Here is a 57,671-nt window from a genome sequence, read left to right as displayed (position 1 = left end):
TGCTCTTCCAATTCGCGTACAACCCCAACGACGGGGTGATCAACGGGACGTTGAAGGCCATCGGCCTCGACAGCGTTCAGCCGGACTGGCTGGGTGACCCGAATCTCGCCCTCTGGTGTGTGATGTCCGTACTTCTGTGGAGCACCGTCGGGTTCTTCGTCGTTCTGTTCTCCGCGGGAATGGCCTCGATCCCGAAGGACTTCTACGAGGCCGCTCTCCTCGACGGCGCCAGCCGGTTCACCACCTTCTTCAAAATCACCCTTCCGCTGCTCTGGGACACCGTGCAGTCCGGATGGGTCTATATGGGAATCCTGGCCCTCGGTGCCGAGGCATTCGCCGCCGTACAGATCATGACCGTGGGTCCCGGCGGGCCCGACTACTCGACCACGGTCCTTCCGCTGTACGTGTACCAATCGGCGTTCCGTGACGCGAACGCCGCCTACGCGACCACGATCGGTGTCGCCCTGCTCATCGTCACGCTGCTGTTCGCGGCGATCGTGATGCGGCTGGGCCGGCGCGAGCGGCTGGAGTTCTGATGAAGACCACTGACACGCCGCCGTCGTCCGTGGAGCCGGTCGAGGACCGCCCTCGGGTGACAAAGACGAAGTCCGCGCCGGAGAAGGTGAAGAGCAGCGAGGGCGGTGTCCTCAACGCCTTCTCGCACGGCATCCTCATCATCTGGGCGATTATGGTCGTCCTGCCGCTGCTATGGGCCGTGATGACGTCCTTCAAGGACGACGACTCCATCTTCAGCTCGCCCTGGTCGCTGCCGAACAAGCTCCACTTCGAGAACTGGTCCCGCGCCTGGTCGCAGGCGCACATGAGCGACTACTTCGGCAACACGCTGATCGTGGTGGGGTTCTCGCTGGTCGGCACGCTTGTTCTCGGATCGATGGCGGCGTACGTCCTCGCCCGATTCGACTTCCCGGGCAACCGCTTCATCTACTACCTCTTCGTCGGAGGAATGAGCTTTCCGGTCATGCTCGCCCTGGTGCCGTTGTTCTACGTGCTGAACAACATGCGGCTGCTGAACACCCTGCCGGGCTTGATCCTCGTTTACATCGCCTACTCGCTGCCCTTCACGGTGTTCTTCCTGACCTCCTTCTTCAGGACCCTGCCGACCTCGATCGCCGAAGCGGCCTTCGTCGACGGCGCCTCGCACACCAGGACGTTCTTCCAGATCATGCTGCCCATGGCCAAGCCGGGTCTCGTCAGCGTGGGCATCTTCAACTTCCTGGGGCAGTGGAACCAGTACATGCTTCCCACTGTGCTGAACACCGACCCGGACAAGAAGGTGCTCTCCCAGGGGCTCGTCGAGCTGGCGACCAGCCAGGGATACAAGGGCGACTGGTCGGGTCTGTTCGCCGGCCTGGTGATGGCGATGCTGCCGGTGCTGGCCGCCTACATCATTTTCCAGCGGCAGGTCGTGCAGGGGCTGACGGCGGGCGCCCTCAAGTAGCAGCGCGGCAACTCCGTCCTATATGGGAACGTATGGTCGGTTCGTCTCTGAATATGGTGCTTGCGGTGCGGAGTTGGTTCATCTGTGCGGCCGTGTGGCTAGCGTGATCGGCATGGTCAAACGGGCCGCTCCGCCAGCTCGGCCGGCACTGCGCCTACGAGGCGAAACGGGCCCGGTGCCGTTCCTGGAGGTGGACCCGCCCCACACCTCGCAGCGCTGCCCGCGGTGTGGCCACGCCGAGAAGGCCAACCGGTCCACTCGGGACTACGTCCGCTGTCGCCGGTGCGGCCTCGCTGGACCCGCCGACGTCGTCGCCGGGGTCAACGTGCGCGACCGCGCGCGCTCGGCGTGGGTTTTTTGTCACCGCACCCGCAGCTGCCCCCGGCCAGCAGGCGGGCGGACGGATGCGACCCGTGACCGTCTTGTCGTAGGGGACAGTCGGGAGGGCGACGAGGTGTGAACGATCAGGAGCGTGATCTTGATCGTTCACGGCTGAGAAGGTGACAACTTGTAAGTGGCCTACATGTGTGACCTGGGCCACGGAAGCGTGATCGTCGGGCTCGCCGTGCCGGGAGGCCTTCAGACATACCGGCCGAAGCGCCACACCGAGATGCAGCCGCCACGGCACATGCGTTCCTGCAACCAGTAACGCCCCTCTACGCCGGGGGCCGGGCCCCGCGCGCATGTGCTCATCCGTGCCGGATACGGCTCAACCTCTTGACGGGAGGTAACCCAAACGGCTCAGCTTAGAGTTCACTAGTTGGACATAGGCGGGGCCTCATCGTGGCGGCCTCGTACGCAGGAGGTCGTCGTGGAGACTCCGGGGTCGCAGTCGTCGCTGCACCGAGCCAATCTGGAGCGCGTCGTACGTGCGGTGCGCCTTGCGGGTTCGCTCACGCAGGCGGAGATCGCGAGGGCGACGGGCCTGTCCGCCGCGACCGTTTCCAATATCGTCCGGGAGCTAAAGGACGGTGGAACGGTCGAGGTCACACCCACTTCGGCGGGCGGTCGCAGGGCCCGCAGCGTGTCCTTGAGCGGGGACGCCGGCATCGTCATCGGCGTCGACTTCGGGCATACGCATTTGCGCGTCGCGGTCGGAAACCTCGCCCACCAGGTGCTGGCCGAGGAGTCCGAGCCGCTCGACGTGGACGCGTCCGCCGCGCAGGGCTTCGACCGCGCGGAAGAGCTGGTCAGTCGCCTGATCGCGGCAACCGGGGTTGACCGGTCCAAGATCGCGGGCGTGGGGCTCGGTGTACCCGGCCCGATCGACGTCGAGTCGGGCACGCTCGGCTCCACCGCCATCCTGCCGGGCTGGACCGGCGCGAAGCCCGCCGAGGAGCTGCGGGGGCGGCTCGGCGTGCCCGTGCACGTGGACAACGACGCCAACCTGGGCGCGCTCGGCGAGATGGTCTGGGGGAGCGGTCGCGGGGTCAAGGACCTCGCGTACATCAAGGTGGCCAGCGGTGTCGGAGCGGGTCTGGTGATCGACGGCAAGATCTACCGCGGCCCGGGTGGCACGGCGGGAGAAATCGGGCACATCACCCTCGACGAATCAGGCCCCGTGTGCCGCTGCGGCAACCGGGGCTGTCTGGAGACCTTTGCGGCAGCGCGCTATGTGCTGCCGCTTCTTCAGTCCAGTCACGGCACCGATCTGACCATGGAACGCGTGGTCAGGCTGGCGCGGGACGGCGATCCGGGCTGCCGTCGGGTGATCGCCGACGTCGGCCGTCACATCGGCAGCGGAGTCGCGAATCTCTGCAATTTGCTGAACCCGAGCCGGGTGGTTCTCGGTGGCGATCTCGCCGAGGCCGGGGAGCTGGTTCTCGGGCCCATCAGGGAGTCGGTCGGCCGCTATGCGATCCCCAGTGCCGCACGTCAACTCTCGGTGTTGCCAGGGGCACTTGGGGGCCGTGCGGAGGTGCTCGGAGCGCTCGCTCTCGCGCTCAGCGAGATGGGCGATTCGACCCTTTTGGACGGCTCGCTTTCTGAGGCCACCCCTGTCTTCACTTAGAGAACGCATGGCACCGTTGCCATCTCGTTAAGTATTTACTTCTTGACGCCGCACGTGTGGCCGAGTTGACTTCCAGCCACCTCGGCCGCAACGACGCGGCCTCGTCAGGGAGGTTTCTGAAGTGAACACGCGTATGCGTCGTGCCGCCGTTGCCGTTGCCGCTGGTGCGATGGCCGTTTCGCTGGCCGCCTGTGGCAGTGCCAAGGAGTCCGGCAACAAGAGCAGCAGCTCCGGCTCTGCCAAGAAGGGCGACGCCATCACGGTCGGTCTGCTCCTTCCCGAGAACCAGACCGCGCGGTACGAGAAGTTCGACAAGCCCTTGATCGAGAAGAAGGTCAAGGAGCTCACGAACAACAAGGGCAAGGTCGTCTACGCCAACGCCAAGCAGGACGCCAGCACGCAGAACCAGCAGGTCGACACGATGATCACCAACAAGGTGGACGTGCTGATCGTGGACGCTGTGGACTCCGCCGCCATCAAGAGCTCGGTCCAGAAGGCCAAGGACGCCGGCATCCCGGTCGTCGCCTACGACCGTCTCGCGCAGGGCCCGATCGACGCGTACACCTCGTTCGACAACGAGACCGTCGGCAAGACCCAGGGCGAGGCCCTCCTCAAGGCCCTCGGCTCCAAGGCCAAGAGCGGCAAGATCGTCATGATGAACGGGTCGGTCACCGACCCGAACGCCGCGCAGTTCAAGAAGGGCGCCCACGAGGTGCTCGACGGCAAGGTGAACATCGGCAAGGAGTACGACACCAAGGAGTGGAAGCCGGAGAACGCCAACTCCAACATGGAGGGCGCCATCTCGGCTCTCGGCAAGAAGAACGTCATCGGTGTCTACTCCGCCAATGACGGCATGGCCGGCGGTATCATCACCGCCCTGAAGGCCGCCGGCATCAAGGTCCCGGTCACCGGCCAGGACGCCGAGCTCGCGGGTGTGCAGCGCATCGTCGCCGGTGAGCAGTACATGAGCGTCTACAAGCCGTACGCCCCGGAGGCCGACGCCGCCGCCGAGATGGCCGTGGACCTCGCCCAGGGCAAGTCGCTCGACTCGGTCGCCAAGGACAAGGTCGACAGCCCGACCACCAAGGCCATCCCGTCGGTCCTGGTCGCGGTCACCTCGCTGACGAAGGACAACATCAAGGACACCGTCATCAAGGACGGCGTCTACACGGTCAACGACATCTGCACCTCCGCCTACAAGGCCGACTGCAACAAGATCGGTCTGAAGTAAGCCGCCGCAAGTCTCTTTCCACGTACGGGAATTCGCTCTTGAATTCCCGTACGGGGCTTGCGAACTAAAAGCCCCTCCGGCGCCCCGCATCCAACAGCCCCGCAAGCTACGCGGGGCGCCGGACGGAACATCCCCCCTCCAAAACTTCTGCACAACCTCCCGCCGGGTCAGGCGGCGAAGGAGATGGTTCACGTGTCCGCTACGCCTGTTCTGGCGTTGCGCGGGGTCTCCAAGCGATTCGGTGCCGTTCAGGCGCTCACCGACGTAGAGCTTGAGGTCCACGCCGGTGAAGTGGTCGCCCTGGTGGGCGACAACGGCGCCGGAAAGTCCACGCTGGTCAAGACGATCGCCGGCGTGCACCCCATCGATGAGGGCGCCATCGAGTGGGACGGCAAGGCCGTCCAGATCAACAGGCCGCACGACGCGCAGGCGCTGGGCATCGCGACCGTCTACCAGGACCTCGCGCTGTGCGACAACATCGACGTCGTCGGCAACCTCTACCTGGGCCGCGAGGTGAAGAAGCGCGGCATCCTGGACGAGGTCGAGATGGAGCGCCGCTCCCGCGAGCTGCTGGACACGCTGTCCATCCGCATCCCCAGTGTCCGTATCCCGATCGCCTCGCTCTCCGGCGGTCAGCGCCAGACCGTGGCGATCGCCCGTTCGATGCTCGGCGAGCCCAAGCTCGTCATCCTCGACGAGCCCACCGCGGCCCTCGGCGTCGAGCAGACCGCCCAGGTCCTCGACCTGGTCGAGCGGCTGCGCGAGCGCGGCCACGCGGTGATCCTCATCAGCCACAACATGGCTGACGTGAAGGCCGTGGCCGACAAGGTCGCCGTCCTGCGCCTGGGGCGCAACAACGGCGTCTTCGAGGTCAAGTCGACCTCCCAGGAAGAGATCATCTCCGCCATCACGGGCGCCACGGAGAACGCCGTGACCCGTCGTGCGGCGCGCAGCAATGGGGAGGCTCAGAAGTGAGCATCGACAAGACCTCCGCGACCCCCGAGGACCACCTCGTGGAGAACCCCGAGGCGGCCGCCAAGGCGGTCACCGCGGTCGACCCCCGGCTGCTGGTCCGCGAGCAGGGCTTCGCGGGCTACATCACCGAGTTCAAGCGCAAGATGAAGGCCGGCGACCTGGGATCCATCCCGGTCGTCATCGGTCTGATCATCATCTGGGCGATCTTCGCGAGCCTGAACTCCAACTTCCTCACCGCGGGCAACCTGTCCGACATCTCCGTGGCCATGGTCGGCACGGGCATGATCGCCGTCGGCATCGTCTTCGTGCTGCTGCTCGGTGAGATCGACCTGTCGGTCGGTTCGGTCAGCGGTGTCGCGGGCGCGACGTTCGCGGTCCTGAATGTCACGCACGGCATGAACGAGTGGCTGGCCTTCGTGCTGGCCATCCTCACCGGCACGGTCGCCGGCGCGATCCACGGGTTCGTCTTCGCGCGCATCGGTGTGCCGGCCTTCGCCGTCACGCTGGCCGGTCTGCTGTTCTGGAACGGCTTCATGCTCAAGATCCTGGGCGACAACGGCACCATCAACCTGGACAGCGAGGGCGTCGTCGCCAAGCTGACCAGCTACTACTTCACCGATGTGGCCGCCGCCTACGCCCTCGCGGTCGTCGTGACCGCCGGGTTCTTCCTCAGCTCCTTCCTCGACAACCGTCGCCGTGAGGCCGCCGGTGTGCCGTCCCGGCCGCTGAGCGAGACCATCGCGCGTACGGTGCTGCTGGCGATCATCGCCTTCGCCGTGGCGGTCATCTACAACCAGTACAAGGGCCTGCCGCTGGCCGTCGTCATCTTCGTCGGCGTGCTGCTGCTCACGGACTTCGTGCTGCGCCGTACCTCGTACGGCCGGAAGATCTTCGCGCTCGGTGGCAGCGTCGAGGCCTCCCGGCGTGCCGGTATCAACGTGGAGATGGTCCGGATCTCGGTCTTCGCGATCTCCGGCACCTTCGCCGCGATCGGCGGTCTGTTCATCGCCTCGAAGATCGCCTCGGCCAACCAGGGCGCCGGCGCCGGCGACCTGCTGATGAACGCCATCGCGGCGGCCGTCATCGGTGGCACCAGCCTCTTCGGTGGTCGCGGCCGCACCTGGAACGCGCTGCTCGGTGTCCTGGTCATCGTCTCGATCCAGTACGGCCTCGCCCTGGAGGGCATCGCCTCGCCGGTCCAGTACATGATCACCGGTGGTGTGCTTCTCGCCACGGTCGTCATCGACGCGATCACCCGCAAGACGCAGAAGACAGCAGGCCGCGCCTAGCGGTCCGGCCCTTCCGGCCCCGCACGAAGTGCCCGGTACCCATGGTGGTACCGGGCACTTCCGTGTCTGCAGAGACGTTCGGGAAGGGGACGTCCGTACGGTCGATTTACGGCCGTTCGCGTGACGTACATCCCGGAGCCCGGGCGCCGCCACGAAAGGCGGAACATTAGACTCGACAGACCCGGCAACAGCTCGAACAGCTCTACTGCAAGGAGGCACGGGTGCCGCTGCTGACCCGCATCAGGGGACCGCGCGATCTGGACCGGCTCAGCCTGGAGCAGCTGGACCAGCTGGCCGGCGAGATCAGGACCTTTCTCGTCGAAGCGGTCTCCAAGACCGGCGGCCACCTCGGCCCCAACCTCGGTGTCGTGGAGCTCACCATCGCCCTGCACCGCGTCTTCGAGTCGCCGAAGGACAGGGTGTTGTGGGACACGGGCCACCAGTCCTACGTCCACAAGCTGCTCACCGGCCGTCAGGACTTCTCGAAGCTGAAGATGAAGGGCGGCCTCTCGGGTTACCCCGCGCAGGCCGAGTCCGAGCACGACGTCATCGAGAACTCGCACGCCTCCACGGTCCTCGGCTGGGCCGATGGACTGGCGAAGGCCAACCAGGTCCTCGAGCGGGACGACCACGTGGTCGCGGTCATCGGTGACGGCGCGCTGACCGGCGGCATGGCCTGGGAGGCGCTCAACAACATCGCGGCCGCCAAGGACCGCCCCCTCGTCATCGTCGTCAACGACAACGAGCGTTCGTACGCGCCGACCATCGGCGGCCTCGCGAACCACCTGGCGACCCTGCGCACCACCGACGGCTACGAGCGCTTCCTGGCCCGCGGCAAGGACCTCCTGGAGCGCACCCCGGTCGTCGGCAAGCCGCTCTACGAGACCCTGCACGGCGCGAAGAAGGGCCTGAAGGACTTCATCGCCCCGCAGGGCATGTTCGAGGACCTGGGCCTGAAGTACGTCGGCCCGATCGACGGCCATGACATCGAGGCCCTGGAGTCGGCTCTCGCCCGCGCCAAGCGCTTCGGCGGTCCGGTCATCGTGCACTGCCTCACCGAGAAGGGCCGCGGCTACCAGCCCGCCCTCCAGGACGAGGCGGACCGTTTCCACGGCATCGGCCCCATCCACCCCGACACCGGCCTGCCGATCAAGGCCTCGGGTGCCGACTGGACCTCCGTCTTCGGCGACGAGATGGTCAAGCTCGGCCGGGAGCGCGAGGACATCGTCGCGATCACCGCGGCGATGCTGCAGCCGGTCGGCCTGAAGAAGTTCGCGGACACCTTCCCGAACCGCATCTACGACGTCGGCATCGCCGAGCAGCACGCAGCCGTCTCCGCGGCCGGCCTCGCCACCGGCGGACTGCACCCCGTATTCGCCGTCTACGCGACCTTCCTCAACCGCGCCTTCGACCAGGTCCTGATGGACGTGGCGCTGCACAAGTGCGGTGTCACCTTCGTGCTGGACCGCGCGGGCGTCACCGGCACCGACGGCGCCTCCCACAACGGCATGTGGGACATGTCGATCCTCCAGGTCGTCCCGGGCCTGCGGCTGGCCGCTCCGCGCGACGCCGAGCAGGTCCGCGCCCAGCTGCGCGAGGCCGTCGACGTCACCGACGCGCCGACCGTGGTCCGCTTCTCCAAGGGCGCGGTCGGCCCTGCCGTACCCGCCGTGGGCCGGATCGGCGGCATGGACGTGCTGCGCGCGCCGGGCACCGACGCGCCCGATGTCCTGCTCGTCTCCGTCGGCGCGCTCGCCCCGATGTGCCTGGACATCGCCGATCTCCTCGACAAGCAGGGCATCTCCACGACCGTCGTCGACCCGCGCTGGGTCAAGCCCGTCGACGAGGCCATGGCCCCGCTCGCCGAGCAGCACCGCGTGGTCGTCACCGTCGAGGACAACTCCCGTGTCGGCGGCGTCGGTTCGGCGATCGCGCAGGCCCTGCGCGACGCGGGCGTCGATGTCCCGCTGCGCGACTTCGGCATCCCGCCGCGCTTCCTCGACCATGCCTCGCGCGCCGAGGTGATGGCGGAGATCGGCCTGACCGCGCCGGACATCGCCCGCCAGGTCACCGGCCTTGTCGCCAAGCTCGACGGCCGGTTCGAGCGCACGACGGCCGAGGCCGTGGACTCGGTGGAGCCCGTGCGCGACTGACGTACGACGAAGGCCCATTGGGCCGGTTTTGGCACCCTTTACGGTGGCGAAACCGGCCCATTTGCGTGAATCTGGCCGCGCCGGGGCATACGGAGCACACGCCCCCTCGATCATGTCGGGGACGTCAAGCGTGGAGGTACGCCCGTGAGCAGCACCCTCTTCAGAACGAAGAAGGTCGAACAGTCGATCTTGGACACTGAGGAGCCGGAGCACGCACTCAAGAAGTCGCTGTCCGCTCTGGATCTCACCGTCTTCGGCGTCGGTGTCATCATCGGCACCGGCATCTTCGTCCTCACCGGCAAGGTGGCCAAGCAGAACGCGGGCCCCGCGGTGTCGCTGGCGTTCGTCGCGGCGGGCGTCGCCTGCGGCCTCGCGGCGCTGTGCTACGCGGAGTTCGCCTCCACGGTTCCGGTGGCGGGATCGGCGTACACCTTCTCGTACGCCTCGCTCGGCGAGCTGCCCGCCTGGATCATCGGCTGGGACCTGGTCCTGGAGTTCGCGCTCGGCACGGCGGTGGTCGCCGTCGGCTGGTCGGGGTATGTGCGCTCCCTGCTGGACAACGCGGGCTGGCACATGCCCGCTTCGCTCGGCGGCCGGGACGGCGCCTCCGGCTTCGGCTTCGACATCCTCGCCGCGGTCCTGGTCCTGGTGCTCACCGCCATTCTCGTCGTCGGCGTGAAGCTCTCCGCCCGGGTCACCTCGGTCGTGGTCGCCGTCAAGGTCACCGTGGTGCTGATCGTGATCATCGCGGGCGCGTTCTTCATCAGCGGCGACAACTACAAGCCGTTCATTCCGAAGGCCCAGCCGGTGCCGGCGGGCGGCAGTCTCCAAGCCCCGCTGATCCAGCTGATGTTCGGCTGGGCGCCCTCCAACTTCGGTGTGATGGGCATCTTCACCGCCGCCTCCGTCGTCTTCTTCGCCTTCATCGGCTTCGACGTCGTCGCGACGGCCGCCGAGGAGACGAAGAACCCGCAGCGCGACATGCCGCGCGGCATCCTCGGCTCCCTGCTGATCTGCACCACCCTCTACGTCGCCGTGTCGATCGTCGTCACGGGCATGCAGAACTACCGCAGACTGTCCATCGACGCCCCGCTCGCCGACGCCTTCAAGGCGACCGGGCACCCCTGGTACGCGGGCGTCATCAGCTTCGGCGCCGCCGTCGGTCTGACGACGGTCTGCATGATCCTGCTGCTCGGCCAGACCCGGGTCTTCTTCGCGATGAGCCGCGACGGGCTGCTGCCGCGGTTCTTCTCCCGCGTCCACCCGAAGTTCCGCACCCCGCACCGGCCGACCATCCTGCTCGGCGTGATCATCGCGATCGTCGCGGGTTTCACCAGCCTCAGCGCACTGGCCGAACTGGTCAACATCGGTACGCTCTTCGCCTTCGTCGTCGTCGCCATCGGCGTCATCATCCTCCGCCGCACCCGCCCCGACCTGCACCGCTCCTTCCGCACCCCGCTGGTGCCGCTGGTGCCGATCCTCTCGGTGCTCGCCTCGCTGTGGCTGATGGTGAACCTGCCCGCGGAGACCTGGGTGCGGTTCGCGGTCTGGATGGTGATCGGGTTCTTCATCTACTTCCTGTACGGCCGTTCGCACAGCCGCCTCGGCCGACAGGAGGAGACGTCGGTGGGCCAGGTACTGAAGCCGCCGGGACGCGACACCGAGTAATCGACCCCCCTTCCTGCTCCGGCCCCGTATGTCCCGCTCAGGTGGGGACTGCGGAGCCGGATAGCGTGCACCCTATGGTCGCCGGGCTCCTGGAATCACCACGCTCCGTAGTTACGTCGCCGGTTGTGGACCGCGGCTACTGGAGACGGGCCCTGCCCGTGCTGACCCTGCTCGCCTGCGTCACCCGGGCCCCCTCCTTCCTGCGGCCGCTCTGGAGCCCCGACGAGGGCTATCTCGCCGTCCAGGCGCGGATACTGGCGCACGGGGGAGAGCTGTACGAGACGGTCGTGGACCGCAAGCCGCCGCTGGTGCCGTGGCTGTACGAGGTGGCGTTCGCGGTCTGCGGGTCCGACTCGCTCACCTCGGTCCGTATCCTCGCGGTGCTCGCCCAGCTCTCGACCGCCGTGCTGCTGACGTCGCTGGCCCGGCGCCGCTGGGGCGGGACGGCCGGACACACCGCGGGCGTCCTGTATCTGCTGACCTCCATCGGGCTCAACCCCGAGGACGCGCAGGCCGCGACCTTCGAGGTCTTCATGCTGCCGTGCACGGCCGCCGCGATGTGGTGCGCGGACCGGCGCCGCTGGACAGCGGCCGGGCTCGCGGTCGCGTGCGCGTTCCTGACGAAACAGCCGGGTGCGGCGGTACTGGTGCCGGTGGTGTGGCTGCTGCACCGGTGCGGCTCCTCGCGAACGGACGTCGCACGGCTCGGAGTTGGCACGGTCGTTCCGGTGCTCTGCGCGGCGCTGCTCACCGACCCGGCCGGGTTCCTGTTCTGGACCGTCACCGGTTCGGGTGCGTACGCCTCCTTCACCGGCTCCGAACTCCACGTGCTGACAAGGGGATTGGTCAACACGGCGATTCTGCTGGTCGCCTGCGCGGGGCTGCTTCCGCCGGTCGTACGCGCTCTGCGCCTCGCGCGTACGGGGTCGGGGGAGCTGTGGCTGTGGCTGGCCTCGTCGGCCTCGGCGGTCATGCTCGGCTTCCACTTCTTCGGCCACTACTATCTGCAACTCATCCCGCCCCTGGCGCTGTTGGCGACGGCCGCGCTGCAGACTCTGCCCCGCGAGCGGCTGGTGACCGCGCTTGTCACCTCGGTCTGCTGCTGTGCGCTGTTCCTGGCCTGGGGGGTGCTGGCGCCGCGTCCCGGCCTCACGCACGCGACCCGCCTCGCGGACACGGTGGCCCGGCGCACGGATCCCGGTGACCGGGTCCTGATCTGGGGGATACATCCGGAGACGTACTGGCTGGCGGACCGCGCGCCCGCCAGCCGCTATCTGACCGCCGGTCTCCTCACCAACTACAGCGGCGGGCGCAACGGTCCCCAAGTCGGCGAGAAGTACGCCGTCGCGGGTGCCTGGCCGGTGTTCCGCGACGAGATGGCCGCCCACCCGCCGGCCCTCGTCGTCGACGACTCCCACGACAAGCCGTACGCCCCCGACCGGCTCCCGTCCCTGCGGCGCCTGCTGGCCGCCGGGTACGCGGAGGCGGGGGTGGTGGACGGGGCGGTGCTGTATGCACGGCGGGGCAATTTCTAGCCCGTCCGGCGTTTGCGGACGAGCGCGAAGCGCGACAAGGGGGTTTGGGGGGGGAGCCCCCAGGTACGGGAAGGGTAGGGGCGGAGGGGGCGAAACCCGCCTCTATGCGTCACCCCGTACCGCCCGCGGCCCCACCACCTCCGCCCCCAGCTCAGCCACCCGGCGCCGCAGTTCGCGGTCGGCGGTGACGACCAGGCACGGGCGGTCGCGGGCCTCGGCGACGAGTTCGACGATGCGGTCGTCGCCGCTGCCGGGGGCGGCGACGACCCGGACACCCGGCACGGACGACACGCCCTTGGCCGCGCCCTCGACGACCAGGACCAGCTCCACGGGTCCCGCATGCCCGGGCAGCCCGTCCCGCGCGAGCCGGTCCCGCAGCCGCTCCGCCGCACCCCGTCGGTCCCGCCACCACCCATCGGGCACGGACCCGACGACGTTCGCGGCGTCGACGATGACGAGAAGGGGAAGGGAACCGTCGTCCATGGGATCAGCGTCGCACGATCGCGGGGGCGCTCGCCCACCGCGACGTGACCGCCCGTACGGCCGCCGCCGCCTCGGAGGTACGCGCGTCGCTCGCGCGGACGGTGCGCGCGAACTCGATGTGCAGGAACGGCACGCGCTCCGCGGCGGCCTTGCGCCCCTGCACGTTCTCGTGCCCCTCCAGGGGGCAGGAGCGGACCCAGGCGCGGCACACCACGAAACCGTGCTCGCCGAGAGCGTCGGCGATTCGACGGCCGTCGGCGCGGCCCACGGTGCCCTCGCCGGTGGAGGCGACGACATCGTGGTCGGGCGCGGAGTCGTCGGCGAAGCCGTGCAGCTGCATGCCGGGCAGCCCCCGCTCGGCCAGCTCGTCGCAGACGGCGTCGAAGACGGAGTCACGCCGGTGCGCGACGTCCGCGGCGTCACCCACTCCGGCCCTGCGGTGCGCGCCCGCGAGCACCAGTACCCCGCCGGGCGAGCCGAGCAGCACCCGGGCGCCGAGCCGCTCGGTGTGCGCGTCGGCGACCGGGTGCGGTACCTGCACCGACCAGCGGACCGGCGCGGACAGGTCGATGTAGACGCGGCCCCAGCCGCGTGGCGCGGGGCTCTGCTCCGTACGGTCGGACAGCTCGGCGTACCGGCGTCCGGTCGTGGAGTCGGTCAGCGTACGCAGCTGGAAGTCGATGTCGGTCAGGAGCGCGTCGGCGCGGTCGGGGTGACCGTCGAGAATCTGGCCCACCGCGTCGGCGACGGCCTGCCGTTCGAAGCGGCGCGGTTCGCGGTAGCCGGAGTCCTCGGAGAAGCCCGCGGTGTAGTCGGTGACGCGCTGTTCGAGGCGCACGCCCGCGGGGGCGGTGGGGCCAGTGCGGTCGGGGGAGGGATCGGCGTCGCCCTGCTGGTGGGCCCGGCCGAAGCCGTACGCGGCGAGTCCGGCCGCGAGCACGCCGAGGGCCACGACCGCCGCCGCGAGGCTGATCGACTTCGCCCGGTTCATGTTCACTCTCATGGCCGCACCCAAGATAGTCACAGGGGAGGCAGGGGCCCACGGGGGGCTCGTGTCCCGAGGGGAGGCAAAGAGTCCGCATGCCCGGATGTGATCGAAGTCAAACAGAGTTTCCTCTGTGTTACCCCAAGCTGTGCAACCCTTTGTCTGATCGGACGGTCTGAATAGACCGAGTCGCACTCCTGTGCACTCAGGGACGCTATTTGTCCCCCGGGGCATCCGACGCCCCACCTACAACTGCACGAGAGGAGCACCCCGTTGGCCGCTGCGCGTCCGAAGCGGCGGCACAAGGTCCGTCGAAGGGCTGACATGTCCCTGATTGGCGGGATACGTCCACCCATAGCCGCCTTGTCCGTTCTGCTCCTCACGCTCGCGGGCATCACCGCGCTGACCCTCGGCAAGCCGGACAACGTCCTCGTTCCGAAGGCCGTACTCACCTCGCAGCAGTACGTCGCCGAGGACGGCGCCGTCGCCCTGCGGGCCTCGCTCGACGAGTCGATCAGCGACCTCACCAACACGGCCACCCTCTTCAACGAGGGACAGCCCGTCTCCGCGGACACCGTCCTGGACAAGGTCGGCGACGTCTACCAGAAGTGGCGCGGTACCGCGGTCATCGAGATCAAGTCCGGCGACCTGCTCGCCGCCCGCGGAGAGAGCGTGCCGATCTCCGCGATCGACCGCGGCAAGCTCTCCGCCAAGAACGGCCTGGCCCCGCGCATGGTCCGCATGGACAACGGCCAGACCCGGCTGGTCACCCTCGCCGTACTGTCCTGGAAGGGACAGCCCCAGCAGCTCCTCGTCGCCTCCAGCAGCCTGACCTTCCCCGGCGTGAGCCTGGCCGGCGGACGCGCCATCGGAGTCGTCGACTCCACCGGGCGGGTGCTCAGCAGTCACGGCGCCCTCGACGCCAAGGGCGCCCAGCGGCAGTTGAAGTCCTTCGCCGGTGTCGCCGCCAAGAAGGCCCAGCAGAACCCCATCACCGCCAAGAAGCCCGGCTCGGGCGGCTACACCGGCGTCAGCGGTCACCTCACCGGCGACGCCGTCAAGGACGTACGCACCGTCGGCGGTTACGCCACCCTCGCCGCGCCCGTCGCCGGTGAGACCACCGTGGCCAGCGGCCTCGGCCTCACCGTCGTCACCCAGGTCGACGTCCGTGAGCACACCGAGCAGCTCACCCGGCCCGCGTTCGGCATCGCCGCGGCCGGCGCCCTGCTGCTCATCGGCGGACTCGCCGTCATGGTGCTGCTCGGCACCGTGCAGCGCCCGCTGATCCGGCTGTTCCTGGAGAGCCGCCGCCTCACCCGCGGCGACCTCGCGCGCCCGGTCACCGTGCCCAGGGCGGGAGAGGCCGCCCGGGTCGGCGCCGCCCTGGAGCGCCTGCGGCAGCAACTGGGAGGTGCCCCCGTCGACGCGGAGGGCCCCGCGCCCCGCAAGGGACTCGGCGCCCGCGCCCTGCTCGCCGTCTGCGCCGTGCTGCTGCTCGTCTGGTCGGCGCCGCTGATGCTGGTGCTCAACCGCGCCGACGATTCCGTACGCGTACCGAACCAGATCGTCCGGGACCAGAAGTCGCGCACCGCCACCGTCAGCGACCGGGTGCGCCGCGCCCTCAACGAAGGCCACGCGGACCTCTCCGCCGTCGCCGCGCTGATCGGCGACCGTACCTCGGCCGACGACATGCGCACCGTCCTCGAGCGCACCCTCGAGGACCACGACCGCTACCAGTCGCTGTACGTCCTCGGCGGCGACGGCGCGATCCTCGCGCAGGCCGGCCGGACCCCCCACCACACGGCGGGCAAGGGCCCCTCCGCGAAGTCCCTCGAAGTGACGGGCGAGGGCGGCAAGAAGCCCGTCATCACCGCCACCGCCGAGGCGCCCGGACGCGACGGGGCCGCCGTGGTCGGCGAGTTCCGCATCGAGTTCCTCAACGCCCTCCTCAGCCGCCAGGGCATGGGTGACGTCCGGGTCCTGGATGCCGAGAACCGTGTCATCGGCGGGGACTCCGGCTACCTCGCCTTCCAGCAGGCGCCCTCCCATCTCGCCCCGCTGCTCGGAAAGAAGGAGGCGTACGCCGCCGTCCAGCGCGGCGGCTCCACCGTGCGCGTCGCGGCCGTCGCCCCCTTCACCGGCGGCGGCGAGGCCAAGTCCCTGCGGTGGAAGGTCGTCAGCTGGCAGCCCGCCTCCGGGCTCGCCATCCCCGAGTACAGCCTGCAGAACCGCACGGTCCTCGCCGGGCTGCTCGGCCTGACCGCCGCCGCGGCCTGCCTCGGCTGGCTGCACATCGTCGTCGTACGGCCGCTGCGCGAACTGGCCCGCCAGGCCGAGGCGCTCGCGGGCGGCGACCGCAAGACCGTGCTCTATCCCCGCCACCACGACGAGGTCGGCGCCGTCGCCCGCAGTCTGGAGCTGATCAGACAACAGCTCCAGGGGGCCCGGCGTGGACGTGACGGCGGGGCACGCACCCCGGCCGGAGTCGGAAGGAACTAGGACCGAACCGTGCTCTTCCTCTACACCGTGCTCGTGGTGTGCGGATCCATCCTGCTGATCGCCGGAATCGTCGAACAGCGGCGCCACTTCGTGAACCTCGACCACATACCGACCCGCGTGCTCGTCAACGGCATCCGCGGCAAGTCGTCCATCACCCGGCTGTGCGCGGGCGCCCTGCGCGGCGGCGGACTGACCACCGTGGCCAAGACCACCGGCACCGCGGCCCGGTTCATCCATCCCGACGCCACCGAGGAGCCGGTCTACCGCAAGTTCGGCATCGCCAACGTCGTCGAGCAGATCGGCATCGTGCGCCGCGCGGCCGCATACAATCCGGACGCCCTCGTCATCGAGTGCATGGCCGTGATGCCGGCCCTCCAGGAGATCAACCAGTCCAAGCTGATCCGCTCCACCATCGGCGTGCTGTGCAACGTCCGCGAGGACCACCTCGCCGAGATGGGCCCCACCCTGGACGACGTCGCCCGCTCGCTGTGCCGGTCCATGCCCGAGGGCGGCATCTGCGTCACCGCCGAGAAGGACCGCTTCCACATCCTCCAGGAGGAGGCGGACGCCCGGGACTGCGAGCTCGTGTACGCCGACCCCGAGACGGTCAGCGACGAAGAGCTGCGCGGCTTCAGCTGGTTCACCTTCAAGGAGAACGTCGCCATCGCGCTGACCGTCGCCGACCTCGTCGGCGTGGAGCGGCAGACCGCCCTGCAGGGCATGTACGACGCCCCGCCGGACCCCGGTGTCCTCTCCGTCGAGCGGTATCTCGCCCCCGACGACAAGAAGCTGCGCTTCGCCAACGTCTTCGCGGCCAACGACCCCGAGTCGACGCTGATGAACATCAACCAGCTGCTCGACCTCGGCGCCGTCAGCCGCCCGCTGAACGTCGTCATCAACTGCCGTCCCGACCGCGTCGAACGCAACGGCCAGATGGGCGAGATCATCCCGGAGCTGGACCCCGAGCAGGTCTTCGTGATCGGCCACCCGGCCAAGAGCGCCATCGACGCGATCCCGGCCGCCTACCGCGACCGCGCCGTCGACCTCGGCGGCGACCGCCGTGATCCCGAGGAGTTCATGCGGCAGCTCCTCGCCCGCCTCGGCCCCGATTCCTCGCTGGTCGCCATCGGCAACATCCACGGCCAGGGCGAGCTGCTCCTCGAGCACCTGGCCGAACTCCCGGCGGACGAGAGCCCCGACGAGGTGTCGGAGCAGCCGGCCGAGCGCGCACCGGCGGCGCAGCACGTCGAGACGGTGCAGCTGTACGCCCCCCACCTCGACCCGTACCAGCAGTACTCGGAGGCGTACGAGACGCGGTACGCGCCGTACGCGGGCTCGGGTGACGCCGGACCCCACGCCCATGTGCCGACGCAGCGCGGGGCGCAGCGGCCGTATCCGGAGACGACGGGGGACTACGCCGCCGACCCGTACGCGCATCAGCCGCATCAGCCGCAGCCGCCGCAGTCGCAGCAACCGCAGCAGCAGACCCGGCAGCCCCAGCACCCTCGTGAGCCCTGGCCGACCGCCGTCCAGGCGCCCGCCGTCCCGCAGCAGCACCGCCAACCTCAGCAGCACCCGGAACCACCACAGCGCCACGAACCACCGCAATCCCGCGGTCTGTTCGAGCCCCGCGTCCCGCCCGCGTCCCCCGCCGACGACTCTCAGCAGTGGCAGAACCCAGGAGAGCAGCACCGTTGATCCCCTCCGTCCTCACCCCCGAGATCGCCGCGATCGGCATCGCCATCGGGCTGCTCTTCTCGCTGGTCTGCTATCTGACGACCAACCTCTCGCCGGGCGGCATGATCACCCCCGGCTGGCTGGCGCTGACCCTCGTCGAGGACCTCCAGCGCGCGGCGATGGTGGTCGGCGTCACCGTGCTGACGTATGTCGGCACGCTGCTGATGCAGAAGTTCGTGATCCTTTACGGCAAGCGGCTGTTCGCCGCGGTCGTGCTGCTCGGCGTGACGCTCCAGGCGACCGTGATGATCGTGCTGTCGCTCGAGTTCCCGCTGATGTACGCGAACCAGACGCTCGGGTTCATCGTGCCCGGCCTGATCGCCTACCAGCTGGTGCGCCAGCCCAAGGGCCCCACGCTGCTGGCCACCGGCTCGGTGACGCTGATGGCCTATGTCGTCCTCACCGCCGGAATCCTCCTCGGCGTCATGCCGTCCGCCTGACCACCGGAGTCGACCACATGCCCCCCAAGAAGAAACGCCCCGTCGTCCACGCCGTGACCGTGCTCGCGCTGCTCGGCGCCAGCGGCTACCTCACGGTGGAGCTGCGCAAGGACGAACAGGCCAAGGCGCCGTCGGTGCAGGCCGTCACGGACGAACCGAACCTGGAGTCCAGCACCGGACAGCAGGGCGGCAAGCAGACCTGGGAGCGACTGAAGAACCCGCAGCGCACGGTGCTGCGCGGCGCCAAGGGCCAGGTCCTCGCCACCTTCACGGACAACGCCCGCACCGCCACCCTGCGCGGCCCCTCCCGCACCTTCGGCGAGCCGGCCAACACCAAGTCCAAGGTGGTGACGGAGGACTGGGTACGCCTGATGCCGGAGCCGTGGACCAAGGGCTCCGAGAAGGAGAAGTGGTTCAAGGACTGGTTCAAGCAGAACTACGGCAGCCAGGAGGACGACATCTTCGCGTACGCCTTCCAGTACGTGCAGGGCGCTCCGGTGAAGAAGGACGACGAGGGCATCCCGTACGCGGGCGACGCGGTGTTCGGCCCGTTCAAGGCGGACGGCGTGGACCGCCTGGAGCAGAACGACTTCTACGACTACCTCGGCATCTCCTACACCTTCCGCAGCGGCACCACCTTGGCAGCGCGCAAGGAGCGCTACCGGGCGCTGGACTGCTCCGGCTTCATGCGGATGATCTGGGGCTACCGCGCCCGCTACCCGCTGATGGCCACGAACACCTCGGGCGACGGCCTGGCGCGCAGCGCCGACGGCATGGCCCGCTCGAAGACCGGCGTCGACATCATCAAGATGCAGGGCCCCTCGCCCTGGTACACACGCCCGAAGAACATCGACGTCCTGCAACCCGGCGACCTGCTGTTCTTCAAGATGGACCACCGCACCGGCAACCACATCGACCACGTGGCGCTGTACCTGGGCCTCGACACCGACGGCCACCGGGTCTTCGTCTCCAGCCGCAAGGAGGTCAACGGTCCGACCATGGGCGACCAGGGCGGCGTGTCCCGCATCGACGGCAACGGCTTCTACGCCGGCCTGTTCCGCAGCGCCAAGCGCCTGTGAGCGGGCGGGGGCGGGCCGCACCGAGCGTCCCGCCCCCGATTAAAGTGAACCGGTGAACGGCGACTGGCTCATACGCGGCCGCGACGGCAGGCTCTGCGCGTACCTGCTGTCGGCGGCCGCCGTCCAATGCCGGGCGGAGCGCGGACCCGGCGGCCCCTGGGACCCTCCGCGCACCGTGGGCGGCGACCAACGCCTGCACCCCGTACTCGCCGTGGGCCGGGGCCCCGACGGCTACGCCCATCTCGTCTCCTGGCGGCCCACGGTCCGCGACGAGTCGGGCCTCGTCCACTCCACGCACTTCCGGCCGCGCCTTGCCGCCCTTGACTGGAACCCCCTCGGGCACCCCGACAAGACGGGCGGCCGGACAGGCACCCCCGCCGTCGCGGTCGACGCCGAGGGGCGCGCCCATGTCTTCGTACGCAACAAGGGCGGCGGGGTGAGCATGCTCGCCCAGAAGGAGAAGGGCGGCTGGGACCCCTGGCGCGACCTCAAGGGGCGTGACGTGCAGGAGGACTTGGCGGCCGTGACCGGGGAGTGCGGACGCGTCGAACTGTACGCGGCCGTCCCGGGCGGCATCCTGCACTGGCGGCAGGAGGAGCCGGGCGCGCAACCCGTGCTCGAAGAGGCCTTGGAGACGCCGGTACGTCCGGGCACCCTGCGCGCGCTCGCGACCTCCCCCGGCTCCACCACGCTCTTCTTCACCGACGAGTCGGGTGACCTGTGCGCCTGGCGCCCCGGCACCAAGCCGGTAGCCCTCCTCGCCACCGCAGGGCCCGGGGCCGTGTCCGCCATCCGCTGTGAACTCGACGGTCACGACTGCACGTTGCTCGCGCAGCGTTCGGCGAGTGGACGGGTCGTCTTCGCCGCGTATCCGACCGAGGACGAGGCCGCGGGTGCCTGGTGGACGGAGTCGGGGCCGGGGCTCCCCGCCGACGCGCTGGTGTCGCTCGCCGAGGACGACGCGGGCCGGGTGGTCGCGGCGATCCTGCTCCCGTCGACCGGCGAGCTGCTCCTCACCCGCCGCAAGGACGAGCCGGGGCTCGCGCTGGAGGCATGGCGGGCAGTCTGAGGGAGGATTCATAGCCCGTCCGGCGTTTGAGGACGAGCGCGAAGCGCGATACGGGGGTCTGGGGGCGGGAGCCCCCAGGTACGGTGGGGGTCCCCCCGCTCGAGCGAAGCCGAGAGTGGGGGAGGGTAGGGGCGGAGGGGGCGAAACACCGGTACCCGGCACACCAGTTGGCGTGCCGGGCACCCGGCGTTCACAGCGGAGCGCTTACGCCGGGACGGAAGCCACGCCCTGCGAAAGGAACCGCTTCCCGTTCACCCGCTCGGAGACACCCTCGCGGTCCAGGTACGGCGTGATGCCACCCAGGTGGAAGGGCCAGCCGGCGCCGGTGATCAGGCAGAGGTCGATGTCCTGGGCCTCGGCGACGACACCCTCGTCGAGCATGAGCCCGATCTCCTGGGCGACGGCGTCGAGGACACGCGCGCGGACCTGCTCCTCGGTCAGGACGACATCGCCCTGCTTCAACAGGGCCGCAACCTCGGGGTCCAGCTCCGGCTTCCCGGAGTCGTACACGTAGAAGCCGCGCTTGCCCGCCTTGACGACGGCGGCGAGGTTCGGGGAGACCGTGAAGCGGTCCGGGAAGGCCCGGTTGAGGGTCTGAGAGACGTGCAGACCGATCGCGGGGCCGACCAGCTCGAGCAGGACGAGCGGCGACATCGGCAGACCGAGCGGCTCGACCGCCTTCTCGGCGACCTCGACCGGCGTGCCCTCGTCGATGACGTTCTGGATCTCGCCCATGAAGCGGGTGAGGATGCGGTTGACGACGAACGCCGGGGCGTCCTTCACCAAAACCGCCGTCTTCCTCAGCTTCTTGGCGACGGCGAACGCCGTGGCCAGGGAGGCGTCGTCGGTCGCCTCGCCCCGCACGATCTCCAGCAGCGGCAGGATCGCGACCGGGTTGAAGAAGTGGAAGCCCACGACCCGCTCGGGGTTCTTCAGCTTCGACGCCATCTCGGTGACCGAGAGGGACGAGGTGTTGGTGGCGAGGATCGCGTGCGCCGGAGCGACCGCCTCGACCTCCGCGAACACCTGCTGCTTGACGCCGATCTCCTCGAAGACTGCCTCGATGATGAAGTCGGCGTCGGAGAAGCCCTCGGCCTTGTCCAGCACACCGGTGACCAGGGCCTTGAGGCGGTTGGCCTTGTCCTGGTTGATACGGCGCTTGCCGAGCAGCTTGTCGATCTCGGCGTGGACGTAGCCCACACCCTTGTCGACGCGCTCCTGGTCGATGTCGGTCAGCACGACCGGCACCTCGAGGCGGCGCAGGAAGAGCAGCGCGAGCTGCGAGGCCATCAGGCCCGCGCCCACGACGCCGACCTTGGTGACCGGACGCGCGAGGGACTTGTCCGGCGCGCCCGCCGGGCGCTTGCCGCGCTTTTGGACCAGGTTGAAGGCGTAGATGCCGGAGCGCAGTTCGCCGCCCATGATGAGGTCGGCGAGCGCCACGTCCTCGGCGTCGTACCCCTTCTGCAGGTCACCGTCCTTGGCCGCGGCGATGATGTCCAGCGCGCGGTAGGCAGCCGGGGCCGCCCCGTGCACCTTGCCGTCGGCGATGAAGCGGCCCTTGGCGACGGCCTGGTCCCAGGCCTCGCCGCGGTCGATCTCGGGACGCTCGACCGTGATGTCGCCCTTGAGGACGGACGCCGTCCACAGCAGCGACTGCTCCAGGAAGTCCGCGCCTTCGAAGAGCGCGTCGGCGATACCGAGGTCGAAGACCTGCTGGCCCTTGAGCTGCTTGTTCTGGTTGAGCGAGTTCTCGATGATCACGCTCACCGCGCGGTCCGCGCCGATCAGGTTCGGCAGCAGCGTGCAGCCGCCCCAGCCCGGCACCAGACCGAGGAAGACCTCGGGCAGCGAGAAGGCGGGCAGGGCCTTCGACACCGTGCGGTACGTGCAGTGCAGGCCGACCTCGACGCCGCCGCCCATCGCCGCACCGTTGTAGTACGCGAAGGTCGGGACCGCGATGCCCGCGAGACGCTTGAAGACCTCGTGGCCGCCCTTGCCGATGGCGAGCGCGTCCTCGTGCTTCTTGAGCAGCTCGACGCCCTTGAGGTCGGCGCCGACCGCGAAGATGAACGGCTTGCCGGTGATGCCGACACCGACGATCTCGCCGGCCGCGGCCTCCTTCTCGACCTGGTCGACGGCGGTGTTGAGGTTCGCCAGCGAGGCCGGGCCGAAGGTGGTCGGCTTGGTGTGGTCGAAGCCGTTGTCGAGGGTGATGAGCGCGAAGCGCCCAGCGCCGTACGGCAGGTCGAGGTGGCGGACGTGCGCGGACGTCACGACCTCGTCGGGGAACAGCTCGGCCGCGCCCTTGAGGAGTTCGGTGGTGCTCACTTGTCGCCTCCGGCGTCCTTGTGGTGCGGGTTCTCCCAGATCACCGTGGCGCCCATGCCGAAGCCGACACACATGGTGGTGAGGCCGTAACGGACCTCGGGCTGCTCCTCGAACTGGCGGGCCAGCTGCGTCATCAGACGCACGCCGGAGGAGGCCAGCGGGTGACCGAAGGCGATGGCGCCGCCGTACTGGTTGACGCGCGCGTCGTCGTCGGCGATGCCGTAGTGGTCGAGGAAGGCCAGGACCTGGACGGCGAAGGCCTCGTTGACCTCGAAGAGGTTGATGTCCTCGATCGACAGGCCCGCCTTGGCGAGGGCCTTCTCGGTCGCCGGGATCGGGCCGTAGCCCATCACCTCGGGCTCGACGCCCACGAAGGCGTACGAGACCAGGCGCATCTTGACCGGCAGGTTGTTCTCGCGCGCGAAGTCTTCGCTGGCGATGATCGACGCGGTGGCACCGTCGTTCAGACCGGCGGCGTTACCGGCCGTGACACGGCCGTGGACGCGGAACGGCGTCTTCAGACCGGCCAGGTTCTCCAGCGTCGTACCCGGGCGCATCGGCTCGTCGGCGGTGACCAGGCCGAAGCCCGTCTCGCCGACCTCCGCGTTGGTGTTGCGCACCGAGATCGGCACCAGGTCCTGCTGGATCTTGCCGTTGGCGTACGCCTTGGCGGCCTTCTCCTGCGAGCGCACCGCGTACTCGTCGGCCCGCTGCTTGGTGATGTGCGGGTAGCGGTCGTGCAGGTTCTCCGCGGTCATGCCCATGAACAGGGCGGACTCGTCGACCAGCTTCTCGCTGACGAAGCGCGGGTTCGGGTCCACGCCCTCGCCCATGGGGTGGCGGCCCATGTGCTCGACACCACCGGCGATGACGGCGTCGTACGCACCAAAAGCGATGGAGCCCGCGGTGGCGGTGACGGCGGTCAGCGCGCCCGCGCACATGCGGTCGATGGAATAGCCGGGCACCGACTGGGGAAGCCCGGCGAGGATGCCGGCCGTGCGGCCCAGCGTCAGACCCTGGTCACCGATCTGCGTGGTCGCGGCGATGGCGACCTCGTCGATCTTCTTCGGGTCCAGGCCGGGGTTGCGGCGCAGCAGCTCCCGGATGGCCTTCACGACGAGGTCGTCGGCGCGGGTCTCGTGGTAGATGCCCTTCGGGCCCGCCTTGCCGAACGGGGTGCGGACGCCGTCGACGAAGACGACGTCCCTGACGGTACGAGGCACGATGGCTCTCCTCCAGATGCGGGATGGCACTGCTGCGATGCGCTGAGCGCGCGCTCAGAACCCATGCTACTCGCGGGTAATGTAAGTGCCCAGCCCCCCGGGCTGGAGCGGCGAACGTCACACACCGTCCCGCGGCTCGCAAGGCACCCGGCGCCGCAGGCTGGTGCCCACCCGTTCCGCCCTGCGGAACGCCCGTCCACAGCCGGGTCGACTACCCCCACGGCGGCGCCATAGACCCCCGAGGCGTCAGAACCGGCGCAGGTACCGGATGCGATCCGGGCCCCTCCCCGGTGATCACGCCGAACAACGTACGCGCCACCACCGCCCCGAATCCGTGCACGTCATGGCTCGGTCAGCACGCTCACCACGCCGGAGATGAAACTCCATGTAGGACGGTTCGAGCCCGAGCAGTTTCGCGGGGCGGCAGATAGCGAGTCCCACACGTCGACTCGCCGGCTCGACAGCGACCGGGCGGTGAGGTCGGGCGCCCAGCCCAGCTCGCGGGCCGCCTCGTTCCTGTACATGCCGTCCGAGGATCTTGGCGTGATCTCGACGTCGTTGTTCCGCTTCCGGGGTCCGTTCGGCGCGCACTGGGAGACGATCTCGGCCGGGGCGGTGCTCGTCATCCTCCCGACGGAGATCGTCTTCCTGTTCCTCCAGCGCTTCTGCAACGGGTTCACGCGGGGCGTGGACCAAGTGAACGGGGTGAGGTTCAGGCCTTGGTCGCCGTCAGGGCGGCCACCAGCATGGGCGTGACCTGCTCGACCTGCCAGGGGCGTGCCCCGCAGCCGGTGAGGGCCGCAGCGACCGAGTCCGCGTCCGGTGTGGCGGGCGGCTCCCAGCACACGCGCCGCACGGTGTCCGGCGTGATCAGGTTCTCCTGCGGCATGGCCAGCTGCTCGGCGAGCGCCGACACCGCGGCGCGCGCGGCGGAGAGCCGGGCGGCGGCGGCCGGGTCCTTGTCGGCCCAGGCACGCGGCGGCGGGGGCCCGGTCACCGCCTGGCCCGGCTGGGGCAGCTCGGAGTCCGGCAGCGCCTTCGCACGGTCGACGGCGGCCTGCCACTGCTCCAGCTGGCGCCGCCCCATGCGGTGCCCGAAGCCGTTCAGCGCGGCGAGAGCGTGCACATTCGCGGGCAGGGCCAGCGCGGCCTCGACGATCGCCGCGTCGCCGAGCACCTTGCCCGGAGAGATGTCCCGGCGCTGGGCGACCCGGTCGCGGGTCTCCCACAGCTCCTTGACGACCCCCATCTGCCGGCGGCGGCGCACCTTGTGCATCCCGGAGGTACGGCGCCAGGGGTCCTTGCGCGGCGGCGCGGGCTCGGCCTGCGCGATCGCGTCGAACTCCTGCTGGGCCCACTCCAGCTTGCCCTGCCGGTCGAGTTCCTTCTCCAGGGCGTCGCGCAGGTCGACGAGGAGTTCCACGTCGAGCGCGGCATAGCGCAGCCACGGCTCGGGCAGCGGACGTGTCGACCAGTCGACGGCGGAGTGCCCCTTCTCCAGTACGAAGCCGAGGACGCTCTCGACCATCGCGCCGAGGCCCACCCGGGGGAACCCGGCGAGGCGTCCGGCCAGCTCGGTGTCGAAGAGCCGGGTCGGGATCATGCCTATCTCGCGCAGACAGGGCAGGTCCTGGGTGGCCGCGTGCAGCACCCACTCCACTCCGGAGATCGCCTCGCCGAGGCCCGACAGGTCGGGGCAGGCGACGGGATCGATCAGCGCGGAGCCGGCGCCCTCGCGGCGCAGCTGCACCAGATAGGCGCGCTGGCCGTATCGGTACCCGGACGCGCGTTCGGCGTCGACGGCTACGGGGCCGGATCCGGCGGCGAAGGCGGCGATCACCTCGGCGAGCGAGGCGTCGTCGGCGATCACGGGCGGAATGCCGTCTCGGGGCTCAAGCAAAGGGATCGGCGCCGTTTCGACGTCGTCCGGAGGGCCGCCTCCGGTGGTTCGCAGTGAGCTGTCTGCTGCGGTCTCTTGGGCGTCGGTCACCTGTCAAGGGTATCCGTGTATGGACAACGCCCGCCGACGGAACGTTCCGTCGACGGGCGTCTGAGGGTCGTAAACCAGTCAGGTCAGTGAAAGATCGCGTTCACGAACGGGCGGGCGGGGGTCTCAGTGGATGATTCCGGTCCGCAGGGCCACCGCCACCATCCCGGCGCGGTCGCCCGTGCCGAGCTTGCGGGCGATGCGGGCGAGGTGGCTCTTGACGGTCAGCGCGGACAGGCCCATGGAGACGCCGATGGCCTTGTTCGACTGGCCCTCCGCGACCAGTCGAAGGACCTCGACCTCTCGTCCGGACAGCTCGCGGTAGCCACCCGGGTGGCTCGGGGAACCCGGGGGGCGGCGGTGCATCCGGGCGGCGGCCGAGCCGATGGGCGCGACGCCGGGGCGGGTGGGCAGTCCGACGTTCGTACGGGTGCCGGTGACGACGTAGCCCTTGACGCCGCCCGCGAGGGCGTTGCGTACGGCACCGATGTCGTCGGCGGCGGAGAGGGCCAGGCCGTTGGGCCAGCCCGCGGCTCGGGTCTCGGACAGCAGGGTCAGTCCACTGCCGTCGGGCAGGTGGACGTCGGCGACGCAGATGTCGCGCGGGTTGCCGATTCGGGGACGGGCCTCCGCGACGGACGACGCCTCGATGACGTCACGCACTCCGAGCGCCCACAGATGGCGGGTGACGGTGGAGCGGACCCGGGGGTCGGCCACGACCACCATGGCGGTCGGCTTGTTCGGGCGGTAGGCGACCAGGCTTGCGGGCTGCTCGAGGAGAACGGACACCAGGCCTCCTGGGGGGCGGGACGGGGGCCGGCTCTGGGGATGGAGCCGGGACGAACCGTGCTTTCAAGGTCACAGACGTCTTCGGCACCAAACCCGTCCTCCTTTAGAGAATGATCACGATTTGGTGAGTAACAATCCGTGCAATTCGGACACGCGATCGATCATCCGAAGATCGAACCGAGTCGCTCCGCGTCAATACGCGGCCGAAAGTGGCCGTATCGACAAAGAACCGGTAAGAATCGCGCGTCGTCATGCGGTGTCCCGGACGCTCAGCGGGACTGTGGGCCCCGGCGCTGAGGAAGGGTGACCACCGACGCGTCGCCCGGGGCCGCCGGCGGGAGCCCGGCGACCTGGCACAGCAGATCGCACCAGGCCGCGAGGTGCGCGGCCGTGTCCGGGACGCCGCCCAGGCCCTCCCGGGGCGTCCACGACGCCCGGATCTCGATCTGGGAGGCGGCGGGCCGCTCCGCGAGGCCGCCGAAATAATGCGAGCTCGCGCGGGTGACAGTGCCGCTCGCTTCGCCGTACGACAGACCGCGGGCCTGCAGCGCGCCGGTCAGCCATGACCAGCAGACCTCGGGGAGCAGCGGGTCGGCGGCCATCTCCGGCTCCAGCTCCGCGCGGACCAGGGTCACCAGACGGAAGGAGCCCTGCCAGGCGTCGTGTCCCGCAGGGTCGTGCAGCAGCACGAGGCGGCCGTCGGCGAGATCCTCGTCGTCGGCGACGACCGCGGCCTCCAGCGCGTACGCGTACGGGGCCAGCCGCTGCGGCGGGCGCGTCGGGTCGATCTCGATATCCGGCCGCAGCCGCGCGGCCCTCAGCGCGTCGACGGCCGCCCGGAAGGGCAAGGGAACCGAATCCGTCGCATCCCCGTCCCCCTCCTTCGCCTCGTCCATTCCGCCAGCGCCGTCCGACAGTCGTCCCTGAGCCGCAGCCATGCGGGGAAGATTAAGGGGAACTGACGCTCCGTGCAGGGAGAGACACCCGTGCGCCGGACCACTGTCCGGATCGCGCCGCGCCGACGAGCCCCCGGGCGCCCCCTGCGCGCCTGGAGCGTCGGCGGGTCGTGCGAGACTTTCCGGCGTGAGTGCCAACGATCGCCGCCCCTCGGGCCAGCAGCCGACAGCCACGTACGAGTCCGCCTTCCTCAAGGCGTGCAGGCGCGAGCCCGTGCCGCACACGCCGGTGTGGTTCATGCGGCAGGCCGGTCGCTCGCTGCCCGAGTACCTCAAGGTGCGCGAAGGCATCCCCATGCTGGAGTCGTGCATGCGGCCCGAGCTGGTCGCCGAGATCACGCTCCAGCCGGTGCGCCGGCACAACGTGGACGCGGCGATCTACTTCAGCGACATCGTCGTACCGCTGAAGGCCATCGGCATCGACCTGGACATCAAGCCCGGCGTCGGCCCCGTCGTCCAGAACCCGATCCGCACCCGCGCCGACCTGGCCCAGCTGCGCGATCTGACCCCCGAGGACGTCGGTTACGTCACCGAGGCCATCGGCCTGCTCACGGCCGAGCTCGGTGCCACCCCCCTCATCGGCTTCGCGGGCGCGCCTTTCACCCTCGCGAGCTACCTCGTGGAGGGCGGGCCGTCCAAGAACCACGAGCACACCAAGGCGCTCATGTACGGCGACCCGCAGCTGTGGGCCGACCTGCTCGACCGTCTCGCCGAGATCACCTCCGCCTTCCTGAAGGTGCAGATCGAGGCGGGCGCGAGCGCCGTCCAGCTCTTCGACTCCTGGGTCGGCGCCCTGGCACCCGCCGACTACCGCCGCTCGGTGATGCCCGCGTCCGCCAAGGTCTTCGAGGCCGTGGCGTCGTACGGCGTCCCACGCATCCACTTCGGTGTCGGCACCGGTGAGCTGCTCGGCCTCATGGGCGAGGCGGGCGCGGACGTGGTCGGCGTCGACTGGCGCGTGCCGCTCGACGAGGCCGCCCGCCGCGTCGGCCCCGGCAAGGCCCTCCAGGGCAACCTCGACCCGGCCGTCCTGTTCTCCACGACGGACGCGGTGCAGGCCAAGACCCGCGAGGTGCTCGACGCCGCCGCCGGTCTCGAGGGCCATGTCTTCAACCTCGGCCACGGCGTCCTGCCGACGATGGACCCGGACGCGTTGACCCGCCTCGTGGAGTACGTGCACACCCAGACGGCCCGGTAGTTCACCAGCGGGGACGCGCCTGCCTGCCCCGCAGCAGGCGGCGCGGCTCGGATGGGGGCGGCGTGCACCGGCCTTCGGATACAGCACCAGACAGCAGCCGAGGCCCCCGGCGATCGCTCCCGAGGCTCCGATTGGCGTGCTTCCGATACGCGCGTGCGCGGCGCTTGAGCTGCGCGTCACCCTCGATCGGGTCCCGGCGGCTTTCGCGGCTTTCGGTGAGGCCGTCGGTATGGAGGGAGCAGCAGGCATGGCCGCGTGCATCCGTAATCTCGGCAGCGCGGGACGGCGAGGGCGTCTGACCCGCAGGGGCGTGAGAAACGAGGAGCGGGGGAGGTATTACCTGCGCTTGGTTGTTAGGTAAGCCTAACCTGTCTTATGGTCTGCTCGCGTTTACGTCCTGCTTATGCCTGCTCGGAGCTCCCATGTCCTCATCGCAGATCGCCCTGCTCGGTGCGATCGCCGGCTTCACCATCTACCTCGGTCTGCCGATAGGGCGGCTCAAGAACCCCGCCCCGCGCTTGCGAGCCGGACTCAATGCGGTCGCCATCGGCATCTTGGTCTTCCTGCTGTGGGACGTACTCAGCGCTGCTTGGGAGCCCACCGACGCCGCCCTGAGCGACCACGCCTGGGGCACCTCACTCACGGGTGGTCTCGCCCTGGCCGCAGCCCTGGCCGCCGGACTGGCCGGGCTCGTCTACTGGGACCGCTTCATGGCGCGCCGCCAGAGCCCTGGCCGCCCCCACGGGCCGGGCGCTGCCGCCGCCACCGAACTGTCTCGGCCGACCCGCTCCCAAGCCGGTGGGCTCGCGCTGATGATTGCCACCGGTATCGGTCTGCACAACTTCGCAGAGGGCCTGGCCATCGGTAACTCCGCCGCCACCGGCGAGATCTCCCTGGCCGTCCTGCTGATCATCGGCTTTGGCCTGCACAACGCCACTGAAGGCTTCGGCATCGTCGCCCCACTCGCCGCCGACGGCCAACGGCCCTCCTGGAGTCACCTGGCTCTGCTCGGCCTCATCGGTGGCGGCCCCACCTTCGTCGGCACCCTGGTCGGCCAGCATCTGGTCAACGACACCCTGTCCATCGCATTCCTCGGGCTCGCCGCCGGCTCCATCCTCTACGTCGTCATCGAACTCCTGGCCGTCGCACGCCGCACCGGCATGAAAGAGCTGACCACCTGGATGATTCTGCTCGGCCTGCTCCTCGGCTTCGCCACCGACGCCGTGGTCACCGCCGCCGGCGTGTAACCCAGCCTTCGCGGGCTTGGGCGCAGGAGTCGCCGGAGCGCAAAGCCCGCCGCGTCTGAGGCCGTTGAGACAGGGACCGGATGAGCGGATGCGGAGCTTTAGGTCACCCGATCCGTCCGACACCGCACGGCGTCTCTGTCCTCGGTATTGCCCCCGTGAGCAGACGGTGGTCTCCGGCGCACGCTGTGATGGCGTACGGTGGGGTTTACCGACGCGGGGTGGAGCAGCTCGGTAGCTCGCTGGGCTCATAACCCAGAGGTCGCAGGTTCAAATCCTGTCCCCGCTACTCATGAAGAGGGCCCGGATCCATGCGATCCGGGCCCTCTCGCATTCCTGGGGTGATCTCTACTTCCGGCTCCTGCCCGGCAGGGATGCCCGGGCACCGGGCAATCTGCGGCGAGACGGGCGGGGTGAGCGGCCGATAGCTGGCTGTTGCGACCACCAGCGGGCTCTGGCAGCGATCACGGGGAGCCGTCACGGCCCGTGAAGGGGCTGTTCGATTCCAGGCCGTGAGCCGGGGTACGCGCCCCGCCGTGATCCACTAGGCATGACGCTCCGTCATATTCTGGTGAAGGCCTGGTGAACCGTCCCGTCGGCGTCGACGCTCAGGACATGAACCGTGACAAAACCGCCTGGCAGGACGTGCTGTTCCAGGGCTTCGAGGTACTGGCCACCAGGGCGGTGCACGGCCGATGCGGCCGCAGGCTGGACACGAGCCCGCGTCGCGACGGCCGCTCAGTCGCATCACGATCCCGCACGCGCGGTAGCGGTCATGCACACGGGTCCGGATCTTCCGCCGGCCGGGGACGCGGTACGGATCCTGCTCTTGGTGAGGCGCTTCGGGTCGATCAGACTTCCTTGAGGCTGCCGATTCCCAGTGAGTCGTCCGCTGCCTTCGCCGTGCCGCCGGGAGCGGCGGGAGGGTCGTCGAGAAAGGTGACGGTCGGCACGTGGAACAGGCATCCGGTGATCGCGGTCGAGAAGTCGAGGATGCGATCGTGCACGCCCGGACGGTCGCCGAGGAACATGTTCCTCAGCATCTCCTCGGTCACGTCCGGGGTACGGGCGTAGCCGATGAAGAACGTGCCGAACTCGCCCTCTCCGACGGTGCCGAACGGCATGTTCTCCCGCACGATCTTGCGTTCGGTGCCGTCCTCGTCGGTGATGATGTTGAGTGCTACATGGGAGTCGGCGGGCTTGACGTCGTCGGGGAGTTCGACGTTGGCCAGCTTCGTCCGCCCGATGACGTTCTCCTGCTCGTTCGTCGGCAGGGCGTTCCATGCCGTCAGGTCGTGCAGGTACTTCTGGATGATCACGTAGCCGCCCCCCTTGAAAGCGGGGTCCTCGTCGCCGATGAACACGGCTTCGGCCGCGAGCCGTCCTTCAGGGTTCTCGCTGCCGTCGACGAAGCCGAGCAGGTCGCGCTCATCGAAGTACTTGAAGGCATGTACTTCGTCGACCACCGTGACCGCGCCGCTCAGCCGTTCCGCGATCAGCCGGGCCAGTTCGAAACACAGGTCCATGCGGCGGGCACGCACGTGGAACAAGAGGTCTCCCGGCGTGGAGGGGGCCCGGTGACGCTCACCGGCCAACTCCACGAACGGATGCAGTTCCTGTGGGCGCGGCCCGCTGAACAGCCGGTCCCAGGCCGCCGATCCGATGCCGACGACGCAGCTGAGCTCGTCGTCGGGTGCGCGGAAGGCGACCGAACGCCGCAGGCCTGAGACGTCTTCCAACAGACCGCGAACCGTCTCCTCGTGGCCTGGCGTGATAGCGACCACGAGAAACACGGTTGCTCTGGCCGGCGGGGCGATCACGGCCTGCGACTCAATCACGAGTGGGCCTCCTCATGAGATGCGGAAGTATCCGTCGTGTGCGGGACGGTCGGTCCCTCTTGCCATCCTGCTTCGTCCCGGGAGAAAACGCGCGAGAACGAGGCGTGACGGGGCAGAGACGGGGCTCGCGCCAGGGGCGAGCGCATCGTGGTGCAGGCGCAGCGCATCGTGGCCGACCGCGACGCCCTCTAGGACGTGGTCGGTGCCCTGCGCACCGGCCTGAGTGGCCGGATGCGGATCGGTGCGGCGCTCCCCGAGTCCGGTGACGTCTCCCTGTTGACGGACCAGATATGCGCGGGAAGGCTCCCGGGACTGGGTGGCCTGTTGAGTGCCGTCAGCCGCTGACGATTCCCACGACGAGGTTGATGGCGGTGGCGAGAATGCCGGTGCCGAAGACGTAGGACAGCAGTGCGTGCCGTAGCACGATCGCGCGGATCGTCGAGCTCGAGACGTCAGTGTCGGACACCTGATAGGTCATGCCGAGGTTGTAACTGAAGTAGAAGAAATCCCGGTACGCCGGCGGGTGGTGCGAATTGAAGTCGATCCCGCCCGCGGCCTCGTAGTACACGCAGGCGTAGCGGGTGGCGTACATCAGGTGCAGCGCGGCCCAGGCCACGAAGACCCCGCACAGGGCGGTCGCGGCCGCGGCGTGGCCGTTGTCGGACTTGCCGTGCAGGAGCAGCAGCACGATGGCGAACAGTCCGCACAGAGCCACCGCGACCACCACGAGTTCCTCGGTGACGGGCCGGAAGTCCTCACGCCGCGCATTGCGGTGGGTGGCCGTGGCGTCCATCGGCCACAGCACTGCCCAACCCGCCAGAACGAAGCACGTTTCCGTCGCGGCGATCCCGGCCAGCACGCCCAGGCCCCCGTCGGTCGGCAGCCCGACGGCCACGCCGACCGCGGCTCCAAGGACCACGGCGCCGGCGAGTCGGGGCACGGCATCCAGGGGCAACCAGGTCCTCATGCGCCACCACGGTAGTCCCGTTGTCGCCGATCAGCCCGGTGGAGTCCGACGCGCCGGAGACGGCGAGGGCCCGGCTCGATTCAACGATCGCGAACCCGACAAACTCCGCGTCGAACGTCCTGCTCCTGCCTGCATCACGAACGAGAGCGGGGTGAGCGCGAGCAGCTATGCAGCGCGGATGGATGAACCCACTGCACGGGCGGTCACTGACAACGCGGTTCCCGCAACCCGCGTTAGGAGTCGCCGTGTAGTGGTACAGGGATGGACGAGGGGGGTTCATTGCGGGAGGTCGCAATGCTTGTCCTCGGCGTCATTCTGCTCGTGATCGGTTTTGTCACGGGCATCAGCATTCTTTGGACGATCGGCATCATCCTCGTAGTCATCGGACTCGTCCTGTGGATCCTCGGGTCCGTCGGACACAGTGTCGGCGGTCGCCGTCACTACTGGTGACTGAACGCTTGCGGCGGTGCGTGGCCACCTGGGGTGAGCTGGGGCCAGCGGGCCCGCACCGCCGAAGGCGAATCTGTCCGGCCAGGACCGCACCCGGCGCTCTTGCAATCGCAAATTTGAGTGCGGTAGTTAAGGCTTCCCGCCTCGTCCTCAGCCAGATTCACCGTCCTGGTGCTCACTGGGCCGTCGCCGGCCCTTCCGAGCTCTCCTGCCCAGGTCTGCCCTGGTGTCCTCACCAGCTCGGCCGCGCCCGCCTTCCCCACTGCAGGCCACGTGGTTCCGGCGGCGGCGGGGTGCCAGGGCGCAGTGGCCAGGCGAGCAGCATGCCGACCACGAAGCCGACGACATGCGCCGCGTACGCCACGGTGCCCGCGGTGGAGACGCCCTCGCCGGAGGAGTACAGCGCCTGGAGCGCGAACCAGAAGCCCAGCACGAGCCAGGCGGGCAGCCGCAGCGGCAGGAAGATCAGGAACGGCACGAGGACCCACACGCGGGCCTTCGGGTACAGCACCAGGTATGCGCCGAGCACTCCGGCGATCGCCCCGGAGGCGCCGATCAGGGGGTCGCTCGAGTTAGGGTTCGCGAGGGCGAAGCCGTAGGCGGCCGCGTAGCCGCATACGATGTAGAAGAGTGTGAACCGCACATGCCCCAGGCGGTCCTCGATGTTGTTGCCGAAGATCAGCAGGAACAGCATGTTGCCCAGCAGGTGCAGCCAGCTCCCGTGCAGGAACATCGCCGTGAACACCGAAAGCGGCGGCGACTTGTCGTAGTGCGGGGGCGCGACCACACAGCCCGGCCCATGCGCCCCGACACCGACGTCACCCGTCGGCACGAGGCGCGGCATCTGGTCGTGGATCAACTCCTGCGGCACGGCGGCGTAGTGCTCCAGGAACGCCTGCAGATGACACAGCTGCGACAGCCCGCTCTCGCCTGCCACCGACCCCGCGAGGCCGGGCGTGAAGAGGAACACCAGGACGTTCGCGGCGATCAACGCGTACGTCACATAGGGCGTACGACGCAACGGGTTCACGTCATGGACGGGAATGACCACAAGGAAGTAGTGCCCGCGATGCGCTCGACGAATCCGCGCCACCAGTGGTGCCCCGCTTCGGTGAACGCCTCCGCGCCCCCGTGCGTATGTCTCCTCAACCGCCCGCGCCGCGACGAAGACGCGACGCGAGGAAGACGTGAGGACACAGGCGATGAACGACCGAGTTACTCCTGCGATGCACGCTCTGCCCGACGGTGAGGCGGAGGTCGCCCTGGTGCTCCACCTGCCCTGGGAGGACGTCGCCGCGCTCGGCCAGGAGGCGGGCCGGCTCGCGGCGCGGATGCAGCGGCCGGTGACGCTCGACGAGGCCGTCAGCCATCGGCTGCGGTCCGCCAGGCCGGCGGCTCACGCGAAGCCGGCGCAGTCACCGCCCGCGGTCGCCGCGCCGGCGTCCGTCTCCTCGCTGCCCGCGCGGCCGCCCGCCGAGCAGGCGCGTCAGGCCATCGACCGGATCAACGGGACCGCCGGGCACGAATCCGCGTAGGCGCGCCGCGGGACTCGCGGTCGGCTGTTGACCGCGGGGCGTTCATGGCTGGTCGCGCGGTTCCCCGCGCCTCTTACGGGGCGCTCGCCCGCATCTTCGTGACTGCTTTGCGGGCCGCCACCAGGATCGGGTCCCAGACCGGGGAGAACGGCGGTGCGTAGCCGAGGTCCAGGGCTGTCATCTGTTCGACCGTCATGCCCGCGGTCAGCGCCACCGCGGCGATGTCGACCCGCTTCGCCGCACCTTCGCGGCCGACGATCTGCACGCCGAGCAGCCGCCCCGTGCGGCGCTCGGCGAGCATCTTCACCGTCATGAGGGCGGCGTTCGGGTAGTAGCCCGCGCGGCTCGTCGACTCGATGGTGACGGTCTCGAACTGGAGGCCCGCCCGGCGCGCGTCCTTCTCGCGCAGGCCGGTGCGGGCGATCTCCAGTTCGCAGACCTTGCTGACCGCCGTACCGACGACTCCCGGGAACGTGGCGTATCCGCCGCCCACGTTGGAGCCGATGACCTGCCCGTGCTTGTTGGCGTGCGTGCCCAGCGCGATGTGCCGCTCGCGCCCCGAGACCAGGTCGAGCACCTCGACGCAGTCGCCGCCCGCCCAGATGTTCTCGTGGCCGCGCACCCGCATCGCCAGGTCGGTGAGCAGTCCGCCGTGCTCGCCGAGGGGCAGTCCGGCGGCCCTGGCGAGCGTCGTCTCGGGGTGCACGCCGATGCCGAGCACGACCACGTCCGCCGGGTACTCGGCATCCTCCGTGGCGACCGCGCAGACCCGGCCGTCCTCGCCGGTGAGGAGCTTGGTGACCTCGGCGTCGTCGACCATGGTGATGCCCATGCCCTCCATGGCCGTGTGCACCAGCCGGCCCATGTCCGGGTCGAGCGTGGACATGGGCTCCTTGCCACGGTTGACGACCGTCACCTCGTACCCGCGGTTGATGAGCGCCTCGGCCATCTCCACGCCGATGTAGCCGGCGCCCACGACCACCGCGCGGCGGGCCTTCGTCGCCGCCAGCGTGTCCAGCAGGGCCTGGCCGTCGTCCAGGGTCTGCACGCCGTGCACGCCCGGCGCGTCGGCGCCCGGCAGATCGGGGCGGATCGGGCGCGCGCCGGTCGCGATCACGAGTTTGTCGTACGACGTCCACGCCTCGGCTCCCGTTTCGAGGTCCCGGGAGCGCACCCGGGTGCCGGTGACGTCGATCTCCGTGACCTCCGTGCGCATCCGCAGGTCGATAGCGCGTTCTCGGTGCTCCTCGGGCGTCCGCGCGATCAACCGGTCGCGCTCGGGGACCTCGCCGCCCACCCAGTACGGGATGCCGCACGCCGAGTAGGAGGTGAAGTGGCCGCGTTCGAACGCCACGATCTCCAGCTCGTCCGGCCCCCGCAGCCGGCGCGCCTGTGACGCGGCGGACATGCCCGCCGCGTCACCGCCGATCACGACCAGTCGCTCCATCGCCCTGCCAGTCCCGCTCGTACGGCTTATGCTCATACGAACACGCTACGGGGGCCCGGCAGGTCAGTCGTCCTCACCACCCTGCGCGCCCTCCCCGCGCACGGGCGGGGCCACCGGAGCCGGTCCCGTGGCGGCCGGGGCCGGGCGGCGCGGCAGCCGGGGCCGGACCAGTCGCAGCCACACCAGGACGATCAGCGCCGCACCCACCGCGAACGGGAGCACCGCGCCGAGCGCCAGCGCGAGCCAGCGCAGCATCGTCACCAACACATGCCAACCACCCGTGAGCGCGTCCACGAAGCCGGGGTCCTCGTCCCGCTTCTCGGCCTTCTTCACCGGGGTCTCGGACAGCGAGAGGGTGATCGTGGCGAGGCTGGTGCGGTCCTTCAGGGACGCCTGCTGGGCGAGCAGCGCCTCCAGGTCGGACTCACGGCTGCTCAACTCCCCTTCCAGAGTGACCACATCGCTGAGCTTGGTCGCCCGGTCCATCAGTTCGCGGACCCGGGCCACGCTGGCGCGCTGGGACTTGATCCGGCTCTCCACGTCCACGACCTGGTCGGTGACGTCCTGCGCCTTGGCCGCCCGCTCGACGACCTTGCCCGTGCCCTCCAGGTCGGCGAGCACCTGGTCGTACCGCTCGGTGGGCACGCGCAGGACGACGCGGGTCCGCTCGTGGCCCAGCTCGTCGCGGGTGGTGGTCTCGTTGCCGACGTAGCCGCCCGCGTCCTCGGCGGTGGTGCGGGCGTCGTCCAAGGCCTTGGGCACGTCCTTGACCTGAACGGTCAAGGAGGCGGTGCGGATGATGCGGCTCGCGGTGACCTTGGGCGGCGCAATGGCCTTGGAGCCGCTCGATGCGCCGCTGCCCGCGGCGCCGGGGTCCGCCTTCGGGGCGGCCGCCTTGTCGTTGGAGCCACCGCCCGAGTCGCTGGACGCCGAGTCGCCTGCGCCGCTGCACCCCGCCAACGCCAGGGCGGCGGCGAGGAGGATTCCGGCCAGGGCCTGAACCGGTCGTAGGGAACGTCGTGTGCGCATGTGGGTCTACCCCCCGAGGGTCGTGTCGACTTGACGCTCCTTCGACGCCCGGGCGGGTTCGGAGGTTGGCCCGATCCGGTCGCGATGCGGTCACGGTCGGGACTCGTAGGGGACACCGGACTCCTGGTGGGAGTGTCAGAGGGGTCTGAGAAGGTGGAGGCATGCGCGAAGAGGACACTCGTACGGGTACCGGACACGTCGTGGTCATCGGCGGCGGGATCGCGGGTCTGGCCGCCGCCCACCGGCTGCTGGGCCGCGGCGCGCGCGTCACCGTGGTGGAGGCGTCGGACCGGGTCGGCGGCAAGCTGCTGCCCGGCGAGATCGCGGGCGCCCGGGTGGATCTGGGCGCCGAGTCGATGCTCGCGCGCCGCCCCGAGGCGGTGGCTCTCGCCCGCGAGGTCGGCCTCGCCGGGCGTCTGCAGCCGCCCGCCACCGCGACGGCCTCCCTCTGGACGCGCGGCGCCCTGCGCCCCATGCCCAAGGGCCACGTCATGGGCGTCCCCGGCAGTGCGTCCGCCCTCGCAGGCGTCCTCTCCGAGGAGGGCCTGCGCCGCATCGAGCGTGACGCGGAGCTGCCCCCCACGGAGGTGGGCGACGACGTGGCGGTGGGGGAGTATGTGGCGGCCCGCCTCGGCCGCGAGGTCGTCGACCGCCTCGTCGAGCCCCTCCTCGGAGGTGTCTACGCGGGCGACGCCTACCGCATCTCCATGCGCCTGGCCATCCCCCAGCTCTTCGCCGCCGCCCGCACCCACACCTCCCTCACGGCGGCGGTCCGCGAGATCCAGACCAAGGCAGCCACGGCCCAGCAGACCGGCCCGGTGTTCATGGGCATCGAGGGCGGAGTGGGCCAACTACCGCTCGCGGTCGCGGAATCGGTGAGGTCTCGCGGCGGCGAGATCCTGACCGGGCTGCCGGTGAAGGAGCTGCGCAGAGCCGAGGGCGTGGACGGCCCTTCGGCAAGGGGCGAACGCCCGTCCGACGGCGGCCCCGGGGTCCCGGGCGGCGACAGCCCGCTGTCCGCGACACCTTCCCGGGCGGCGCATCCGCACACGGGCTGGCGCGTGGTCGCCGAAGGCCGCGTCCTGCACGCCGATGCCGTCGTCCTCGCGGTGCCCGCCCCGGTGGCCGCGGCGCTGCTGCGTGCCGAGGCGCCCACCGCCGCGGTGGAGCTGGCCGCCGTGGAGTACGCGTCCATGGCGCTCGTCACCCTTGCCTACCGCGGCCCTGACATCGCCCTCCCCGAAGGGAGCGGTTTTCTGGTGCCGCCGGTCGACGGGCACACCATCAAGGCGTCCACCTTCGCCTCCCAGAAGTGGGGCTGGATCGCCGAGGAGAACCCCGGCCTGCTGGTGCTGCGCACCTCCGTCGGGCGGTACGGCGAGACGGAGGTGCTCGCTCGAGAGGACGCCGACCTCGTGAAGGTGTCCCAGCACGACCTGCGGGAGGCGACCGGTCTCGACGCCGACCCCGTGGCGACCAGGGTGACGCGGTGGGACGACGGGCTGCCGCAGTACCCCGTCGGGCACCACGCGCGCGTGGCCCGCGTCCGGGAGCACGTCGCCAAGCTCCCGGGCCTCGCCGTGTGCGGCGCGGCATACGACGGGGTCGGCATCCCCGCCTGCATCGCGAGCGCGTACGCCGCCGTGGACCGGCTCGGCGGCGACAGCGGCGGCCTGGATGCGCTGAGGGCCAACCCGGTGCAGAGCTTGCACGGCGGAGCGGGAGAATAGCCTCATGAGTGACGACGCCCCCACCACCGAGTCCGGCAGGATCCCGAACAAGGGCAAGCTGGCCAAGGACCTCAACGAGGTCATCCGCTACACGCTGTGGTCCGTCTTCAAGCTGAAGGACGTGCTCCCCGAGGACCGCGCGGGCTACGCCGACGAGGTCCAGGAGCTCTTCGACCAGCTCGCCGCGAAGGACGTCACCGTTCGCGGTACGTACGACATGTCGGGCCTGCGCGCCGACGCCGACCTCATGATCTGGTGGCACGCCGAGAGCGCCGACCAGCTCCAGGAGGCATACAACCTCTTCCGGCGCACCAGGCTGGGCCGTGCCCTGGAGCCGGTCTGGTCGAACATGGCGCTGCACCGGCCCGCCGAGTTCAACCGCGCGCACATCCCGGCGTTCCTCGCCGACGAGACGCCGCGGAACTACATCAGCGTCTACCCGTTCGTGCGCTCCTACGACTGGTACCTGCTGCCCGACGAGGACCGCCGCCGCATGCTCGCCGACCACGGCAAGATGGCCCGCGGCTACCCGGACGTACGCGCCAACACGGTCGCCTCGTTCTCGCTCGGCGACTACGAGTGGATCCTCGCCTTCGAGGCCGACGAGCTGTACCGCATCGTCGACCTCATGCGCCACCTGCGCGCCTCCGAGGCCCGGATGCACGTCCGCGAGGAGGTCCCGTTCTACACCGGGCGCAGGAAGGAAATCGGCGAACTGATCGCGGACCTCGCCTGATCAACCCCGATCAGGGCGCCTGCCGGACGCTCTTCGAGTTCTCCGAGTGCGCGGAGCTCTTCGCGCTCTCCGGTCCCTTGGCGGCCTGCGGAGCCTTCGTACGCCCGCCGGACGCCGCCGGCTCGGGCTCCGCGTGCGGCGCGCACACCGCGCGCCGCTCGGGGAGCCGGCCCTCCAGCAGATACGCGTCGAGGTAGCCGTTGACACAGCGGTTGGGCCCGCCCGCGATGCCGTGCGTTCCGGCGTCCTCCTCGGTCACCAGTACCGAGCCGTACAGCCGCCGCCGCAACTCCAGGGCCCCGTCGTAGGGAGTGGCCGCGTCCCGGTCGGCCGCCAGGATCAGGGTCGGCGGCAGCGCCCCGGGCAGCGTCCGTACGTCGAGGGGCCGCTGCCGCGGCGCGGGCCAGTACGCGCACGGCAGGTTCATCCACACGTTGTCCCAGGTCTCGAACGGCGCCACGCGCGCCAGCCGCGTGTTGTCGCGGTCCCAGGTGCGCCAGTCGGTCGGCCACGGCGCGTCGTTGCACTCGACGGCCGTGTACACCGCGTTGCTGTTCTCCGCCTCCGCGGCTGCCTCCGGATGCGGACCGGCGATCTTGATCAGCGGCTTGGGGTCGCCCTTGAGAAAGGCGGACAGCGCCAGGGCCCGCTGCGGCCAGTAGTCGTCGTAGTAGCCGGCCTCCAGGAACGCGCTCTGCAACTGCCCCGGCCCCACCTTGCGGCCCGCGGGTGAGGCGGCGAGCTGCGCCCGCGCCTTCTCGTAGCTGCGCAGCACCTCTTCGGGCGTGGCACCGAGCCCGTACACCTTGTCGTGCTTGGCGATCCACGTGCGGTAGTCCGCCCAGCGGCCCTCGAACGCGACCGACTGGTCGAGGTTGTTGCGGTACCAGATCTGGTCGGGCTCGGGGTTCACCGCCGAGTCGAAGACCATCCGGCGTACGTGCGAGGGGAAGAGCGTGGCGTACAGGGCACCGAAGTAGGTCCCGTACGAGGCGCCCATGAAGGTCAGCTGCCGCTCGCCGAGCGCGGCGCGCAGTACGTCCAGGTCGCGGGCGTTGTTGAGCGAGTTGTAGTGGCGCAGGGCGCTTCCCGAGCGCCGGGCGCAGCCGCGCGCGTACGCCTTCGCCTCCGCGATGCGCTCCTTCTTGTACGACTCCGAGGGGGAGGTCGGCGACTGGGAGGGCCCCCTCAGAAAGCGCTTGGGATCCTCGCAGGACAGCCGGGCGGAGCGGTCGACGCCGCGCGGGGCGTAGCCGACGAGGTCGTAGGCCGCCGCGATGCGCTTCCACTGGGGGAGGGAGCCGATCAGCGGGAAGTGCATGCCGGAGGCGCCCGGGCCGCCGGGGTTGTAGACGAGGGCGCCCTGCCTCGGCACCTTGTGCTTCGAGTTCTTCGTGTCCTTGCCGGTGGCCTTGACGCGGCTGACGGTCAGCTTGATCTGCCGGCCGTCGGGGCGGGCGTAGTCGAGGGGCACCGTGACCGTGCCGCACTGGAGGCGGCGCGGCATGTTCTGCTCTTTCGCGCAGTGGCCGAAGTGGATGCCCGCCGCCTCGGCACGCTGGGCGGCCACGGCGGTGCCGAGCGTCTCGGCGGAGCCGACCGGATCCGGCCAGATCGGTTCGGCGCCCGACGGAGCGGCGACGAGGGCGGTCAGGAGCAAGGACCCTGCGGTTCCATAGAGGACGGCAGCTCTCATCGCGTATCCCTTCAGCGCACGGCAGCGACAAAAGGGATGTTTCGTTCGACGGTTGGCGAAGTAAAGCACATGCCGCCGGTGTCGGCCCCAATGACTCCGATGCGCCCCCTCGGGCGCCCCTCAGCCCCCCTCGCGGGCTACTGGCCCTTGGTGCTGCGGTCGCGGTGGGTGAAGGCCGCGCGCAGGTCCGGTTCGCCGATCGCGCGGATGCCGCGTACGGCGACGGAGGTGAGGTACCTGCGGTCGTCGGCGGCGTCGTCGGTGTGCCGGGCGAGGGTGCCGAGCAGCCGTTGGCCGGCCGGGGATGCCCAGCGTGTGTACGGGTGCACCTCGATCCGGGCGATGGCGAGGCAGCTGAGCGTGAGGACGAGCGGGAGCGTGAACCAGACGGCGACCGGGACCGCGTTCCCGGTGGTCTGGGCGGGCAGCAGCAGGGCCGCGGCGCCCAGCGCGACGACGGCCGCCGCCGCGGCCTGGACCTGGCGGACGGCGCCGGCGACGGTGGTGCGGGCGCCGTCGGGGACGGCGAGGCCCGCGGCGACCAGCCGGTCGGCGAGCCCGCGTACGGACTCGGCAGCGGCCGTGGTCGCCCGTACCGGCGCTATCCGGGACTGGCCCTCCGGGCCGATGGCTCCTATGACGGAGCGCTCCATCTCGTCGCGTCCGCGCGGGTCCACGACGGTGGCCCAGCCGGTGTGCGCGAGCAGCAGCCGGCGCTGGCGGGCCATCGAGACCAGGGTCAGATCGGCGACCCGGGCCGGGCCGCCGGACAGGAACGCCGCCTCGTACAGCGTGAGGTCGTGCCCGCGCGCCGCCTCCGCGTCAACGGCCGCCGCGCGCACGGCGGCCAGGCACAGCCGGGTGCAGGAGGTGCCGGCCGCGGCCCAGGCGAGGAGCAGGAGAAGGACCCAGAACATGGCATTTTTCTATGCGAAGGGCCGGGCGGGCGCCATGGTTTGTTCACTATATGGACGGAGCGTTGTCGGTATGTGACGTTCCGCTTTCTCTCGTGAGGCTCCTGTGGGGCTAAGGAGTCGAGGAGGCCTCGGGGCGCGAGGCGGCCGGCGGGAGCGGGTAGCCCGGCGAGTCAGTCACCGGGACCGGGGAGTCCGGGTCCTGCGTCGGGCCAGGTGGGGCCGGGGAGTTGGTGAGGGGCGGCGGGCTCGCGGTGGCCGCGTCCTGGGCGAGGGCGTCGAAGTCGACGTATCCGGTGGCTTCCAGAACCTTGATGTGGTCGAGCACGGTGGTGTTCGCGTCGTCGGCGAGGTCGCGTACGAGCGAGTTGCGGGTGCCGGCGCGGACCTGGGCGACCACCGAGAAAACCTTCCCGTGGGCCTTGCGCAGGATGTTCGCGAAGTCGCGGTCGTATTCCGTGCCGTGCGCCGCGTCGAGCGTGGCCAGCCACTGGCGCTGCTGCGGGTTGGGCTGGTCGGGCAGCTCCAGGCCGAGCCGGGCCGCGACATTGCGGACACGGGAGTCCAGGAACGTGTGGCCCTCGACGAGGTGCTCACCGGCCGTCCGTACGGCCTGGGTGGTGCCGCGCTCCTGGGCCTGCTGGCCGGCGGGCAGCTCCCAGAGCCCGGCCAGCCGGACCTTGGTGATGAACTCCCGGTCCAGGGCCGACAACGGTCCGAACTGGGTCGAAACGGTCTGCGCGTTCAGGGTGTCCAGGCCGGTCCCGGAGCGGTCCGCGTACGACCAGATCGGAAAGACCAGTGCGACGAGGGTCGCCGTGAGGCCCGTGACGATGAGCCCTGTCCCACTGACCAATCCGGTGCGGTTGATGGATCGCATGGTGCCTCCTGTTGCGGCACCGCACGCTAGTGCGCTTCGGGTGCGGGTTGGCATATTACTGCGGGCGCTACGCCAACTGCCGTACCCGAAGAAGGGTTTGAGTGGTGGGTGGAAAGCGCCGGATACGGTAGTTCGTGCGTACGGCATTCCATGCGAAACGCGACGAAAACCGCTGCTCACATCGCTCTCATAGGGAGCGGTGTTAACCCCGGCACACTCCGCGGCGGCCGGGGCCCGCCGCCCGCGTAGTCAGCGACGCGACAGTGCCCGGCGGGTGGCGCGGGCGAGGCGGGCCGTGGGGCGTCGCGACAGCGGGGCCGGGCCCGAGCGCTCAAGCCACCAGTCGCGCAGCCGCCGCACCTGGGCATCCTCCGGAAGCCCCGCGAGAAGCAGCTGCTCGGCGAAGTCGAGGGCGTCGCGCCGGTAGCCCCCGGTCATCGGATGCCGCCCCGCGTACGCGAGGAACGCCGGCCGGTACCCGTCCGCGAGGATCTCCGGCAGCTCCGGAGCCACCTTCGCGACCACGTCCGCCCGCTTGGCGGCGAGCGCCCGCGCCTGCACCCCCAGCCGCACCCGGTCGAAGCCCTCGGGCACGGGGGTCCCCGCGACGAGCGCGGACAGCAGCGCGGCCTGCCCGAGCGCGAGCCGTTGCCGGGCGGCGCCGGTGTCCTTCTCCCTGGCTTGTCCGGAGCCGGAAATCTCCGCGTGCGGGGTCACGGGCGTCGAGCCGCCCGATGCCCCCGCCACCGTCTCCCGGATCGCCGCCAGCTCCCGCTCCAGCTCCTGCGGCTCGGGGAAGTTCTCGTCCCGCTCGAGGAGGACGCCCGGTGGAGTCACGCGGGAGGCGAGGTCGGCGAGGATGTCGAGGACGGGCCGGGGGACCGGGTGGGCGTGGCTGTCGTGCCAGACGCCGTCGCGTTCGAAGCCGCCGGCGACATGGACGTAGGCGATGGCCTCGAGGGGGAGTTCCGCGAGGGCCTTGGCCGGGTCCTCGCCGCGGTTGACATGGTTCGTGTGGAGGTTGGCGACGTCGATGAGCAGCCGTACGCCGGTGCGGTCGACCAGGTCGTAGAGGAATTGGCCTTCGGTCATCTCCTCGCCGGGCCAGGAGATCAGCGCGGCGATGTTCTCCACCGCGAGGGGCACGGGGAGCGCGGCCTGCGCGATGCGGATGTTCTCGCACAGAACGTCCAGCGCGTCCCGGGTGCGCGGGACCGGCAGCAGGTGTCCCGCCTCCAGCGGCGGCGACGCGGTGAGCGGCCCGCCCGCCCGGACGAACGCGATGTGCTCCGTGACGAGCGGCGAGCCCAGCGCCTCGGCCCGCTCGGCGAGCGAGGCGAGGCGCGACTCGTCGGGCCTCTCCGCGCCGCCGAGGCCGAGCGAGACACCGTGCGGTACCACCGTGACGCCGCGCTCGCGCAGCCGCAGCAGCGACTCGGGGAGCTGCCCGGGGCACACGTTCTCCGCCACGGCCTCGACCCAGTCGATGCCGGGCATGCGCTCCACGGCCTCGGCGATCTCCGGCCGCCACCCGATTCCCGTCCCCAGCCGACTCAGCTGCTTCATGGTCCCCTCCTGCGTCACGAACCCGAACAGACCCTGCGTGTCGTCTCCTTACGACGGCCCGTCTTCCGGCGTGACGAAGTCATGGCCCCGGGACCGGGGGCCGAACCCATAAGAGGGGACGTTCAGAGCAACATTTGAGGTTCGGGAGTCGCGCTACTGGAGCACGTTGTCCGAATCGGTCGGCTCCGGCCGGCTGGTGTTGACCTCACCCGGCGGCAGCGCCGACGGGCTCGACGACACGTCGATGCCGTTGCCCGGTGTGACGGGCGGTGCGGAGGCCGTCGGCGCCCCGAGGGTCGGCGCCGGGGGGCCGGTCGGGCTGGCGGTCGACAGTGCGGCCGTGTCGTTGGCGATGGCGTCGAAGTCGACCTCCCCGGTCTTCTCCAGCATCGTGATGTGGTCGAGCACGGTCAGGTTGGCGTCCGAGGCCAGCTGGCGCACCAAGGTGTTGCGGGTGCTGTTGCGGACCGCGCCGATCGCCGGAAAGATCTTGCCGTGCGCGGCCCTCAGCAGGTTCGCGAACTTCCGCTCGTACTCCCTGCCCGACGCCGCGCTCAGCTCCCGCAGCCAGCCCTGCTGCTGCTCGTTCGGCTGGTTCGGCAGCTCCACATTGAGCTGGGCCGCCACGATCCGCACCCGCTTGTCGAGGTCGGTGTGCCCGACGATCAGGTGATCGCCCGCCTCCTTGATCGCCTTGGTGGGGGCCCGCTCGATCGCCTGCTGACCGGCCGGCAGCTCCCAGAGACCGGCCAGCCGCACCCGTACGATCAAGTCGCGGTCGGAGGCGGACAGCGGACCCCAGCGGGTGTTCACCGTCCCGGCGGCGAGGTTGGCCGCGCCCGTGCCGGAACGGTCGGCGTACGACCACACGGGGAACGCGAGCGCTCCTACAGTGGCGACGAGTGCCGCGATGACGAGGGCGGTACCGTTGACGCGCCGCAAATGAGCCTCCCGAGGCAAACCAACTGGTCGTTGGGAACCGTTACTTGGCCAGTGCCAGGAGGTACGTACGGGACGGCTGCGCTGTTCAAACGTCTTGGCGGCGGACACCGATCCAGTGGGCGCGGGGGCGCCAGCGCGTCGGCGGCCACTGGTCCGGGTCGCGGCCCAGCAGCCGCCGCGCTTCCTCCGGGTGTCCGACCCGGCCGGCGCGTCAGCGCCTCACATGCGTTCGGGTGCGGTGACGCCGAGGAGGTGCAGCCCATTGCGCAGAACCACCCGGCTGGCCTCGGTCAGCCACAGCCGGGCCCGGGTCAGCGAGGTGGCCTGCTCGCCGTCGCGAGGCAGCACCCGGCAGCTGTCGTAGAACCGGTGGTAGGCACCCGCCAGCTGCTCCAGGTAGTGGGCCACCCGATGCGGCTCGCGCAACTCCGCGGCGGTCGACACGACACCAGGGAACTCGCCCAGCATGCGGAGCAAGTCGTCCTCCCGCTCGTGTGCGAGAAGTGCGGGGTCGAATGCCTCGGGGCCGCCCCGATCGGCACCGGTCGCCGCGGCTTTGCGCTGTACGGCGCACAGGCGGGCGTGCGCGTACTGCGCGTAATAGACAGGGTTGTCGTTCGACTTCTGGGTCAACAGGTCGACGTCGAGGTCGATCGCGGCATCCACGCTGGCTCGGGCGAGCCCGTACCGGGCGGCGTCCACCCCGACCGCGTCCACCAGGTCGTCCAGAGTGAGCACCGTGCCCGCCCGCTTGCTCATCCGCACTGGCCGGCCGTCCTGGACGAGGTTGACCAGCTGGCCGATGAGGATCTCCAGATTGAGGTCGGGGTCGTCGCCGAAGCAGGCTGCCATGGCCCGCATCCGGCCGACGTAGCCGGCGTGGTCGGCGCCGAGCATGATCACGACCCTCTCGAAACCCCGTTGCCGCTTGTTCAGGTAGTACGCGCAGTCGGCGGTGAAGTACGTCCAGCCGCCGTCGCTCTTGACCAGCACCCGGTCCTTGTCGTCCCCGAAGTCGGTGGTGCGCAGCCACACCGCGCCCTGCGCCTCATAGACATGGCCGCCCTTGCGCAGCCGAGCCACGGCAGCGTCGAGTTCACCCGCGTCATGCAGGTCCTTCTCGTTGAAGTACACGTCGAAGCGCGTGCCGAAGCCGGCCAGTGAGGCCTTGATCTCCTGGAACATCAGACCCGTGCCCACGTCGCTGAAGACGCTGAGGGCCTCGGCGTGGGGCAGCTCAAGGACGTCCGGCCGCCGCTTGAGCACCTCGTCCGCGATGTCCTGGATGTACGCGCCGCTGTAGCCGTCCTCGGGCGCGGGGGCGCCTTGGGCGGTGGCGAGCAGCGACTGGGCGAACCGGGCGATTTGGGTTCCGGCGTCGTTGAAGTAGTACTCCCGGGTCACCTGCGCGCCCGCGGCTTCGAGCAGCCGGGCCAGCGCATCGCCCACCGCCGCCCACCGAGCGCCGCCGATGTGCACCGGCCCGGTGGGGTTGGCGGACACGAACTCCAGATTGAGCCGTAGCCCGGCGAGCCGGTCCGTGCGGCCGTACGTGGCGTCGGCCTGGACGATCCTCTGGGCCAGGATGCCCTTGGCGGCCGGCTCGAGTGTGATGTTGAGGAAGCCGGGTCCCGCGACCTCCACGCGGCGCACCCCGGGGGCGGCGTTGACGTAGGGCACCAGCGCCTCAGCGATCTCGCGCGCGGGCCGTCCGGCGGACTTGGCGAGCTGCAGCGCGACGTTGCTCGCGTAGTCCCCGTGGTCGCGGTGTCGGGGACGCTCGACCCGGACGGACGCGGGCGGATCCGCCGCGATGCCCGCGGAGGAAATCGCGGCGCGCACACTGTCGGCGACGAGGGCTGCGAGATCGGCTGAGTTCATGCGGACAGGGTAGTGACGAGGCGGACGGGCGTCGCAGGATTAAAATCGCTGTTCGCGCGCCTGACATCGCCACCGTCCGGCGGCCCTACGACAGCTCCGATACCTCATTTTCGAGGGGCTCGACGGCTGCCTCACCGGCACCGGACTCATCCCCGCCCCACCGCCGCAGGCGCGGCAGGGAACCGACACGGCCGTGCCCCTCTACCGCGACAGTCGTCCCGGGCGCGATCTCCGTGAACCCCGCGTCGCGGACCAACGGCACGCCGCCCGAGGTGAGTTCACGCCAGTGAGCCGGCTCCGCGGTGCGCACGGTGAGTGCGAAGCCCGCGTCCCGCCAAGCCGTGCGTTCCTCGTCCGACAGCTCCCACCAGGCCAGTTGGGCTCCGTGGCCCACCTGCGCCATGGTCTTGCCCGCCGACATGTCGAGGTGGGGGTTGAGCCACAGCACCGGCGCGCTCGGATCTGCGTCCACCGGAGGCTCCGGGTCGTCCAGGTCCGTGCCGGAGACCTGGAGTCTGGCCAGGTCCTTGGGCCAGCCGTCCAGCGGGACCGGCGGGAAGACGCGCACCTCGGCGGACTTCCCGGTCACCGTGATGCCGGGCAGCGCCTCGGCCCGCCGCCATTCGGCGCCGCGCGCCCGCCGTACGACCTTGCGGATCCGGGCGTCCTGCCAGTCCCGCATCGCCTGCGCCCACTCCCCGTCCCCGAGGGAGCGCTCGTCGCTGAGGATGGTCAGCACGGCACGGGCCGCCGTCTCCAGCGCGTCGGTGCGCGCCGGGGGAGCGGCCTTCTCGATGCGCGCGACCAGGGGCAGCACGAACTGCGGTGCCTCGTCGCGCGCGATGCGCTCGGAACGGAAAGGGCTGTCGTCGGCGGAGGTCGGGTCGCTGCTCACGCCCTCCAGTCTGCCAGGCGGAAGATCCGTTCTTCTGCGGGCGCCCGTCCGCCCGGGCGAGGATGGTCCCCATGCGAGACGATCTACGGCTGGAGGGCGTCGGCCGCCGCTACGGGGTGCGCGGTCCCTGGGTGCTGCGCGGCATCGACCTCACCCTGGCATCCGGCACCCTCACCCGCGTCGAGGGGGCCAACGGCACGGGAAAATCAACGCTGCTGCGCCTCCTCGCCGGGATTGAGGCGCCGACCGAGGGCCGGATCACGGGGCGCCCGCGCACGGCCTATGTGCCCGAGCGCTTCCCCGCCGCGCTCCCCTTCACCGCGTCCGGGTACCTCACCCACCTCGGCGCGGTCCACGGCCTGTCCCGTACGGCTGCCGCCGGCGCCGCCGCCGAGTGGCTGGAGCGGCTCGGCGCGGCCGCGTACGCCCGTACGCCCATGGCGGAGCTGTCCAAGGGCAGCAGCCAGAAGGTCGCCGTCGCCCAGGCCCTGCTCGCCGAGCCGGAGATCCTCGTCCTCGACGAGGCCTGGACCGGCCTCGACACCGCCGCCCGCGCCGAGCTGGAACGCGCCGTCGCGGAACGCACCGCCGCCGGCGGGGCCGTGGTCTTCGTCGACCACGACCCGCGGCGGCTGGCGGGGGCGCCGGACGCGACGTACGCCGTCGTCGACGGCACGCTCAATCTCCGTACGCGGTATCGCACTTCGGCCGCACCGAGCGGCCCGCACGTCGTCGTCGAGGCCGTCGGCCCACCGGACGCGGAGCCTCCGGACGACGTGGTGGGGCCCTCGACGTCCGTGGAGCGGACCACGGCGGGGACGACGCGCTTCACAACGCCCGAGTCCCACTCGGACGTACTGCTGAGGTCGCTGCTGGGCGCACGGCCGCCGTGGCATGTGGTGGCGGTGGCGCGGGCCGGCAGGCCACGCGGCGCGACGGACGACGACAAGCGGGGCACGGCCGCCCCGAGCGCCGCCGCCGACTCGCTCCCCTCGGCCCCGGACGCAGCGGTCTGGGAGTCTTCGGCGCCCCGCTCGGTGTCGGGTGCACTGGTCTCGGAGTCTTCGGCGCCCCGCTCGGCCTCGGACGCACCGGCTTCGGGGTTTTCCGTGTCTCGTTCGGCCTCGGACGCACCGGTTTCGGGGTCTTCCGTGTCTCGTTCGGTGTCGGGTGTACCGGTTTCGGGGTCTTCCGTGTCTCGTTCGGCCTCGGGCGCACCGGTTTCGGAGTCTTCCGTGCCCCGCTCGGTGCCGGGTGTACCGGTCTCCGACTCTTCAGCGCCGCTCCCGGCGCCGCAGCTCCCGTCCTCGCGCGAGCGCGCGCCCCAGCCCGAAGGGCCCCGCCGATGATCGCTCTCCTCCGCTACCAGACCGCCCTTCTGCTGCGCTCGCAGCGCTGGTTGCCTCCCTTCATCCTGTACGCGGCCTTCCTCGCGATCGGTGTGCAGAGCGGGCAGCCGGTGCTCGACTCGCTCGGCTACTCGGCCGCGGCCGTCCTGCCCGTCGGGGCCTGGCTGGTACGGATCTGCGCGACCAACGAGCCGCCCGCCGCACGCGGTTGTGTGGGCGCTGCGGTCGGGCCCGGGCGGGCGCACCTGGCCTGTCTGGCCGTCGCTCTCGGGGCGGCCGTGCTCATCGGGGCGGCGGCGACGCTGGTCGTCACGGTGATCAGCGATCCGACGAGCACGGATCACCACAAGCGGGTGCCGGTGCTCGCGGCGGGCGGCGCCGGGCTGCTGGCGGCGCTCGTCTGCGCCCTGCTCGGCACGGCCGTCGGCGCGCTCACGACCTGGCCGCTGCTGCGCTCGCCGGGCCGCGCGGTCCCCGCGATGCTGCTCGCGGCGCTTCTGGCGCTGGTGGTGACGGGCTCACCGGCCCACGCGGCACTCACCGACCTGATCACCGGCTCCCAGACGGGCACGGTCCCCGCGCCCTTGCTGCCCCTGGCTGCCGCCGCCCTGTTCGCTGCGGCCGCCCTCGCCGCGGCCTGCGCGCTCACGGCTCGCCGGTCGGCGTGATCGGGCCGGGCGGTGAGCCCGAGCGGCCGTCGCGCTCCGGCTCGGTCGGTCCGAGCAAGCCGCGCGCCGCGTCGGCCGGGCCTTGCGCGCTGCGGTCCGCGCGTCGCGCCGGCGGCGGGGAGCCGGGAGCCGCGCTTGGCGCGCCTCAGCCCGAGCAAGCCGTGCGCTGGGCCTCCTGCCACTCGCACACGGGGCACAGCGTGATCCCCTTGTACGACTCCGGGTATTCGGTGGGCTTTTGGCACAGCACGCACTCCGCGTACGGCGGCCCGTCGGCCTTGGGCGGCGTGCTCGCGGTGATCGTGCAGTAGTCGTCGCTCATGACTCCAGCGTACGAGGCTCAGTGCCGGCCGCCCGCGGCCCCGATCAGCTCGGACACCTTCACGAACCGGAACCCCTTCTTACGCAGCTCCGGCACGATCGTCCGCAGGGCCTTCTCAGTCACCGGGGCGGCACTGCGGGTGCAGTGCATGACGACCACGGAGCCGGGCTTCACGCCCTCCAGCACCTGCTGGGCCACGGCGTCGGCGTCCGTGGCGAACGCGTCCCCGCTCACCACGTCCCACTGCACGGCGGTCACCCCGACCGCGCTCAGCGTCCGCAGCGCCCGCTGGTCGTAACACCCGCCCGGAAAGCGGAAGTACGGCATCGCATCTCGGATTCCCGCCTTCTTGAAGGCGGTGTACGCCCGCTCCACGTCCGAGCGCATCTTGTCCTCGGGCACGATCGGCAGCCCGTAGCAGTCGTCCGTGAAGGCGTAGTGGCTGTAGGAATGGTTGGCGACCTCGAACAGCGGGTCGCGCCCGAGGTCCCTGGCCTCCTTCGGGTACTCGTCGGCCCACCGCCCCGTCATGAACACGGTCGCCGGCACCTTGAAGCCGCGCAGCGTCGCGATCAGCTGCGGATTGTCAAAATGCTCCCCGGCCGCCGCCCGCGGCCCCTGGTCCGCGGTCATGTCCGCGTCGAAGGTCAGCGCGACGGTATTGCCCTGGGTACGCGGGCCGTTCGTGAAGACGGGAGTCATCCCGGCTGGGCCGGGGGCGAGCGTGGGAGGCCGCGAGGGCGCGGCACTGCCGGTGGCCGGCGCGGAGTGCCCTTGGTGGGCGGTGTGCGGGGTGCTTGCGGTCCCGCAGGCGGCGAGCGTGACGCCGAGGGCGCACAGAGAGCAAGTGGCGGCGAATCGTCGTACTGGAATGATCACCGGACGAAAATATCCGGATAAGTAAGATTATCTGCCTAACACGGGCATGCGTCGGACGATTACGGCACCGAAGTCACCCGCTTAGCTGCTTGCCTGCCCGGTCGACGGGCGGGTTCGGCGGGGACGCGGCGGTGGGCACGCGGCGGTGGGCACGCGGCGGTGGGCACGCGGCGGTGGGCACGCGGAGTTTGCGGGTAACGGGTCCGGGCACTTGCGTGCCCGGACCCTTTCCTCAGGCCGCGAGTGCGTGACCGGGATGCAGTACCACCTTGGTGTAGCCCTCGATCCGCTTGTCGAACTTCTCGTACGCCTGCGGCGCCTGGTCCAGCGGCAGCTCGTGAGAGACCACGAAACTGGGCTTGGCGCGGCCCGCGATGATCAGGTCACGCAGCTGGCGGTTGTACCGCTTGACGTTGCACTGGCCGGTGCCCATCTGCTGGCCCTTCTCGAACATCCGGCCGATGGAGACCAGCAGCTGGCCGTGCTTGGCGTGCTCATCGGGGCCGCCCGGGTCGGCGGGCACGTACAGCCCCGGTATGCCCAGCATGCCGGTCGGCCGTACGGTCTCGACGAGCGTGTTGAGAACGACGGCGGGTTCCTCGTGGCTGGCGTCGTGCGACTGGGCCTGGTACCCGACGGCGTCCACACCCTTGTCGGTTCCTTCTCCTCCCGTCTGTTCCTTGATCTGCTCGGTCGGGTCGCCCTGGGTGAAGTCGATGGGAATCGCCCCGATCTCCTCCGCCTTGGCGAGCCGTTCCGGCACTCGGTCGACGGAGAACACCTTCGACGCTCCGCGCAGCAGCGCGGAGTAGGCGGCCATCAGTCCCACCGGTCCGGCGCCGAATACGGCCACGCTCTCGCCGGGGGACAACTGGGCGAGTTCGCATCCGTGGTAACCGGTCGGGAAGATGTCGGCGAGCAGAATGAAGTCGCTCTCGAACTCGTCGCCCGGCGGCAGCTTCAAGCAGTTGAAATCGGCGTACGGCACCCGCAGCCGCTCTGCCTGGCCACCGGTGTACGGGCCCATCGCCACGTATCCGTAGGCTCCGCCCGCGAAGCCGGGATTGACCGTGAGGCAGAAACCGGTCTTTCCGGCAAGGCAGTTCTTGCAGAATCCGCAGGCGACGTTGAACGGCATCACGACGCGGTCGCCCTTGGAAAGGGAGGTCACGCCCGAACCGACCTCCTCGACTATGCCGAGGTTCTCGTGTCCGAAGACGATGCCCGACTGAGCCGCCGTGCGGCCCTCGTACATGTGCAGATCGGACCCGCAGATCGCGGTCGACGTAACCCTCACGAGCACGTCGTTGGGGTGCTGGATCTGGGGATCGTCGACGTCCCTCACAGCCACGCTGAAGGGCTTCTCATAGACGACGGCTTTCACCTGGGTCACCTCCGCGTCAATCGTCGGATGACGGCGGCGGACGGGCCGTTACCGGGGCACACAAGGAGGCGCGAGCCGACGGGTCTGTGCCCACGGCCCCGGGCGCTCTCGCTTCACCGCCGGACACTTCCAGCTAACGCCCGCACGGCACCCGCCGCAACTACGCCGCGTCGGTCGTCACGTCGGGTCAGCGGACGAGTTCGACGGGTGTCCAGTGAGGGGAGATCCGGTCCCAGCCCGCACTTATCCGCACGGGGAACACTCCGTCCCATGACCGATCGCCTACGGGGCGTCCAGTTGGAAGGTCCAGAGCGCCAATCCATCCCGACCGTAGACGGCGACCCTCGATGGCGGGCGCTTCCCGGCGCTGACGAAGTGGTCCCTGATCTTGGCGACCGTGTGGGGTAGTCCCGCCTCGGTACTCTCCGGGATTGATCCCGCCGGCTGCCAGTACATGGTCAGCTCCCAACGGCGGTCCCTGCCGCTGCTGCGTGGTGCGGTGGGCTCGGCTTTGAGGTTCAGCTCGTCGAGGAGGTCGAGGATGACGTTCATGTCGCGGCCGTCAATATGCGCGAAGTCCTCTTCGACCAGGATCTCATCCATGCACGCTCACTACCCCGATGCGCGAACCGATCAACCCGTGACAGGCGCGGTCAAGAGCGGTGGGGAGGAGGGTCTAGGACTCCCTCGGATTCACTGAAGTCGACCGGCTGCTCGTTCGGTCACGCCCTGGATTGCCGACCCGACAGCTCGACGAGAACCCTCACCGCCGTCGGCAGCTCAGCCGTCACCGCGGCGATCGGGCCGTCCTGCGCCTGGAGCCTCCACCGATCCCGGAGCCCTTCATCCCGCTCCAGGAAAGTCGCGCTCTCTGCGGAGGGCTTATATATCTGCGGGTCAGGAGCCCTGCAGTAGGCGCGCGCGGCTCTCCTCCACGTCGAACTCGGCCTTCGGATAGCGCGGATCGAGCGCCTCAAGGTGCTCCAGGAGCAGCTTGCTGACCGCCCAGTTCCGGTACCACTTGCGGTCGGCCGGGATCAGGAACCATGGCGCCTCAGGTGTGGAACAGCGGTCAAGGGCGATCTGGTACGCCTTCTGGTACGCGGGCCACAGCGCGCGGTCCTCGATGTCGCCGGGGTTGAATTTCCAGTGCTTGTCGGCGTTGTCGAGGCGTTTGAGGAGGCGGCGGCGCTGCTGGTCGTACGAGATGTGCAGGAAGACCTTCACGACGGTGACGCCGTCGTCGGCGAGGGACTTCTCGAAGCGGTTGATCTTGCCGTAGCGGCGGGCGATCTCCTTGCGCGGGGCCAGTGCGCGGACACGGGCGACCAGGACGTCCTCGTAGTGCGAACGGTCGAAGATGCCGATCTCGCCTGGCTCGGGCAGTGCCCGACTGATCCGCCAGAGGAAGGAGTGCTGCCGCTCCTCGTGGGTCGGCGCCTTGAAGGCCGTGATGCGGCAGCCCGAAGGATTGAACAGCCCGATGACGTGCTTGACCGTGCCGCCCTTGCCGCTGGTGTCCATGCCTTGGAGGACCAGGAGGACGCGGCGGCGGTCACCCGCCGTGCTCGCGGCCCACAGGCGTTCCTGCAGGTCGGCGAGGTGTTCGCCCATGTGGGCGGTGGCGGCAAGACCGGCGGCCTTGTCGCGCGGACCGGCGGGCGTGGCCTTCGCGTCGTAGGAGGAGAGGTCGACACCCGAGCCGCCCGGGACGCGCAACACTTCCCGCAGCCGTGCGGGCGCCTCGCCCTTCTTCTGGCTGCCGCCTCGTCCCCCGTCGCCCTTCTTGGCCACCGTGTACCCCTTCCGGCCGTGTCCCTCGATGGTGCGACGGGAGACCGGGGGCCGCTACCGGCCGATCAGGTCGGTGCTGTGCGCGTGGATGAGCGATGCGATGCGGCGCAGCGCCTCCTCGGTGGGCCCCGGGTCGAGGTGGCGGCCGTCGCGCAGGCGCACGGCGACCAGGTCGGCGGCCGCCTCTCTGGCGCCGATCACCGCCTGGTACGGGACCAGGCGGGCGGCGCGGACACGGGCGCTCAGGGTGCCCTGCTCCGGGCCGGCGAGCCGTGCCCTCAGGCCCTGGTCGAGGCAGCGCCGTACGAGCCCCTCGGCCTGTTCGACCTCGGCGTCGGAGACGGGCAGGGCCACCAGCTGGACGGGGGCGAGCCAGGGCGGAAAGGCGCCGCCGTGCGCCTCGATGAGGTGGGCGACGGCCCGCTCCAGGCTGCCGATGACGCTGCGGTGGACCATGACCGGCCGGTGCTTCGCCCCGTCGGCGCCGACGTAGCGCAGGTCGAACCGTTCGGGCTGGTGGAAGTCGACCTGCACGGTGGACAGGGTGGACTCCCGGCCGGCCGGGTCGGCGATCTGGACGTCGATCTTGGGTCCGTAGAACGCGGCCTCGCCCGCCACGGCGTCGTACGCCACCCCGGAACGGTCGAGGACCTCACGGAGCAGCCCGGTCGAGCGTCGCCACAGCTCGGGGGCCGCGACGTACTTCCCGCCCGCGCCGGGCAGCGAGAGCCGGAAACGGGCCGCGCGGATACCCATCGCGTCGTATGCCCGGCGGATCAACTCCAGTGCCGCGTAAGCCTCTTCGGCGACCTGGTCCACGGTGCAGAAGATGTGCGCGTCATTGAGCTGGATGGCGCGCACGCGGGTGAGCCCGCCGAGAACGCCGGACAGCTCGGAGCGGAACATGCCGCCCAACTCGGCCATCCGAAACGGCAGTTCGCGATAACTGTGGGAGCGGGAGCGGTAGATGAGGGCGTGGTGGGGACACAGGCTCGGGCGCAACACCACCTGCTCGCCACCGAGTTCCATCGGCGGGAACATGTCCTCGCTGTAGTGCGACCAGTGCCCGGAGATCTCGTACAGCTCCCGTTTGCCCAACACCGGTGAGTGCACGTGCTGATAGCCCGCCCGCCGCTCGGCCTCACGGACGTAGTCCTCCAGCGCGTGGCGAACGGCGGCGCCGTCGGGCAGCCAGTACGGCAGCCCCGCGCCCATCAGGGGATCGGTGTCGAACAGGTCCAGTTCACGGCCGAGTCGGCGGTGGTCGTGCGGGGTGGTCATGACGGTCTCCTCGCTTCGCTGGGGGAAAGGGCGAGTGACCGTACGGCGAAGCCCCGGGGCACTCGCCCCGGGGCTTCGGACTTGAGTCAGCAGTCAGCGCGCCGGGACACTCTCCGACGTCGTCGTGTACACAGCGGCACGCTTCATGGTCGTCACCGTAGCAGGGGGTGTTCCGGCGGGCGAGGGAATTAGGGCCTGTCCGGCGGATCATGCCGACTACGCGCTACGGCGCCTGATAGGCACCGTCAGCTGGAGGTGCTCGGCGGGCGGGTGTCCGTCAGCGCCGACTTCGGCAGGGTGGTCACCCGTGAAGGCGTCACCGTCATCCCCGTCGTCAGGGTCGGCCTCGGTTTCGCCGGCGGCGGCACCCTGCGCGGGCGGGGCGGGGAGGGCGCTGCGCGGGCGGGGCGGTGGCGGCTCCGAGGCCCGGCCGATCTGCTTCATCGAGCGCTCGACCTCATCGTCATCGACTCCGTCGCAGCCCTGGTGCCGCGTGCTGCGGGACCGCACCGCCACGTACCGCCCGATCCGCCCGATCCGCGACCCGTGGGTCGACATCGTCGCACCCCTGGCGGCGGACTCACCCGCCGTCTCCGTCCTGACCCGTACGCTCGCGCGGCGACGGCGGAGCCAGCGTGTCGCCCACGCAGTACGTGTCACCCGTCGCTCCTGGACTCATGGGCAGCGGAGGCGTCGGCCGCTCGTCCGCCCGTGGCACGGCCGGCTCGACCGTCGGTGGCACGGGCGGACGTGGCACGGCTGACTCGACCGTCGGTGGCCGGGTCCCCTCGACCGTCGGTGGCAGGGCCTCCTCGGCCTCCGCCGGCGCGGCCTCCTGTACCTCCGGTGGCTCGGCCCGCTCGACCGGCGCCGGTCCTGGAGTCTCCTCGGCCTCCTGCGGCACGGCTTCCTCGACCTCCGGTGGCTCGGCCCGCTCGACGGGCGCCGGTCCTGGAGTCTTCTCGACCGCCTGCGGTAGTTGGTCGGGCGCCTGCGGTCCTTGCTGGGGCTGCGCCCGCTCCAGGAAGCGCAGCAGCTCCACCGGGAAGGGGAGGACGAGGGTCGAGTTCTTCTCCGCCGCGACCGCCACCACCGTCTGCAGCAGGCGCAGTTGGAGTGCCGCGGGCTGCTCGGACATCACGCCGGC

General features: G+C 70.3%; 48 protein-coding genes, 1 tRNA gene and 5 pseudogenes (1 of these 54 running past the window's edge). 26 read left to right on the top strand and 28 right to left on the bottom strand.

Annotation, left to right across the window (positions count from 1 at the left end):
• From AB0D27_RS23845 to AB0D27_RS23800, 10 genes are all read left to right on the top strand, one after another.
• Positions 1-536, top strand: the 3' portion of a protein-coding gene (locus tag AB0D27_RS23845) for a sugar ABC transporter permease (RefSeq protein ID WP_362512150.1). It extends 388 nt beyond the left edge of the window; the window shows 536 of its 924 coding nt (coding positions 389-924); its start codon lies beyond the left edge, outside the window; the stop codon is at positions 534-536.
• A complete protein-coding gene (locus AB0D27_RS23840; RefSeq protein ID WP_362512147.1) occupies positions 536-1,459 on the top strand; it encodes a carbohydrate ABC transporter permease in 924 nt (307 codons plus the stop codon). The genes AB0D27_RS23845 and AB0D27_RS23840 overlap by 1 nt, the downstream gene beginning before the upstream one ends.
• A 22-nt stretch (positions 1,460-1,481) precedes the next feature.
• Positions 1,482-1,919 carry a zinc ribbon domain-containing protein gene (locus AB0D27_RS23835; protein WP_362512144.1) on the top strand — a complete coding sequence of 146 codons (438 nt, stop codon included), beginning with the start codon at positions 1,482-1,484 and terminating at the stop codon, positions 1,917-1,919.
• A 351-nt stretch (positions 1,920-2,270) separates the two neighbouring features.
• Complete coding sequence (locus AB0D27_RS23830) at positions 2,271-3,470, top strand: ROK family transcriptional regulator (protein ID WP_362512141.1); 1,200 nt, start codon at positions 2,271-2,273, stop codon at positions 3,468-3,470.
• Positions 3,471-3,603: 133 nt separating this feature from the next.
• Positions 3,604-4,701 carry a sugar ABC transporter substrate-binding protein gene (locus AB0D27_RS23825; protein ID WP_362512194.1) on the top strand — a complete coding sequence of 366 codons (1,098 nt, stop codon included), beginning with the start codon at positions 3,604-3,606 and terminating at the stop codon, positions 4,699-4,701.
• Positions 4,702-4,884: 183 nt separating this feature from the next.
• On the top strand, positions 4,885-5,676 hold the full coding sequence (locus tag AB0D27_RS23820; RefSeq protein ID WP_362512138.1) for an ATP-binding cassette domain-containing protein: 792 nt from the start codon (positions 4,885-4,887) through the stop codon (positions 5,674-5,676).
• Complete coding sequence (locus AB0D27_RS23815) at positions 5,673-6,965, top strand: sugar ABC transporter permease (RefSeq protein ID WP_362512135.1); 1,293 nt, start codon at positions 5,673-5,675, stop codon at positions 6,963-6,965. Before AB0D27_RS23820 ends, AB0D27_RS23815 begins: the two co-directional genes overlap by 4 nt.
• A gap of 221 nt (positions 6,966-7,186) precedes the next feature.
• Positions 7,187-9,118: a 1-deoxy-D-xylulose-5-phosphate synthase gene (gene dxs, locus AB0D27_RS23810; protein WP_362512132.1), complete on the top strand. Its 1,932-nt coding sequence runs from the start codon at positions 7,187-7,189 to the stop codon at positions 9,116-9,118.
• A gap of 144 nt (positions 9,119-9,262) precedes the next feature.
• Entirely contained in the window at positions 9,263-10,786 is a 1,524-nt protein-coding gene (locus tag AB0D27_RS23805; protein WP_362512129.1) for an amino acid permease, read from the top strand.
• A gap of 74 nt (positions 10,787-10,860) precedes the next feature.
• Positions 10,861-12,321: a glycosyltransferase family 39 protein gene (locus tag AB0D27_RS23800; RefSeq protein WP_362512126.1), complete on the top strand. Its 1,461-nt coding sequence runs from the start codon at positions 10,861-10,863 to the stop codon at positions 12,319-12,321.
• A 102-nt stretch (positions 12,322-12,423) separates the two neighbouring features.
• Here the strand turns inward: AB0D27_RS23800 and AB0D27_RS23795 are convergent, their stop codons facing one another.
• Both AB0D27_RS23795 and AB0D27_RS23790 read right to left on the bottom strand, forming a co-directional pair.
• Positions 12,424-12,804: an NTP pyrophosphohydrolase gene (locus AB0D27_RS23795; RefSeq protein WP_362512123.1), complete on the bottom strand. Its 381-nt coding sequence runs from the start codon at positions 12,802-12,804 to the stop codon at positions 12,424-12,426.
• 4 nt (positions 12,805-12,808) lie between these two features.
• Entirely contained in the window at positions 12,809-13,807 is a 999-nt protein-coding gene (locus AB0D27_RS23790; protein WP_362512121.1) for a hypothetical protein, read from the bottom strand.
• Positions 13,808-14,113: 306 nt separating this feature from the next.
• On the opposite strand from AB0D27_RS23790, the gene AB0D27_RS23785 reads away from it, so the two are divergent.
• From AB0D27_RS23785 to AB0D27_RS23765, 5 genes are read left to right on the top strand one after another with little or no spacing between them, the layout of a single operon-like run.
• Positions 14,114-16,288 carry a HAMP domain-containing protein gene (locus tag AB0D27_RS23785; RefSeq protein ID WP_362512118.1) on the top strand — a complete coding sequence of 725 codons (2,175 nt, stop codon included), beginning with the start codon at positions 14,114-14,116 and terminating at the stop codon, positions 16,286-16,288.
• Between the two features lie 9 nt (positions 16,289-16,297).
• Positions 16,298-17,986, top strand: coding sequence for a poly-gamma-glutamate synthase PgsB (gene pgsB, locus AB0D27_RS23780; protein ID WP_362512115.1), 1,689 nt, complete (start codon positions 16,298-16,300; stop codon positions 17,984-17,986).
• Positions 17,983-18,465 (top strand): poly-gamma-glutamate biosynthesis protein PgsC/CapC, encoded by a 483-nt coding sequence (locus AB0D27_RS23775; protein ID WP_327432493.1) that lies wholly within the window; start codon positions 17,983-17,985, stop codon positions 18,463-18,465. The genes pgsB and AB0D27_RS23775 overlap by 4 nt, the downstream gene beginning before the upstream one ends.
• A gap of 17 nt (positions 18,466-18,482) precedes the next feature.
• Positions 18,483-19,544 carry an NlpC/P60 family protein gene (locus AB0D27_RS23770; RefSeq protein ID WP_362512112.1) on the top strand — a complete coding sequence of 354 codons (1,062 nt, stop codon included), beginning with the start codon at positions 18,483-18,485 and terminating at the stop codon, positions 19,542-19,544.
• 52 nt (positions 19,545-19,596) lie between these two features.
• Positions 19,597-20,613: a hypothetical protein gene (locus AB0D27_RS23765; RefSeq protein WP_362512110.1), complete on the top strand. Its 1,017-nt coding sequence runs from the start codon at positions 19,597-19,599 to the stop codon at positions 20,611-20,613.
• A gap of 204 nt (positions 20,614-20,817) precedes the next feature.
• Here the strand turns inward: AB0D27_RS23765 and AB0D27_RS23760 are convergent, their stop codons facing one another.
• The 3 genes and pseudogenes from AB0D27_RS23760 to AB0D27_RS23750 form a co-directional block, all read right to left on the bottom strand.
• A complete protein-coding gene (locus AB0D27_RS23760; protein WP_362512107.1) occupies positions 20,818-22,944 on the bottom strand; it encodes a 3-hydroxyacyl-CoA dehydrogenase NAD-binding domain-containing protein in 2,127 nt (708 codons plus the stop codon).
• Positions 22,941-24,167: an acetyl-CoA C-acyltransferase gene (locus tag AB0D27_RS23755; RefSeq protein WP_362512104.1), complete on the bottom strand. Its 1,227-nt coding sequence runs from the start codon at positions 24,165-24,167 to the stop codon at positions 22,941-22,943. The genes AB0D27_RS23760 and AB0D27_RS23755 overlap by 4 nt, the downstream gene beginning before the upstream one ends.
• A gap of 211 nt (positions 24,168-24,378) precedes the next feature.
• Positions 24,379-24,516: pseudogene (locus AB0D27_RS23750) on the bottom strand (LacI family transcriptional regulator); the annotation flags it as partial.
• Between the two features lie 164 nt (positions 24,517-24,680).
• On the opposite strand from AB0D27_RS23750, the pseudogene AB0D27_RS23745 reads away from it, so the two are divergent.
• A pseudogene (locus tag AB0D27_RS23745) lies at positions 24,681-24,863 on the top strand (carbohydrate ABC transporter permease); the annotation flags it as partial.
• A gap of 16 nt (positions 24,864-24,879) precedes the next feature.
• Here the strand turns inward: AB0D27_RS23745 and AB0D27_RS23740 are convergent.
• The 3 genes from AB0D27_RS23740 to AB0D27_RS23730 form a co-directional block, all read right to left on the bottom strand.
• A complete protein-coding gene (locus tag AB0D27_RS23740; protein WP_362512101.1) occupies positions 24,880-26,157 on the bottom strand; it encodes a ribonuclease D in 1,278 nt (425 codons plus the stop codon).
• 123 nt (positions 26,158-26,280) lie between these two features.
• A complete protein-coding gene (locus tag AB0D27_RS23735) occupies positions 26,281-26,943 on the bottom strand; it encodes a response regulator transcription factor (protein WP_055514175.1) in 663 nt (220 codons plus the stop codon).
• A gap of 269 nt (positions 26,944-27,212) precedes the next feature.
• The gene (locus AB0D27_RS23730; RefSeq protein WP_362512098.1) at positions 27,213-27,881 is read right to left on the bottom strand and encodes a DUF3000 domain-containing protein; all 669 of its coding nucleotides are present in this window, start codon (positions 27,879-27,881) and stop codon (positions 27,213-27,215) included.
• A gap of 145 nt (positions 27,882-28,026) precedes the next feature.
• Here AB0D27_RS23730 and hemE point away from each other — a divergent pair, with 145 nt between their 5' ends.
• From hemE to AB0D27_RS23715, 3 genes are all read left to right on the top strand, one after another.
• Complete coding sequence (hemE, locus tag AB0D27_RS23725) at positions 28,027-29,097, top strand: uroporphyrinogen decarboxylase (protein ID WP_362512095.1); 1,071 nt, start codon at positions 28,027-28,029, stop codon at positions 29,095-29,097.
• A 422-nt stretch (positions 29,098-29,519) separates the two neighbouring features.
• Positions 29,520-30,344 carry a ZIP family metal transporter gene (locus AB0D27_RS23720; protein WP_362512092.1) on the top strand — a complete coding sequence of 275 codons (825 nt, stop codon included), beginning with the start codon at positions 29,520-29,522 and terminating at the stop codon, positions 30,342-30,344.
• A gap of 212 nt (positions 30,345-30,556) precedes the next feature.
• Positions 30,557-30,630: transfer RNA gene (locus AB0D27_RS23715), tRNA-Met, on the top strand.
• Between the two features lie 562 nt (positions 30,631-31,192).
• On the opposite strand, the gene AB0D27_RS23710 is transcribed toward AB0D27_RS23715, so the two are convergent.
• Positions 31,193-32,179, bottom strand: coding sequence for a Dyp-type peroxidase (locus AB0D27_RS23710; RefSeq protein WP_362512089.1), 987 nt, complete (start codon positions 32,177-32,179; stop codon positions 31,193-31,195).
• 135 nt (positions 32,180-32,314) lie between these two features.
• Here AB0D27_RS23710 and AB0D27_RS23705 point away from each other — a divergent pair.
• Positions 32,315-32,461 (top strand): annotated as a pseudogene (locus AB0D27_RS23705) (LysR family transcriptional regulator); the annotation flags it as partial.
• Between the two features lie 52 nt (positions 32,462-32,513).
• Here AB0D27_RS23705 and AB0D27_RS23700 read toward each other — a convergent pair.
• Positions 32,514-33,146 carry a DUF1345 domain-containing protein gene (locus tag AB0D27_RS23700; protein WP_362512086.1) on the bottom strand — a complete coding sequence of 211 codons (633 nt, stop codon included), beginning with the start codon at positions 33,144-33,146 and terminating at the stop codon, positions 32,514-32,516.
• Between the two features lie 294 nt (positions 33,147-33,440).
• On the opposite strand from AB0D27_RS23700, the gene AB0D27_RS23695 reads away from it, so the two are divergent.
• Entirely contained in the window at positions 33,441-33,596 is a 156-nt protein-coding gene (locus tag AB0D27_RS23695; RefSeq protein WP_362512083.1) for a DUF6131 family protein, read from the top strand.
• 232 nt (positions 33,597-33,828) lie between these two features.
• Here AB0D27_RS23695 and AB0D27_RS23690 read toward each other — a convergent pair whose 3' ends face one another.
• Entirely contained in the window at positions 33,829-34,647 is an 819-nt protein-coding gene (locus AB0D27_RS23690; protein WP_362512080.1) for a rhomboid family intramembrane serine protease, read from the bottom strand.
• A 151-nt stretch (positions 34,648-34,798) separates the two neighbouring features.
• Between AB0D27_RS23690 and AB0D27_RS23685 the strand changes: the two genes are divergently transcribed.
• Positions 34,799-35,131, top strand: a complete 333-nt coding sequence (locus AB0D27_RS23685) for a hypothetical protein (RefSeq protein ID WP_362512077.1) — start codon at positions 34,799-34,801, stop codon at positions 35,129-35,131.
• A 73-nt stretch (positions 35,132-35,204) separates the two neighbouring features.
• Here AB0D27_RS23685 and AB0D27_RS23680 read toward each other — a convergent pair whose 3' ends face one another.
• Both AB0D27_RS23680 and AB0D27_RS23675 read right to left on the bottom strand, forming a co-directional pair.
• Complete coding sequence (locus AB0D27_RS23680) at positions 35,205-36,614, bottom strand: FAD-dependent oxidoreductase (RefSeq protein ID WP_362512074.1); 1,410 nt, start codon at positions 36,612-36,614, stop codon at positions 35,205-35,207.
• Between the two features lie 27 nt (positions 36,615-36,641).
• Entirely contained in the window at positions 36,642-37,607 is a 966-nt protein-coding gene (locus AB0D27_RS23675) for a DUF4349 domain-containing protein (protein ID WP_362512072.1), read from the bottom strand.
• Positions 37,608-37,768: 161 nt separating this feature from the next.
• On the opposite strand from AB0D27_RS23675, the gene hemG reads away from it, so the two are divergent.
• Both hemG and hemQ read left to right on the top strand, forming a co-directional pair.
• On the top strand, positions 37,769-39,337 hold the full coding sequence (gene hemG / locus AB0D27_RS23670; RefSeq protein ID WP_362512070.1) for a protoporphyrinogen oxidase: 1,569 nt from the start codon (positions 37,769-37,771) through the stop codon (positions 39,335-39,337).
• Between the two features lie 4 nt (positions 39,338-39,341).
• Positions 39,342-40,073: a hydrogen peroxide-dependent heme synthase gene (hemQ, locus tag AB0D27_RS23665; protein ID WP_362512068.1), complete on the top strand. Its 732-nt coding sequence runs from the start codon at positions 39,342-39,344 to the stop codon at positions 40,071-40,073.
• 10 nt (positions 40,074-40,083) lie between these two features.
• Here hemQ and AB0D27_RS23660 read toward each other — a convergent pair whose 3' ends face one another.
• From AB0D27_RS23660 to AB0D27_RS23630, 7 genes are all read right to left on the bottom strand, one after another.
• The gene (locus AB0D27_RS23660) at positions 40,084-41,769 is read right to left on the bottom strand and encodes an alpha/beta hydrolase (protein ID WP_362512065.1); all 1,686 of its coding nucleotides are present in this window, start codon (positions 41,767-41,769) and stop codon (positions 40,084-40,086) included.
• Positions 41,770-41,906: 137 nt separating this feature from the next.
• The gene (locus AB0D27_RS23655) at positions 41,907-42,686 is read right to left on the bottom strand and encodes a TIGR04222 domain-containing membrane protein (RefSeq protein WP_362512062.1); all 780 of its coding nucleotides are present in this window, start codon (positions 42,684-42,686) and stop codon (positions 41,907-41,909) included.
• Positions 42,687-42,795: 109 nt separating this feature from the next.
• Entirely contained in the window at positions 42,796-43,563 is a 768-nt protein-coding gene (locus AB0D27_RS23650; protein WP_362512059.1) for a DUF4142 domain-containing protein, read from the bottom strand.
• Positions 43,564-43,812: 249 nt separating this feature from the next.
• The gene (locus AB0D27_RS23645) at positions 43,813-45,129 is read right to left on the bottom strand and encodes a DUF692 domain-containing protein (protein WP_362512056.1); all 1,317 of its coding nucleotides are present in this window, start codon (positions 45,127-45,129) and stop codon (positions 43,813-43,815) included.
• A 153-nt stretch (positions 45,130-45,282) separates the two neighbouring features.
• Positions 45,283-46,071: a DUF4142 domain-containing protein gene (locus AB0D27_RS23640; protein WP_362512053.1), complete on the bottom strand. Its 789-nt coding sequence runs from the start codon at positions 46,069-46,071 to the stop codon at positions 45,283-45,285.
• Between the two features lie 219 nt (positions 46,072-46,290).
• The gene (argS, locus tag AB0D27_RS23635) at positions 46,291-47,952 is read right to left on the bottom strand and encodes an arginine--tRNA ligase (protein WP_362512051.1); all 1,662 of its coding nucleotides are present in this window, start codon (positions 47,950-47,952) and stop codon (positions 46,291-46,293) included.
• 85 nt (positions 47,953-48,037) lie between these two features.
• Positions 48,038-48,847 (bottom strand): peptidyl-tRNA hydrolase, encoded by an 810-nt coding sequence (locus tag AB0D27_RS23630; RefSeq protein WP_362512048.1) that lies wholly within the window; start codon positions 48,845-48,847, stop codon positions 48,038-48,040.
• Positions 48,848-48,918: 71 nt separating this feature from the next.
• On the opposite strand from AB0D27_RS23630, the pseudogene AB0D27_RS23625 reads away from it, so the two are divergent.
• Positions 48,919-49,755 (top strand): annotated as a pseudogene (locus AB0D27_RS23625) (ATP-binding cassette domain-containing protein); the annotation flags it as partial.
• Positions 49,756-50,192: 437 nt separating this feature from the next.
• Positions 50,193-50,864 carry an ABC transporter gene (locus AB0D27_RS23620; RefSeq protein WP_362512045.1) on the top strand — a complete coding sequence of 224 codons (672 nt, stop codon included), beginning with the start codon at positions 50,193-50,195 and terminating at the stop codon, positions 50,862-50,864.
• A 145-nt stretch (positions 50,865-51,009) separates the two neighbouring features.
• Here the strand turns inward: AB0D27_RS23620 and AB0D27_RS23615 are convergent, their stop codons facing one another.
• The 8 genes and pseudogenes from AB0D27_RS23615 to AB0D27_RS23580 form a co-directional block, all read right to left on the bottom strand.
• Positions 51,010-51,186, bottom strand: coding sequence for a hypothetical protein (locus tag AB0D27_RS23615; RefSeq protein WP_362512042.1), 177 nt, complete (start codon positions 51,184-51,186; stop codon positions 51,010-51,012).
• A gap of 18 nt (positions 51,187-51,204) precedes the next feature.
• A complete protein-coding gene (locus AB0D27_RS23610; protein ID WP_362512039.1) occupies positions 51,205-52,065 on the bottom strand; it encodes a polysaccharide deacetylase family protein in 861 nt (286 codons plus the stop codon).
• 232 nt (positions 52,066-52,297) lie between these two features.
• Complete coding sequence (locus tag AB0D27_RS23605) at positions 52,298-53,449, bottom strand: glutathione-independent formaldehyde dehydrogenase (RefSeq protein WP_362512191.1); 1,152 nt, start codon at positions 53,447-53,449, stop codon at positions 52,298-52,300.
• Between the two features lie 282 nt (positions 53,450-53,731).
• Positions 53,732-54,052 (bottom strand): hypothetical protein, encoded by a 321-nt coding sequence (locus AB0D27_RS23600; protein ID WP_362512036.1) that lies wholly within the window; start codon positions 54,050-54,052, stop codon positions 53,732-53,734.
• A 294-nt stretch (positions 54,053-54,346) separates the two neighbouring features.
• The gene (locus AB0D27_RS23595) at positions 54,347-55,180 is read right to left on the bottom strand and encodes a PPK2 family polyphosphate kinase (protein ID WP_362512188.1); all 834 of its coding nucleotides are present in this window, start codon (positions 55,178-55,180) and stop codon (positions 54,347-54,349) included.
• A gap of 117 nt (positions 55,181-55,297) precedes the next feature.
• A complete protein-coding gene (gene thrS, locus AB0D27_RS23590) occupies positions 55,298-56,524 on the bottom strand; it encodes a threonine--tRNA ligase (protein WP_362512033.1) in 1,227 nt (408 codons plus the stop codon).
• Between the two features lie 216 nt (positions 56,525-56,740).
• Positions 56,741-57,082 carry a hypothetical protein gene (locus AB0D27_RS23585; protein WP_362512030.1) on the bottom strand — a complete coding sequence of 114 codons (342 nt, stop codon included), beginning with the start codon at positions 57,080-57,082 and terminating at the stop codon, positions 56,741-56,743.
• 22 nt (positions 57,083-57,104) lie between these two features.
• Positions 57,105-57,671, bottom strand: a pseudogene (locus tag AB0D27_RS23580) (hypothetical protein); the annotation flags it as partial.

The sequence above is a fragment of the Streptomyces sp. NPDC048415 genome (assembly GCF_040651675.1).
Lineage (GTDB): Bacteria > Actinomycetota > Actinomycetes > Streptomycetales > Streptomycetaceae > Streptomyces.
Note: the sequence above shows the minus strand (reverse complement) of the source record. Positions and strands in the feature narration are given on the sequence as shown.

Bases quoted from the DNA above. Each gene is read 5' to 3' on its own strand.
- AB0D27_RS23840 (WP_362512147.1), top strand. From the start codon at position 536: ATGAAGACCACTGACACGCCGCCGTCGTCCGTGGAGCCGGTCGAGGAC.
- AB0D27_RS23835 (WP_362512144.1), top strand. From the start codon at position 1,482: ATGGGAACGTATGGTCGGTTCGTCTCTGAATATGGTGCTTGCGGTGCG.
- AB0D27_RS23825 (WP_362512194.1), top strand. From the start codon at position 3,604: ATGCGTCGTGCCGCCGTTGCCGTTGCCGCTGGTGCGATGGCCGTTTCG.
- AB0D27_RS23820 (WP_362512138.1), top strand. From the start codon at position 4,885: ATGGTTCACGTGTCCGCTACGCCTGTTCTGGCGTTGCGCGGGGTCTCC.
- AB0D27_RS23800 (WP_362512126.1), top strand. From the start codon at position 10,861: ATGGTCGCCGGGCTCCTGGAATCACCACGCTCCGTAGTTACGTCGCCG.
- AB0D27_RS23795 (WP_362512123.1), bottom strand. From the start codon at position 12,804: ATGGACGACGGTTCCCTTCCCCTTCTCGTCATCGTCGACGCCGCGAAC.
- AB0D27_RS23790 (WP_362512121.1), bottom strand. From the start codon at position 13,807: ATGAGAGTGAACATGAACCGGGCGAAGTCGATCAGCCTCGCGGCGGCG.
- AB0D27_RS23785 (WP_362512118.1), top strand. From the start codon at position 14,114: ATGTCCCTGATTGGCGGGATACGTCCACCCATAGCCGCCTTGTCCGTT.
- AB0D27_RS23770 (WP_362512112.1), top strand. From the start codon at position 18,483: ATGCCCCCCAAGAAGAAACGCCCCGTCGTCCACGCCGTGACCGTGCTC.
- AB0D27_RS23730 (WP_362512098.1), bottom strand. From the start codon at position 27,881: ATGGCTGCGGCTCAGGGACGACTGTCGGACGGCGCTGGCGGAATGGAC.
- AB0D27_RS23720 (WP_362512092.1), top strand. From the start codon at position 29,520: ATGTCCTCATCGCAGATCGCCCTGCTCGGTGCGATCGCCGGCTTCACC.
- AB0D27_RS23700 (WP_362512086.1), bottom strand. From the start codon at position 33,146: ATGAGGACCTGGTTGCCCCTGGATGCCGTGCCCCGACTCGCCGGCGCC.
- AB0D27_RS23695 (WP_362512083.1), top strand. From the start codon at position 33,441: ATGCTTGTCCTCGGCGTCATTCTGCTCGTGATCGGTTTTGTCACGGGC.
- AB0D27_RS23685 (WP_362512077.1), top strand. From the start codon at position 34,799: ATGAACGACCGAGTTACTCCTGCGATGCACGCTCTGCCCGACGGTGAG.
- AB0D27_RS23680 (WP_362512074.1), bottom strand. From the start codon at position 36,614: ATGAGCATAAGCCGTACGAGCGGGACTGGCAGGGCGATGGAGCGACTG.
- AB0D27_RS23675 (WP_362512072.1), bottom strand. From the start codon at position 37,607: ATGCGCACACGACGTTCCCTACGACCGGTTCAGGCCCTGGCCGGAATC.
- hemG (WP_362512070.1), top strand. From the start codon at position 37,769: ATGCGCGAAGAGGACACTCGTACGGGTACCGGACACGTCGTGGTCATC.
- hemQ (WP_362512068.1), top strand. From the start codon at position 39,342: ATGAGTGACGACGCCCCCACCACCGAGTCCGGCAGGATCCCGAACAAG.
- AB0D27_RS23660 (WP_362512065.1), bottom strand. From the start codon at position 41,769: ATGAGAGCTGCCGTCCTCTATGGAACCGCAGGGTCCTTGCTCCTGACC.
- AB0D27_RS23655 (WP_362512062.1), bottom strand. From the start codon at position 42,686: ATGTTCTGGGTCCTTCTCCTGCTCCTCGCCTGGGCCGCGGCCGGCACC.
- AB0D27_RS23650 (WP_362512059.1), bottom strand. From the start codon at position 43,563: ATGCGATCCATCAACCGCACCGGATTGGTCAGTGGGACAGGGCTCATC.
- AB0D27_RS23645 (WP_362512056.1), bottom strand. From the start codon at position 45,129: ATGAAGCAGCTGAGTCGGCTGGGGACGGGAATCGGGTGGCGGCCGGAG.
- argS (WP_362512051.1), bottom strand. From the start codon at position 47,952: ATGAACTCAGCCGATCTCGCAGCCCTCGTCGCCGACAGTGTGCGCGCC.
- AB0D27_RS23620 (WP_362512045.1), top strand. From the start codon at position 50,193: ATGATCGCTCTCCTCCGCTACCAGACCGCCCTTCTGCTGCGCTCGCAG.
- AB0D27_RS23615 (WP_362512042.1), bottom strand. From the start codon at position 51,186: ATGAGCGACGACTACTGCACGATCACCGCGAGCACGCCGCCCAAGGCC.
- AB0D27_RS23600 (WP_362512036.1), bottom strand. From the start codon at position 54,052: ATGGATGAGATCCTGGTCGAAGAGGACTTCGCGCATATTGACGGCCGC.
- thrS (WP_362512033.1), bottom strand. From the start codon at position 56,524: ATGACCACCCCGCACGACCACCGCCGACTCGGCCGTGAACTGGACCTG.
- AB0D27_RS23585 (WP_362512030.1), bottom strand. From the start codon at position 57,082: ATGTCGACCCACGGGTCGCGGATCGGGCGGATCGGGCGGTACGTGGCG.